The organism is Paenibacillus sp. FSL L8-0470 (assembly GCF_038008625.1).
In the GTDB taxonomy this organism is placed as follows: domain Bacteria; phylum Bacillota; class Bacilli; order Paenibacillales; family Paenibacillaceae; genus Paenibacillus_AQ.
This window is the reverse complement of sequence record NZ_JBBOZM010000001.1, coordinates 2637325-2694392: the sequence shown is the minus strand read 5'-3', so window position 1 is coordinate 2694392 and position 57068 is coordinate 2637325. Positions and strand designations below refer to the sequence as shown.

The 57068-nt window shown below is 51.4% G+C and carries 61 protein-coding genes and 1 other RNA gene (2 of these 62 only partly in view); 21 read left to right on the top strand and 41 right to left on the bottom strand.

The annotated features are described in order from the left end of the window. A protein-coding gene (locus NST99_RS12115) for a DNA polymerase IV (RefSeq protein ID WP_341097627.1) crosses the window boundary here: on the bottom strand, nucleotides 1–819 show its 5' portion. Its footprint begins 474 nt before the window's first position; 819 of the gene's 1293 nt are visible here — the first part of the coding sequence; it begins with the start codon at nucleotides 817–819; its stop codon lies off the left edge, out of view. 226 nt (nucleotides 820–1045) lie between these two features. Between NST99_RS12115 and cimA the strand changes: the two genes are divergently transcribed. Then, the gene (gene cimA / locus NST99_RS12110) at nucleotides 1046–2665 is read left to right on the top strand and encodes a citramalate synthase (protein ID WP_341091899.1); all 1620 of its coding nucleotides are present in this window, start codon (nucleotides 1046–1048) and stop codon (nucleotides 2663–2665) included. Nucleotides 2666–2753: 88 nt separating this feature from the next. On the opposite strand, the gene NST99_RS12105 is transcribed toward cimA, so the two are convergent. After that, nucleotides 2754–3308 carry a TlpA family protein disulfide reductase gene (locus NST99_RS12105; protein ID WP_341091897.1) on the bottom strand — a complete coding sequence of 185 codons (555 nt, stop codon included), beginning with the start codon at nucleotides 3306–3308 and terminating at the stop codon, nucleotides 2754–2756. 271 nt (nucleotides 3309–3579) lie between these two features. Between NST99_RS12105 and NST99_RS12100 the strand changes: the two genes are divergently transcribed. Next, a complete protein-coding gene (locus NST99_RS12100) occupies nucleotides 3580–4056 on the top strand; it encodes a M67 family metallopeptidase (RefSeq protein WP_341091895.1) in 477 nt (158 codons plus the stop codon). Here NST99_RS12100 and NST99_RS12095 read toward each other — a convergent pair. Genes NST99_RS12095 through NST99_RS12085 form a run of 3 tightly spaced genes read right to left on the bottom strand, consistent with a single transcriptional unit; the run spans nucleotide 4038 to nucleotide 7289 of the window. After that, on the bottom strand, nucleotides 4038–4787 hold the full coding sequence (locus NST99_RS12095) for an exonuclease domain-containing protein (protein WP_038589680.1): 750 nt from the start codon (nucleotides 4785–4787) through the stop codon (nucleotides 4038–4040). The genes NST99_RS12100 and NST99_RS12095 overlap by 19 nt on opposite strands. Further along, nucleotides 4784–5857 carry a DUF294 nucleotidyltransferase-like domain-containing protein gene (locus NST99_RS12090; RefSeq protein ID WP_341097626.1) on the bottom strand — a complete coding sequence of 358 codons (1074 nt, stop codon included), beginning with the start codon at nucleotides 5855–5857 and terminating at the stop codon, nucleotides 4784–4786. The genes NST99_RS12095 and NST99_RS12090 overlap by 4 nt, the downstream gene beginning before the upstream one ends. Nucleotides 5858–5894: 37 nt before the next feature. Continuing rightward, a complete protein-coding gene (locus NST99_RS12085; RefSeq protein ID WP_341091892.1) occupies nucleotides 5895–7289 on the bottom strand; it encodes an ammonium transporter in 1395 nt (464 codons plus the stop codon). Nucleotides 7290–7957: 668 nt separating this feature from the next. On the opposite strand from NST99_RS12085, the gene NST99_RS12080 reads away from it, so the two are divergent. Both NST99_RS12080 and NST99_RS12075 read left to right on the top strand, forming a co-directional pair. Beyond that, on the top strand, nucleotides 7958–8389 hold the full coding sequence (locus NST99_RS12080) for a MerR family transcriptional regulator (protein WP_341091889.1): 432 nt from the start codon (nucleotides 7958–7960) through the stop codon (nucleotides 8387–8389). A 34-nt stretch (nucleotides 8390–8423) separates the two neighbouring features. Beyond that, nucleotides 8424–9101 (top strand): zinc metallopeptidase, encoded by a 678-nt coding sequence (locus NST99_RS12075; RefSeq protein ID WP_379142704.1) that lies wholly within the window; start codon nucleotides 8424–8426, stop codon nucleotides 9099–9101. A gap of 50 nt (nucleotides 9102–9151) precedes the next feature. On the opposite strand, the gene NST99_RS12070 is transcribed toward NST99_RS12075, so the two are convergent. Next, nucleotides 9152–10066, bottom strand: a complete 915-nt coding sequence (locus NST99_RS12070; protein ID WP_038589672.1) for a LysR family transcriptional regulator — start codon at nucleotides 10064–10066, stop codon at nucleotides 9152–9154. 14 nt (nucleotides 10067–10080) lie between these two features. Further along, complete coding sequence (locus tag NST99_RS12065) at nucleotides 10081–10707, bottom strand: rhomboid family intramembrane serine protease (RefSeq protein WP_341091886.1); 627 nt, start codon at nucleotides 10705–10707, stop codon at nucleotides 10081–10083. A gap of 111 nt (nucleotides 10708–10818) precedes the next feature. On the opposite strand from NST99_RS12065, the gene tpx reads away from it, so the two are divergent. After that, nucleotides 10819–11337 (top strand): thiol peroxidase, encoded by a 519-nt coding sequence (tpx, locus tag NST99_RS12060; protein ID WP_341091883.1) that lies wholly within the window; start codon nucleotides 10819–10821, stop codon nucleotides 11335–11337. 191 nt (nucleotides 11338–11528) lie between these two features. Here tpx and NST99_RS12055 read toward each other — a convergent pair whose 3' ends face one another. The 3 genes from NST99_RS12055 to NST99_RS12045 form a co-directional block, all read right to left on the bottom strand. Next, on the bottom strand, nucleotides 11529–11918 hold the full coding sequence (locus NST99_RS12055) for a DUF1499 domain-containing protein (RefSeq protein ID WP_341091881.1): 390 nt from the start codon (nucleotides 11916–11918) through the stop codon (nucleotides 11529–11531). A 161-nt stretch (nucleotides 11919–12079) separates the two neighbouring features. Beyond that, a non-coding RNA gene (gene ssrS, locus NST99_RS12050) (6S RNA) lies at nucleotides 12080–12272 on the bottom strand. A gap of 103 nt (nucleotides 12273–12375) precedes the next feature. After that, entirely contained in the window at nucleotides 12376–13230 is an 855-nt protein-coding gene (locus tag NST99_RS12045; protein WP_341091879.1) for a YesL family protein, read from the bottom strand. A gap of 179 nt (nucleotides 13231–13409) precedes the next feature. On the opposite strand from NST99_RS12045, the gene NST99_RS12040 reads away from it, so the two are divergent. Next, the gene (locus tag NST99_RS12040) at nucleotides 13410–13508 is read left to right on the top strand and encodes a dihydroorotate dehydrogenase (protein WP_144024380.1); all 99 of its coding nucleotides are present in this window, start codon (nucleotides 13410–13412) and stop codon (nucleotides 13506–13508) included. 95 nt (nucleotides 13509–13603) lie between these two features. Here NST99_RS12040 and NST99_RS12035 read toward each other — a convergent pair whose 3' ends face one another. Further along, the gene (locus NST99_RS12035; RefSeq protein WP_341091877.1) at nucleotides 13604–15250 is read right to left on the bottom strand and encodes a DEAD/DEAH box helicase; all 1647 of its coding nucleotides are present in this window, start codon (nucleotides 15248–15250) and stop codon (nucleotides 13604–13606) included. A 317-nt stretch (nucleotides 15251–15567) separates the two neighbouring features. Between NST99_RS12035 and NST99_RS12030 the strand changes: the two genes are divergently transcribed. The 4 genes from NST99_RS12030 to NST99_RS12015 all read left to right on the top strand — a co-directional run bounded on the left by NST99_RS12030 (nucleotide 15568) and on the right by NST99_RS12015 (nucleotide 19751). Continuing rightward, a complete protein-coding gene (locus NST99_RS12030) occupies nucleotides 15568–16401 on the top strand; it encodes a YitT family protein (RefSeq protein WP_341091876.1) in 834 nt (277 codons plus the stop codon). 161 nt (nucleotides 16402–16562) lie between these two features. Continuing rightward, nucleotides 16563–16757 carry a hypothetical protein gene (locus NST99_RS12025; RefSeq protein ID WP_038589654.1) on the top strand — a complete coding sequence of 65 codons (195 nt, stop codon included), beginning with the start codon at nucleotides 16563–16565 and terminating at the stop codon, nucleotides 16755–16757. Nucleotides 16758–16995: 238 nt separating this feature from the next. Then, a complete protein-coding gene (locus NST99_RS12020; protein WP_341091874.1) occupies nucleotides 16996–18246 on the top strand; it encodes a putative glycoside hydrolase in 1251 nt (416 codons plus the stop codon). A gap of 137 nt (nucleotides 18247–18383) precedes the next feature. Then, entirely contained in the window at nucleotides 18384–19751 is a 1368-nt protein-coding gene (locus NST99_RS12015; RefSeq protein ID WP_341091873.1) for an MATE family efflux transporter, read from the top strand. 111 nt (nucleotides 19752–19862) lie between these two features. Here the strand turns inward: NST99_RS12015 and NST99_RS12010 are convergent, their stop codons facing one another. The 4 genes from NST99_RS12010 to NST99_RS11995 all read right to left on the bottom strand — a co-directional run bounded on the left by NST99_RS12010 (nucleotide 19863) and on the right by NST99_RS11995 (nucleotide 24869). Beyond that, nucleotides 19863–20123: a metal-sensitive transcriptional regulator gene (locus tag NST99_RS12010; RefSeq protein ID WP_341091870.1), complete on the bottom strand. Its 261-nt coding sequence runs from the start codon at nucleotides 20121–20123 to the stop codon at nucleotides 19863–19865. A 14-nt stretch (nucleotides 20124–20137) separates the two neighbouring features. Then, nucleotides 20138–22621, bottom strand: coding sequence for a CoA-disulfide reductase (locus NST99_RS12005; RefSeq protein ID WP_341091868.1), 2484 nt, complete (start codon nucleotides 22619–22621; stop codon nucleotides 20138–20140). Nucleotides 22622–22748: 127 nt separating this feature from the next. Further along, a complete protein-coding gene (gene pfkA, locus NST99_RS12000; RefSeq protein WP_341091865.1) occupies nucleotides 22749–23720 on the bottom strand; it encodes a 6-phosphofructokinase in 972 nt (323 codons plus the stop codon). 66 nt (nucleotides 23721–23786) lie between these two features. Next, on the bottom strand, nucleotides 23787–24869 hold the full coding sequence (locus NST99_RS11995; RefSeq protein ID WP_341091863.1) for a tetraprenyl-beta-curcumene synthase family protein: 1083 nt from the start codon (nucleotides 24867–24869) through the stop codon (nucleotides 23787–23789). A 192-nt stretch (nucleotides 24870–25061) separates the two neighbouring features. Here NST99_RS11995 and NST99_RS11990 point away from each other — a divergent pair, with 192 nt between their 5' ends. Then, nucleotides 25062–26339: an MFS transporter gene (locus tag NST99_RS11990; RefSeq protein WP_341091861.1), complete on the top strand. Its 1278-nt coding sequence runs from the start codon at nucleotides 25062–25064 to the stop codon at nucleotides 26337–26339. Between the two features lie 187 nt (nucleotides 26340–26526). On the opposite strand, the gene NST99_RS11985 is transcribed toward NST99_RS11990, so the two are convergent. Further along, nucleotides 26527–26724, bottom strand: coding sequence for a cold shock domain-containing protein (locus tag NST99_RS11985; protein WP_019911834.1), 198 nt, complete (start codon nucleotides 26722–26724; stop codon nucleotides 26527–26529). A 172-nt stretch (nucleotides 26725–26896) separates the two neighbouring features. Between NST99_RS11985 and NST99_RS11980 the strand changes: the two genes are divergently transcribed. The 6 genes from NST99_RS11980 to NST99_RS11955 all read left to right on the top strand — a co-directional run bounded on the left by NST99_RS11980 (nucleotide 26897) and on the right by NST99_RS11955 (nucleotide 31618). Beyond that, nucleotides 26897–27130: a hypothetical protein gene (locus tag NST99_RS11980; protein ID WP_036702226.1), complete on the top strand. Its 234-nt coding sequence runs from the start codon at nucleotides 26897–26899 to the stop codon at nucleotides 27128–27130. 6 nt (nucleotides 27131–27136) lie between these two features. After that, the gene (locus tag NST99_RS11975) at nucleotides 27137–27307 is read left to right on the top strand and encodes a hypothetical protein (RefSeq protein ID WP_341091859.1); all 171 of its coding nucleotides are present in this window, start codon (nucleotides 27137–27139) and stop codon (nucleotides 27305–27307) included. A 210-nt stretch (nucleotides 27308–27517) separates the two neighbouring features. Then, nucleotides 27518–29308, top strand: coding sequence for an oligoendopeptidase F (pepF, locus tag NST99_RS11970; RefSeq protein ID WP_341097625.1), 1791 nt, complete (start codon nucleotides 27518–27520; stop codon nucleotides 29306–29308). A gap of 83 nt (nucleotides 29309–29391) precedes the next feature. After that, a complete protein-coding gene (locus tag NST99_RS11965) occupies nucleotides 29392–29712 on the top strand; it encodes a LapA family protein (RefSeq protein ID WP_341091858.1) in 321 nt (106 codons plus the stop codon). Nucleotides 29713–29757: 45 nt separating this feature from the next. After that, nucleotides 29758–30801 carry a M42 family metallopeptidase gene (locus NST99_RS11960; protein WP_341091855.1) on the top strand — a complete coding sequence of 348 codons (1044 nt, stop codon included), beginning with the start codon at nucleotides 29758–29760 and terminating at the stop codon, nucleotides 30799–30801. Beyond that, on the top strand, nucleotides 30785–31618 hold the full coding sequence (locus NST99_RS11955; protein WP_341091853.1) for a hypothetical protein: 834 nt from the start codon (nucleotides 30785–30787) through the stop codon (nucleotides 31616–31618). The genes NST99_RS11960 and NST99_RS11955 overlap by 17 nt, the downstream gene beginning before the upstream one ends. Nucleotides 31619–31808: 190 nt before the next feature. Here NST99_RS11955 and NST99_RS11950 read toward each other — a convergent pair whose 3' ends face one another. The 10 genes from NST99_RS11950 to hemE form a co-directional block, all read right to left on the bottom strand. Then, nucleotides 31809–32288: a DL-endopeptidase inhibitor IseA family protein gene (locus NST99_RS11950; RefSeq protein ID WP_341091851.1), complete on the bottom strand. Its 480-nt coding sequence runs from the start codon at nucleotides 32286–32288 to the stop codon at nucleotides 31809–31811. Between the two features lie 203 nt (nucleotides 32289–32491). Then, nucleotides 32492–34432, bottom strand: coding sequence for an ABC-F family ATP-binding cassette domain-containing protein (locus NST99_RS11945; RefSeq protein ID WP_341091848.1), 1941 nt, complete (start codon nucleotides 34430–34432; stop codon nucleotides 32492–32494). Nucleotides 34433–34501: 69 nt separating this feature from the next. Next, complete coding sequence (locus NST99_RS11940; RefSeq protein WP_076112296.1) at nucleotides 34502–35092, bottom strand: TetR/AcrR family transcriptional regulator; 591 nt, start codon at nucleotides 35090–35092, stop codon at nucleotides 34502–34504. A 47-nt stretch (nucleotides 35093–35139) separates the two neighbouring features. After that, nucleotides 35140–35946: a DUF92 domain-containing protein gene (locus NST99_RS11935; RefSeq protein ID WP_341091845.1), complete on the bottom strand. Its 807-nt coding sequence runs from the start codon at nucleotides 35944–35946 to the stop codon at nucleotides 35140–35142. A 73-nt stretch (nucleotides 35947–36019) separates the two neighbouring features. After that, entirely contained in the window at nucleotides 36020–36643 is a 624-nt protein-coding gene (locus NST99_RS11930) for a fumarylacetoacetate hydrolase family protein (RefSeq protein WP_341091843.1), read from the bottom strand. 37 nt (nucleotides 36644–36680) lie between these two features. Continuing rightward, nucleotides 36681–37412, bottom strand: a complete 732-nt coding sequence (locus NST99_RS11925; RefSeq protein WP_341097624.1) for a glycerophosphodiester phosphodiesterase — start codon at nucleotides 37410–37412, stop codon at nucleotides 36681–36683. A 102-nt stretch (nucleotides 37413–37514) separates the two neighbouring features. Beyond that, on the bottom strand, nucleotides 37515–38807 hold the full coding sequence (locus NST99_RS11920; protein WP_341091841.1) for a CapA family protein: 1293 nt from the start codon (nucleotides 38805–38807) through the stop codon (nucleotides 37515–37517). Between the two features lie 239 nt (nucleotides 38808–39046). Continuing rightward, on the bottom strand, nucleotides 39047–40522 hold the full coding sequence (hemG, locus tag NST99_RS11915) for a protoporphyrinogen oxidase (RefSeq protein WP_341091839.1): 1476 nt from the start codon (nucleotides 40520–40522) through the stop codon (nucleotides 39047–39049). Beyond that, nucleotides 40519–41475, bottom strand: coding sequence for a ferrochelatase (hemH, locus tag NST99_RS11910; RefSeq protein WP_341091837.1), 957 nt, complete (start codon nucleotides 41473–41475; stop codon nucleotides 40519–40521). Before hemH ends, hemG begins: the two co-directional genes overlap by 4 nt. A gap of 54 nt (nucleotides 41476–41529) precedes the next feature. Further along, complete coding sequence (gene hemE / locus NST99_RS11905) at nucleotides 41530–42591, bottom strand: uroporphyrinogen decarboxylase (protein ID WP_341091836.1); 1062 nt, start codon at nucleotides 42589–42591, stop codon at nucleotides 41530–41532. Nucleotides 42592–42818: 227 nt separating this feature from the next. Between hemE and NST99_RS11900 the strand changes: the two genes are divergently transcribed. Continuing rightward, complete coding sequence (locus NST99_RS11900) at nucleotides 42819–44039, top strand: MFS transporter (RefSeq protein WP_038589591.1); 1221 nt, start codon at nucleotides 42819–42821, stop codon at nucleotides 44037–44039. A gap of 44 nt (nucleotides 44040–44083) precedes the next feature. Here NST99_RS11900 and NST99_RS11895 read toward each other — a convergent pair whose 3' ends face one another. Further along, on the bottom strand, nucleotides 44084–44713 hold the full coding sequence (locus tag NST99_RS11895; RefSeq protein WP_341091833.1) for an O-methyltransferase: 630 nt from the start codon (nucleotides 44711–44713) through the stop codon (nucleotides 44084–44086). Between the two features lie 186 nt (nucleotides 44714–44899). Between NST99_RS11895 and NST99_RS11890 the strand changes: the two genes are divergently transcribed. Continuing rightward, a complete protein-coding gene (locus NST99_RS11890) occupies nucleotides 44900–46042 on the top strand; it encodes a THUMP domain-containing class I SAM-dependent RNA methyltransferase (RefSeq protein ID WP_341091832.1) in 1143 nt (380 codons plus the stop codon). Nucleotides 46043–46169: 127 nt separating this feature from the next. Here NST99_RS11890 and NST99_RS11885 read toward each other — a convergent pair whose 3' ends face one another. The 10 genes from NST99_RS11885 to NST99_RS11840 form a co-directional block, all read right to left on the bottom strand. Further along, nucleotides 46170–46994, bottom strand: a complete 825-nt coding sequence (locus NST99_RS11885) for an aldo/keto reductase (protein ID WP_038589582.1) — start codon at nucleotides 46992–46994, stop codon at nucleotides 46170–46172. A 248-nt stretch (nucleotides 46995–47242) separates the two neighbouring features. Then, entirely contained in the window at nucleotides 47243–47482 is a 240-nt protein-coding gene (locus NST99_RS11880) for a DUF1450 domain-containing protein (protein ID WP_038589579.1), read from the bottom strand. Between the two features lie 41 nt (nucleotides 47483–47523). Next, entirely contained in the window at nucleotides 47524–47826 is a 303-nt protein-coding gene (locus tag NST99_RS11875; protein ID WP_038589576.1) for a HesB/IscA family protein, read from the bottom strand. A gap of 126 nt (nucleotides 47827–47952) precedes the next feature. Then, nucleotides 47953–48204 carry a hypothetical protein gene (locus tag NST99_RS11870; RefSeq protein WP_038589573.1) on the bottom strand — a complete coding sequence of 84 codons (252 nt, stop codon included), beginning with the start codon at nucleotides 48202–48204 and terminating at the stop codon, nucleotides 47953–47955. A 180-nt stretch (nucleotides 48205–48384) separates the two neighbouring features. Beyond that, nucleotides 48385–49593: a M14 family zinc carboxypeptidase gene (locus tag NST99_RS11865; RefSeq protein WP_341091830.1), complete on the bottom strand. Its 1209-nt coding sequence runs from the start codon at nucleotides 49591–49593 to the stop codon at nucleotides 48385–48387. A 320-nt stretch (nucleotides 49594–49913) separates the two neighbouring features. Further along, nucleotides 49914–50720, bottom strand: coding sequence for a glutamate racemase (racE, locus tag NST99_RS11860; RefSeq protein WP_341091828.1), 807 nt, complete (start codon nucleotides 50718–50720; stop codon nucleotides 49914–49916). 264 nt (nucleotides 50721–50984) lie between these two features. Next, complete coding sequence (locus NST99_RS11855) at nucleotides 50985–51431, bottom strand: YtxH domain-containing protein (RefSeq protein WP_341091824.1); 447 nt, start codon at nucleotides 51429–51431, stop codon at nucleotides 50985–50987. 100 nt (nucleotides 51432–51531) lie between these two features. Beyond that, nucleotides 51532–52194, bottom strand: a complete 663-nt coding sequence (locus NST99_RS11850; protein WP_341091823.1) for a helix-turn-helix transcriptional regulator — start codon at nucleotides 52192–52194, stop codon at nucleotides 51532–51534. A gap of 81 nt (nucleotides 52195–52275) precedes the next feature. Then, nucleotides 52276–52710, bottom strand: coding sequence for a DUF86 domain-containing protein (locus tag NST99_RS11845; RefSeq protein ID WP_341091819.1), 435 nt, complete (start codon nucleotides 52708–52710; stop codon nucleotides 52276–52278). A 213-nt stretch (nucleotides 52711–52923) separates the two neighbouring features. Continuing rightward, on the bottom strand, nucleotides 52924–53211 hold the full coding sequence (locus NST99_RS11840; RefSeq protein ID WP_341091816.1) for a Dabb family protein: 288 nt from the start codon (nucleotides 53209–53211) through the stop codon (nucleotides 52924–52926). A gap of 164 nt (nucleotides 53212–53375) precedes the next feature. Between NST99_RS11840 and NST99_RS11835 the strand changes: the two genes are divergently transcribed. Together NST99_RS11835 and NST99_RS11830 are read left to right on the top strand one after the other, a co-directional pair. Beyond that, entirely contained in the window at nucleotides 53376–53960 is a 585-nt protein-coding gene (locus tag NST99_RS11835) for a helix-turn-helix domain-containing protein (RefSeq protein ID WP_341091814.1), read from the top strand. A 215-nt stretch (nucleotides 53961–54175) separates the two neighbouring features. Further along, nucleotides 54176–54982 (top strand): MBL fold metallo-hydrolase, encoded by an 807-nt coding sequence (locus NST99_RS11830; protein ID WP_341091813.1) that lies wholly within the window; start codon nucleotides 54176–54178, stop codon nucleotides 54980–54982. Nucleotides 54983–55050: 68 nt separating this feature from the next. On the opposite strand, the gene NST99_RS11825 is transcribed toward NST99_RS11830, so the two are convergent. The 4 genes from NST99_RS11825 to rpsN all read right to left on the bottom strand — a co-directional run. Further along, on the bottom strand, nucleotides 55051–55677 hold the full coding sequence (locus tag NST99_RS11825) for a class I SAM-dependent methyltransferase (RefSeq protein ID WP_341091810.1): 627 nt from the start codon (nucleotides 55675–55677) through the stop codon (nucleotides 55051–55053). Between the two features lie 14 nt (nucleotides 55678–55691). Then, a complete protein-coding gene (locus NST99_RS11820) occupies nucleotides 55692–56450 on the bottom strand; it encodes a GNAT family N-acetyltransferase (protein ID WP_341091808.1) in 759 nt (252 codons plus the stop codon). A gap of 85 nt (nucleotides 56451–56535) precedes the next feature. Then, a complete protein-coding gene (locus NST99_RS11815; protein ID WP_341091807.1) occupies nucleotides 56536–56721 on the bottom strand; it encodes a DUF6157 family protein in 186 nt (61 codons plus the stop codon). 101 nt (nucleotides 56722–56822) lie between these two features. Continuing rightward, nucleotides 56823–57068, bottom strand: partial view of a 30S ribosomal protein S14 gene (gene rpsN / locus NST99_RS11810; protein ID WP_076112279.1) — the 3' portion only. 24 nt of this gene lie beyond the right edge of the window; only the last 246 of its 270 coding nucleotides appear in the window; the start codon falls outside the window, past its right edge — the gene reads right to left on this strand; its stop codon occupies nucleotides 56823–56825.

Here is a 57068-nt window from a genome sequence, read left to right as displayed (position 1 = left end):
CCGGGCCTCTGCCAGACCGACTACATCTCTCGGCAAGGTTGTCGTATGCCCGATTGACTTGCTCTGTTCGCGCTCAGGATTCACAATGCCGTGGTCAATACCGTTGCCCGCCCGTTTCAGCCATGAGCCCATGACCCCGAAATAATCCACCAGCATCTTCTCATCAGCCGCAGCCAGCTGGCCGATGCTGTAGATGCCAAGCTTCCGGAGCTTTTCGGCTGTTTTTCCGCCGATGCCGAACATTTCATTACATGGCTTGTTCCACAAAATATCCGGCACATCACGCAGCCGGAGGACGGAGATTCCGTTGGGCTTTTTCAGATCCGAGGCAATTTTGGCCAGCAGCTTATTGGGGGCAACCCCAATGGAGCAAGGCAGTCCAAGCTCCTCCATGATCCGGCGCTGGATGGCCCCGGCAATCTCCAGCGGAGTCCCGAACTGTCTGGAGCCGGTAATGTCGAGATAACATTCATCTATTGAGACTGCTTCAAGCAGCGGAGTATAGCTGTAGGCAATCTGCATGAATGCATTCGAATACTTGCGGTATAGATGAAAGTTCGGTTGAATAACAATTAAGGATGGACAAATCCGGAGTGCCTTCTGCACCTGCATGCCTGTTGAGATTCCCAGCCTGCGTGCAGCATAGGAGCAGGTGACAATAATCCCCCTCCGCAGCTCCACGCTTCCGGCAACCGCCGTCGGTTTGCCTTTGTATTGCTCCGGATCCTCCGCCTCATGCACTGAGCAGTAGAACGCATTCATATCCACATGCAGAATAACCCTGCCGCTCGTTGGGTAATACTGATCCACGTTCTGCACAATATCTACCTTCTTATCTTCAGGGTTTCCATTGTCGGATTTAGCATACCTCTTCAACTGCCGGAAGGTCAACAAAAGCAGAAACGCTGTAAAGTTCTTTGTTACATTCCCGCGTAAAAATGCTATAATATAAAAATTCATTTCCCTTAAGCGGATGCTTCCGAAACAAATTCTGTACGGAGTAAATCCAGGAAGCCATTCTCACAATACTTTTAGGAGGACTCCCATGTCTAAGTCCATCTCCATCTTCGATACGACACTACGCGACGGCACCCAAGGCGAAGGCATCAGCCTGTCGGCGGATGATAAGCTGAAGATTGCCAGAAAACTCGATGATCTGGGTGTGCACTACATTGAAGGTGGCATCCCGGGAAGCAACAATAAGGATATCGAATTTTTCAAAAGAGTCAAGGAATTTCATTTAAATGCCAAAATCACCGCATTCGGCAGCACCCGGCGCAAGAACTCTGTAGCCGAGAACGACGACAATCTCCAAAGAATGATTGATGCCGGCGTACCGGCGGCTACACTAGTCGGGAAATCGTGGGATTTCCATGTGCATACTGCCCTACAAACTACACTAGAAGAGAATCTGGCGATGATCGGAGACTCCATCGCTTATCTGAAACGCAAAGGCCTCGAAGTGATCTTCGATGCTGAGCATTTTTTCGACGGCTATAAGAACAATCCGGAGTATGCAGCTGCCGTCCTGGCTAAAGCACGGGAAGCCGGCGCGGACTGGCTGGTCATGTGCGATACAAACGGCGGCACACTCCCGAATGAGATTCAAGACATTGTATCCGGTATGGCCGGGTCCCTTCCGGGCGCTTCGCTGGGTATCCATACCCATAATGATTGTGAGCTTGCGGTCGCCAATACACTCAGTGCCATTGGCGCAGGTGCCCGGCAGGTGCAAGGCACAATCAATGGTTATGGTGAGCGCTGCGGCAATGCCAACCTGTGCTCTATCATTCCCACGCTGCAGCTTAAGATGGGCTATCACTGTATTCCGGGGGATTCCCTCCCCCAGCTGACCAACACCGCACGCTTCGTGAGCGAAGTCGCCAATGTGAATATGCCGGTTAATCAGCCTTATGTTGGAACGGCTGCATTTGCCCACAAAGGCGGCATTCACGTCTCTGCGATCATGCGCGACTCGCGTACCTATGAGCATATTGCTCCTGAACTGGTGGGCAACAAGCAGCGCGTGCTGGTCTCTGAGCTGGCCGGCCAGAGCAATGTCCTGTCTAAAGCCCAGGATATGGGCCTCAGTCTTGACCCAAGCAGCGAGCAGGCCCGCAAGGTGATTGACAAGATCAAGAACCTGGAGCATCAGGGATACCAATTCGAAGGCGCCGACGCCTCACTGGAGCTGCTGCTGCGTGAAGCCACCGGCGAGATGAACGAGCTGTTCACTTTTGAATCCTTCAAAATGCTTGTGGAGAAGACAGCCGGCAGTCCGGTCGTTTCCGAGGCCTTCGTCAAGCTGAAGGCCGGCGGCGAGAGCCTGTATACCGCTGCAGAAGGCAACGGTCCGGTCAACGCGCTGGACAATGCGCTGCGCAAGGCGCTGCTGCCCTACTTCCCGCAACTGGATGAGATGCATCTCTCCGACTATAAGGTTCGTGTGCTGGATGAACAGGATCAGACCGCTGCAAAAGTACGGGTTCTGATCGAATCGAGAAATTATACTAATACCTGGAGTACGGTTGGAGTATCCAGCAATGTCATTGAGGCCAGCTGGGAAGCATTGGTCGACAGTATGCGTTATGCCCTTTTGGGACAAATCTCACTTGAAAACGACAAGAAGTCCAGCAGTGAGCCTAGAGGCTTAGTCAACCATTAAAGATTTGATCTCACAAATCTCAGACAAAGCCCCCCTGCAGCCGGGAAAACACCCGTTTCGCAGGGGGGCTTTAATCGTTGCCCTTTCTTTAAGAGCCGGTTAGTGTGATGATTTTCTTCTCCAGCTCTTCGGGAGTCAAGACGCCGAGAATAATCTCGGAGATCACCCCGTTTTTGTCAATTAGTACATTGGTAGGAAATACCGCACCGTTATATTTATCAAACACCTTGCCCTTTAGATCAAACATGACCGGAAAGGACAGCATATATTTTTTGATGAAACGTTCGGCGTTGGGCTTATAATCCTGGCTGGTCACATTGATGCCATAAATATCAAGAACATTCTTATATTTAACAGCCATCGCATTCAGCTCTGGAGCCTCCAGCTGACAGGGTTCACACCAGGAAGCCCAGAAATTAAGCATCAGCGCCTTCTCCCTAGGTCCTCCTACGTCGTAAACAGTGCTGTCGTTTCCCTGCAAAGTGAAGGATGGAGCCAGCAAGCCAGCACCTGCGCCGCTTTCCAGCTTGGTCGATTGCTGCACTACCGGTACTGACTCGGGGTCAGCCCTGAATTTATGCGCAATTACGAGAACGGCCAATATCACAATCAAGGCCACAACAGTTACATTTCGTTTATCCACAGCTCTCATGGGAAGACCGTTCCTTTGCAAATGGGATGGTTTGCTCCTATTGTACCCCCAATATGTGCAGTTTCAAACCATCCTTTACATCCAAATAAAATCAGCTTCTTCCGTACCAAGTGGAAACGGCTTTGCCGTCCTCAAAAGGACGGTATCCGTTTCAGCGAGAAATAGAAGGATAATTTATAGCGTGAAACATATAAATTCTTATCTTTCAAAAAAAGAGGATTCCGTCAGAGACGAAATCCTATGAAGAGAGAGGGGTGAAGATATGACAGCATACCAGGGAAAAACCCAGCCCATCAGACTGGATAGCTCCGTACAGCTCATGCTGGGGAAGCATTTGCTGACCTGTTACCCGCATGAAGCTTGCGGCATACTGCTGGGTGCTGACGCAGCGGGCGGCATGCACATCAAGGACTATGTCCCCATGAGCAACGTAGCGCCTGACCCGCTGCATGCCTTCGTTCCCGATCCCCGCGAATGGGTAAAGGCACTCTATAACGAGCCCGCCCCTGTCGGTTTGTTCCACTCCCATCCCCATTCTGCCCCCTGGCCTTCTCCCTCCGACATCAAGGGACTAAGTGCACTGGGTCCTGAATTTAAGGTATACCTGATCGGTTCTCCCGGTACGGAGAAGAGTGAGGAAATAACATTGAGGGGCTTTCATATCGACCGGCTGCCTGATTCAAGTAGAACAGCGGGTTACCGGCTGCTGCATGCTCCGCTCTATGCTCTGCTTAAATAAGCGTACAGATCTCCCAAGGTGTCGACCTGCCGCTTCTGGGAGATCTCGTTCAGATAAGACACCCATAACCGAGCCGTCATTTTGGCATCCTCCAGCGCATGATGCCGCCCTTGGATCGGAATTTCGTGTACGGCAAGGAGTTCATCCAGCGTATAATTGCTGCGGTGCGGCTCAAGCCAGCGGGCCAGCATCATCGTATCCAGCACTCTGTGGGTAAGCTGCACTTTGGAGGTTTTCCATAATGCAGCATTCAGAAAAGACTTGTCATGTGCACTTCCGTGCGCCACCAGCACCCGCTGGCCCACAAAGGACATGAAATTATGCAGCCCGTCCATTAACGAAGGTGCAGCGGATGTCATCTCTTTAGAAATCCCCGTAAGCTTGGTAATATTATCCGGTATCGCCGTCTGGCAGTTTACCAGTGTATAAAAGCATTCATCTTCTTTTATTTCTTCTCCTACTACACGAATCGCACCAAATGACATAATCTCATCCCCATGCTGGTGGGAGAAACCTGTCGTTTCCAGGTCAAAAATAACGGTCTCAAGTTCAGCGAGAGGGGTATGCAGCACTTCAGGACGCCGTTTCTCGCGCATCAGGGAACGGATAAAGGCCATTTGCTGCGCAGTTTGCTGTGCCGATTCCCCGCCTCTCATCGACGCGATGGCGGATGGCATTCCGCCTTGTCTCAGGTTGTTCCAGAATCCGCCGCCTTTGTTCGGCTCCTTCATGACTGTCTCCTTTCCGCTGACCGGAGCTGACGCTGCAGTGCCCTATGCAGGCGCCTGACGAGCAGCAGACTTTCCCGCAGCTCGGACATGAGCTGCTTATTCTTCAGATCACTTTCAGCAATATAATCACTGCTGGACAACAAGCCGTCGTTTACACTGTAGGGAGTGTTCGCACGCATCCGCAGCGCGGTCAAAAATGCCCGGCGGAGATCTTCAAGGTGCTGGTACTTGCCAAGCGCCCCCAATACTTCCAGCCTCTTCAGCGTGGAGCTGTCCCAGACTCCCTCAAATAAAGACAAATGTCTAACAATATTCACGAGCGGAATATAAACACCATATTTGACATCAAATCCCCCGGCATAATCGCCGAACCGCTCCGTCAGTACCTGCCCAAGAAGATTTAGTGTTGCCTTGTGGCGGACCGTATTGCGCAGCACCGCCGTGGACAGCTTCCCGTTGCCGATATATCCCGCATGAAAAGCTTCCCGCCACTCCGCGGATAACTCCGCGTTCCCGGCTACATGACGCATATCGGAGGAGATAATCAGATAACGGATCGGCTCCCATTCCAGCTGGTGCATCCAGCTCTGCAGCTGTTCTTTCCATTCCGTCAGTGTCTTGCACCAGAGCGGCTCGGAGCACATCACCTTGCCGCTGCATTTCTCATAACCCACTTGTTCAAATAGATCCGACAACATCACACCAAAGGCCCGGAAATAACTCTTCTTAAGCCCATCCGGTTCCCCTTCCACAATCAGGCCGTTATCCTGATCACTCCAGAGCGTAGCTTCCTGCCTGCCCGCGCTGCCGAACACAATAAAGGAATAGGCGCAGGGAGGCGGGCCGTAGCCCGCCTCTTTCATCTGCGCCTCACATATGATTACAGCCGCCTTCGCAATACTGTCATGCATTGCATTGACACGGGTCATCCATTCCCCGATTGGAACAACGTTTAACTGTGCCAGAAGTACGGTTTGACAGGCCGTGCGCCTTGCCTTAAGCTCCTGCGGCGAACCAGCCGTTGCGATGGACAAGTAATTATTATCTTCATTCCACTCTGCTGACTCCATCGAAGCCACTCGGTCCGCCTCCCCATCCATGAAGTAGTTAATTTTTAAGGGTCTTGGATTCCGATTCTGCAATCAGTTTCATTTGTTCAGGATAACCGTAAGTACCATGTTCACTGATATCAAGGCCCATCAATTCTTCCTCTTCGGTAACACGCAGGCCGATAGCCAACTTGATTACGTAGAGAATGATGAAGGACAGAACTGCTACGAAGACAAAGGTACCTGCCACACCCAGCACCTGTACGCCGAGCTGGTGGAATCCGCCGCCGTAGAACAATCCGGGTTTACCAACAAGCGCACCTTCCGCGATCAGATCAGGTGTTGCGAACAATCCTGTGGACACCGCTCCCCACATCCCAGCGATACCATGTACAGAGAAGGCATAAATTGGATCATCAAGGCCGGCACGTTCCAGCCATTGTGAAGTCATGAAAGTGAATGCTCCCGCTACAAACCCGATAAGAATTGCCGCCCAAGGCACTACGAAAGCGCAGGCGCCTGTGATTGCAACCAGTGCAGCCAGAACACCGTTCAGCATTGCCGGGATATCCGACTTGCCGAAGTAGAGCCAAGAAGCGATCAATGCAGCCAGACCGCCAGCCGCAGCTGCCAGGTTAGTTGTCAATGCTACGTGGCCGAAGAATCCGCCCATTGGAGACAACGCGCTGCCAGGGTTGAATCCGAACCAGCCGAACCAGAGGATGATAACACCGAGTACTGTGAATACTTGGTTATGCCCCGGAATAATAACCGGCTTGCCTTCTTTGTTGAACTTGCCAAGACGGGGTTTCAGCAAGATTGTCGCGACTACAGCCGCCGTTGCACCTGTAAGATGGACAACCGTTGAACCTGCATAGTCCTGCATACCCAGCTCAGCCAACCAGCCGCCGCCCCATACCCAGTGAGCTACGACAGGGTAGATAACTACAGAGAACAGAATTCCGAAGATAATGTATACACTAAGCTTAGCACGTTCCGCCATACCACCGGATACGATAGCCAGAGAAACTGCGGCAAAAGCCATTTGGAAGAGGAATTTAATGTTTAAGGTTACATCTGAGAATACCAGGGAATCGAATGATGCTGCTTGTGTTTCACCACCGTAGAAGAAGCCTGTAGTTCCGAAGAACCCGTTGCCGTTACCGAAGCCAAGGCCAAAACCCAGTGCCCAGAAACACAAGCTGGCAATTGCGAGTGTCAATACGGTCTTACCAGCTACGTGGCCCGCATTCTTCATCCGGACCGAACCGGCTTCAAGCATTGCAAACCCCGCTTGCATAAAGAATACAAGAATAAATGCCAGGAAAGTAAACGCCGTATCCAATCCGATTTGGAGATCCGGTGCTGCCGGACCTTCAGCGGCAAATGCGCTGACCGGGTAGACCATCAGTGTAATCATGGCCAGAAACATCATTATCATCTTTTTTTTCATTCTTTACCCCACTCCCCAATGTTATATTTTCTAACAAAGCGTGAAACTCTTAATGTCATTATAATCAGAAGTCAGGTAAATTGACAAGACTATTTTTATGAATGCTGCGATTTATTTCTTGAGGCACATGATTTCTTCACTATTTGCCTGTAGCTACGCATTTTCGCTGTTAAATCACAGGTTTTCAGCCGATCAGCAAACCTTATTTATGCAAACGCATACAGCAAAAACGGACTTCTCCATGTATGAATATGTATTTTCATTAATGTAAATGATCCAAGATGCTGTATTGTATGATAAGTATTCTGAACATATATCAAGTGAATGGCGCTTATTTTGCCGAACTCTTCTCTTTTCATGAGCAAAAGAAGCAGCGCGCTCTCCCATCAATTCAATAAACATGACACATCATGTAATATAATTATAGATCCCCCTCCATCTTTGTGAATATACCGCAGTTCGTAAGGTCCAATCGGTGTACAATCTTATAGAAGGAAACCTGCTTTTCCAAGGGTATCTTTGGCTTTAACCCTGCATATACTTAAAGTAAGTATCACGTTTGACTGTACGGTTTATCATTTGATATCATAATAAGTGTAAATATAGTAAGATAAGCGCCGGATCAAACCGGCCGGATTCTGTTAGCGAGGTGAGAAGAACATGGGGATATGACCCTGTACCGGATTGGCGAACTGGCCAAAGCTGCAAGCATCAGTGAACGCACAATCGATTATTATACGAAGCTGGGACTCATTGTACCAGAAACCAGAAGCATGAAGAACTATCGGCTGTACAGCCATGAAACTTTAATCGCTCTGGAACGTATCAATCAGTTAAAGCATGAGAAATATACATTGGAAGAAATCAAAGCCATGATGAGCAAGTGGAATTCAGCCGCACCAGAAACCGATGTTTCGGATAAACTTGTGGAGCTGGAACTGCAGATGCAGCGGCTTGAGCGCGAAGTAAAGGCATTGGAACCGATGATCAGCGGACTGAAACCGGTCCAAGCCAAACGAGCGCTGGCCGCACTGCTTCCGCAGGGTGTTGCGTGCATGGAGGCGATCCGGCTGCTGCTCTCGCAGGGGCCGCCGATGTAAATATTATTTTCACACCATAGTGGAGGAATGTTATATGATGCCTTTGATGTACCTGTTAGTTATTATCGCTTTTCTATTCTCGTTGTGGGCTCAGTTCAGAGTTAAAGGCAACTTTAATAAATGGTCCAAGGTTGCCAACATGAACGGTTTGACAGGTTATGAAGCCGCACGGCGCATGCTTGATGCCAATGGCCTTTATGATGTACCGATTGAACCTGTGCGCGGCACCCTTTCCGACCATTATGATCCCGTCCACCGGGTTGTGCGCCTGTCGGAGCCTGTATACTATGAAAGCTCCATTGCCGCTGTCTCTGTCGCATGTCACGAGATCGGCCATGCCATTCAGCATAAAGAACATTATCCAATGCTCACGCTGCGCCACCGGATGTTCCCGGTTGTCAATTTCGCTTCCGGCGTAGCCCCCTTCATGCTGTTGGCAGGATTTATTTTCAGCTCATTGAATCTTATTGGTCTGGGTATCATCTTCTTCTCAGCTGCAGTAGCCTTTCAGCTTGTCACACTGCCGGTTGAATTCAACGCCAGCAGCCGGGCCCGCCAGGTCATGGTTGAGCAAGGCTACATCCGCAACGAGGAAGAGCGCGGCGTAGCCAAGGTCCTGAATGCAGCCGCCTTAACTTATGTCGCTGCTGCCCTGGTCTCCCTGCTTGAACTGCTGCGTCTGATCATGATGTTCTTGGGAAATCGTGATTAAGCTGATCTAGTTAACCCGCTGTCGATATACAGAGCAAATACCCCGGAAGGCTACGAGCCGACCGGGGTATTGTTATTTCTATCTTTGAAATATGTCAACAGAAAAGTGCGGAAGGAGCGGGCTACCAGCGGCAGCTTGCCCTCACTGCGGTGAATGATCCCAACCGTCCTGGTCACAACGGGATCTATCACCCTCACTTGAGCCGGCTGCATAGGATTGGTCTGATACAATGCCGTTTCCGGCAGCAGACTCACTCCCATTCCAGCGGCGACCAAACCGCGTATGGTATCCGTCTCTCCCCCCTCAAAAGCAATCTGCGGCTTGAACCCTGCCTGCAGGCAGGCTTGCCATACAATCGGCCTCAGTGAATATCCCTGGCTGAACAAAACAAACTTTTCTTCCCGCAGCTGTTCAAGCCGGATTACCTTCTCTCCGGCAAGCGGATGATTCTGCGGAAGGATCGCAAACAGCTCCTCTGTCATTACAATATCACCGGCCACATGACCGTCATTTTCGGGGAAGGGAGAAATAAAAGCCAGATCCACTTCACCGGACAGCACGTCTTTAATCAAAGACGGAAAAGACCCCTGCTTGAAACGAAACTTAACCTGAGGATAATGCCGGCGAAACTCCGCCACAATGGAAGGTATAAGATGCGTACCCAGGCTATGCGGAAATCCGATGCGGATCTCTCCCAGCTCCGGGTCCAGAAATTCATGCACCTCAGCTACCGAGCGCTCCAATTCCTTCAGCACCGACTCTACCCGTTTGCAAAAAAGCTGCCCCACCGGGGTGAGCTGCAGATTGCGCCCCTTTTGCATGAATAAGTCCACTCCAAGCTCCTGCTCCAGCTGATGAATCTGGCGGCTAACCGCAGATTGCGCCACATGCAGCTCCTCTGCCGCCCGGGTAACATGCTCTTTTTGCGCTACCTTCAAAAAATATTGCAGCTGTCTAAGTTCCACGAATCCAACACCTCCTACCTTCGGCTTTTTTTGAATATCCGTATCATAAGTCCATAAAGAAAGAACCCGGCCACGAGGCCGCCAATATGGGCTGTATAGTCCACATGAGGTGTGGCGAAGGACATAATAATCCCCATCACCAAAAGCCCGTACAACGTCTTACGTGAGCTCTCATCCATCATCACTCTCTGGAGCAGCGCAATATAGAGGAATGCGCCGTATATGGCGTAGATCGCTCCTGAAGCCCCTACTGACACCGTACCGTAATCCACCACCGAACGGCTGCTGACCGCGACTCCCAGAAGATTGGCAAGGAAACCTCCCGCCAGATAGAGCAGCGCGTAGCGCCACCAGCCCATCAGCCGTTCTAAAGGCGGAGCAAACACCAGTAACGCGAAACAGTTAAAGAACAGATGGGCAAAGCCATTGTGCAGAAACATCGCTGTCGCATAACGCCACAATTCCTCTTTGAGCGGGCTGACATTAACGGTTCCCCCGTAATCAATCAGTGTCTGGATATTTGTCGAGCCGCCGTTCAACGTCAGAACAATAAACATAATCACATTCGCCAAAATAAGCAAACAGGTTACCGGATAATACCGAAGATAGCTTCTCCACTTCTCATATCGTATGAATATCATAACACCCACCCTTTATGTAAGTTGTCCGGTTGGACATCCAGCTTCTAAAAAGATTATAATTTATTGTGGCAGTAAGAATCCAATATTGCAATTCAAGGAGGAACCAAGGATATGATGCAAGAAAGAACAGGCGTGGCCGCATTTAAAGGCAACCCCCTCACACTGGTGGGTCCGCAGCTCAAAGCCGGAGATTCCGCACCACAGTTCACAGTGAGCAAGAATCTGCTGGAAGATACTTCCCTCAGTGATTACGCCGGCAAAATCAAGCTGATCAGCGTGGTGCCTTCTCTGGATACCGGTGTATGCGATGCGCAGACCCGCCGCTTTAACAGCGAGGCCGCAGAGCTCGGCGATGATGTCGTTATTCTCACCATCAGTATGGATCTTCCGTTCGCCCAAGCCCGCTGGTGCGGCGCCGCGGGCATTGACCGGGTCATCACACTGTCTGATCACAAGGAAGCAGCCTTCGGACAAGCCTACGGCGTCCTGATTAAAGAATTCCGTCTGGACATGCGTTCCATCTTCGTAATCGACAAAAACGATACTTTGGCTTATGTGGAGTACCTCGGCGAAATGTCCGAGCATCCCAATTACGAGGCCGCTATTGCAGCTGTAAAGGAACTGCTGTAGCCTTCAGCCGAATTGTATTTCATTCGTAGTACATGAAAGTCTATAAGTTCTTATTCTCTAAAAAAAAGCGGCAGAAGGTCATCCTTCTCCCGCTTTTTGCTTATGGGTAACCTTATTGTTCAATGACAGGCTGCATCTTCATACTTCACGAAACCGTATACAATCTCTGAACAGAAAAGTGCAGCTTGCCTTTATTCTGTCTTGTATTTGCCTAGCTTCCTATCAAGAGACTGGTACAGACGTTGAATTACTCGATAGTTGGCGCCAAGATCGCCAAGCGAACCTCTGGAAGCCGAGTACATATCTACGCCGCAACGCACCGGTGAGGTATTAAGCACCGACACGGTAATATCCAGCGTACGCCCGAATGCCGTTCTCTTCTCAAGCGTAATCTCTCCTACAGATTGCACTTCATGAAGCACTTTGAAGCCAGAAATCTTCTTCAGCGTTGAGGATACTTCTTCCCACGCCTTATCTCTAGAAAGAGTGTAGTAACGCGTCTTTAATGCCGGATCTTTTGCACGGTCGCTTGTTCCGTCATGACTGCGAAATAAACCGACCAAGGTTCTTTTCAACGACAAAATTCTTCCCCCTCTTCAAATCCCAAGTTCATTAGTCTAAGTGTAACACTCTTATCCCAGGAACAAAAGGGCATTGCTCACTTTCACCTTGTTCACTATAAACAAAAAGGTACCCCATCCCCGCGGGTAAGCGGGAAACAGGGCACCTTGTCAAAAACAGTAGAAAACCCGCCTATGCCGTCCGGCTACAGTGTCTTCTGAACCTGCTATAGCAGGTGGGTGACCGCAGAAGTCGTTTTTGAATTCCCCGCGTCGTATAGACAGGGCCTTTCAGCCGCGCTTCGTATAGATCTCCCAAGACATTATCATTGGTTCAAAACAACGAGCAACCGTAAACGTACATCGCAGGATTTGTTACTATTATATTGCGTTTTGACGAAAAAGTAAACCTGTATGCGCTTTAATTTACACTGGAATAAATTTCTCGCCTTATTTCACGGCTTATGTGTAATTAATGTTAAATCCGTTTTTTATCTTTATCTGTATCGTACTCATCATCATCGTCGTCGTCATCGTCATCATCGTAATCATTCGCCTCAAGCAACGCAGCTTCTCTTTCTGCCGCCTCCTGGGCTTCCTGGGCTTCCAGTTCCTGTTGCTTCTTCTTCTCCACCTGCAATTGCAGCTTGTTGTATGTAGCGTAAAAGTTAAAGAAGGCGAAAAAAGCAATCAGTGTAGGAATACACAAGGCGTAAAGCACCGGATACTTCAGACCTATATAGACAAGAACCGCTGCACCAATAAGCGTGGAGAATACGCGGATCGGCCGGGCGATTGTCAACAGAACGGAGTTGGTCACCACTTCTTTGAAGGTCATTTGATAATGAACCACAATCGAGAAGAAATTAAACATGGAGACGAACAAAATAATCATCAGCACCAGCATCAAAATACCGACGATTCTGAAATTCGCCATTTGCGTCATGTATACGGTCACATCTACGTACATCACAACAAACAGCACTGTGTAGATTAATCCCCCAAGCATACTCTTGAAATAATTTTCTTTGTACCCCTGGAAAAAAGTGCGGAATGTGCTAACATCGCTATTGCCCATAACCCATTTACGTACAACCGTAAATAGTGCCGCCGTTGCCGGAAACACCGTAAACGGTGCCAAAATACCCATCGCCCAGTTCAGTGTGATCTGTTCATTGGGGCCGCCTGCACCCGATCCCCACATAATCATCTTCATTACTCCCATGAACAGAAACGGAACCGAACAGATTGCCCACAAAATGTTACTGAAGGCGATACGTGAAATCCATTCCGTGACGCGGTATAAACCGCCCATTGCTCCTTTAAACTCCAATTCCCTTCCTCCTGTCTGTCTCGCGCATACTGCGTATCTTAACTATACCTTATTTGACCCGGACTTTTCCAGCGCCCATTCTTAAGATTCTGGGTTATGGTCTATGCAAGCCCGGCGATCCGTCCATATATTAGGAACGTAACCATTACAATCACCTTAATTCAAAGGAGGTTTTACCTATGTCCTCACCAGTTGGCTGCAACGTCTGGACTTCCACAGGCACTATCCTCGTTCTGTTCATCCTGCTCGTTATTATCACTCGTACTTTTGTTATCTAAGGCATGAAACACAAAGCCTAAATATGTTCATTTGTACAAAAAGAAGACGAGAACCGTTAACCGGTACTCGTCTTCTTCATTATTGCCGGTGCTGCTTAAATGTCGTAATCTTCGCGTTTAGCCGGACGGGTACTTGTGCTGCTTGGACGCGCCGATGGTTTGCGGTCGGCACTGCTGTCACGGTTGCCTTTGTAACCGCCGCTGCTGCTGTTGCTGCCGTAGCCGCTGCTGTAACCACCACGGGTTGTGCTGCCGCTGCTGCTGTCGCGGTTGCCTTTATAGCCGCCGCCATAGCTGCTGCCGCTATCACGGTTGCCTTTATAGCCACCGCCTGTGCCGGAACCAGTGCGGTTGCCGCCGTAGCCGCCATTAGGCTTGCGGCCGCTGCGGATGTCATTCTTGCCGCCGCGGCGTTTTGCACGGATCGGATCTTCCGGTGTCAATTCAACCTGTGTATCCTTGTTGTCGCCGGTAAGCAATTTCATTGCTGCGGAGAGCAGTTGTACAGAATCATATTGCTCCAGCAATTGAATCGCGATGCCTTTGTATTCGTTCAGCTCGCTGCCTTCTTCAACCATTGCCAGCAGACGTTCTGCAGTGATGCGTTGCTTGCCTTCAATTGCCTCAGCCATTGTTGGCAGCGGTTTGCGGGTAATCCGGTGACGGGTTACACGCTCGATCAGATGCAGGTGGTCCATTTCACGCGGAGTCACGAATGACCACGCTGTTCCTTCTTTACCTGCACGGCCTGTACGGCCGATACGGTGTACATAACTTTCCGGATCTTGCGGAAGGTCGAAGTTGATAACATGTGTTACACCGGAAACGTCGAGTCCGCGCGCCGCTACGTCAGTAGCTACCAGTACGTCAATGCTGCCGTCACGGAATTTACGCATAACCGCATCGCGTTGGTTTTGGGACAAGTCGCCATGCAATCCGTCAGCGGAATATCCGCGTTTCTGGAGGCCTTCGGCAAGCTCGTCAACCCGGCGTTTGGTACGTCCGAAGACGATTGCCAAATCTGGGGACTCCATATCAATCAGACGGCTCAGTGCTTCAAACTTCTGGCGCTCAGGAACTTCGATATAGGCTTGGTCAATCAATGGAGCGCTGATTTGTTTTGGAATTACGGAAACATGTTGCGGGTTCTTCAGAAACTGTTGGGCGAGACGTTGAATGTTAGGAGGCATTGTTGCTGAGAACAACATGGTTTGACGTTCTTCAGGCACAAGCTTGAGGATCGTCTGGATGTCTTCCATGAAGCCCATATCCAGCATTTCATCAGCTTCATCCAACACGATGGTCTGCACGTCATCAAGACGGATCGTCTTGCGGTTGATGTGATCCAGAAGGCGTCCAGGTGTTCCGATAATGATCTGTGGTTTCTTCTTCAATCCGCGGATTTGACGGCCGATATCCTGTCCGCCGTAAATAGCCAGTGAACGCAGACCCTTGAAGCGGGTCAGTTTGCCGATTTCTTCAGCAACCTGAATCGCAAGCTCACGGGTTGGCGTCATAATTAGCGCCAGGATTTTTTCTTCTTCCCGGGCAATTTTGGAGATGAGGGGAATACCGAAAGCGGCTGTTTTGCCTGTACCGGTCTGTGCCTGGCCAATCAAGTCTGCTCCAGTCAGCGCGAGCGGGATTGCCTGCTCCTGAATGGGTGTTGCTTCCTCAAATCCTAGCTCTGTGATTGCTTGAAGTACTTTTGGCTCCAAGCCGAATTCTGCGAATGTTTTCAAATTATTCATGCTCCTTCTATACAGTGGACATTCCACATGCTTGTCTGTATTCTTAAGTAGCGGTAAACACATTTATAGGCTGTCCAAACATGCCGTAATCTCTGCATGGTTTACGCGTATTGGGACGAAAAAATGTCCTATGATCAAGCTTGGTTATCTAGCCTGAACAATTGTAGCTTCACATCCGAAGCAATGCAAAAGTACCATTGTAACGTTCTACTCAAGAATATCCTATACATTATATCACAAACCCGATCAGGAATACCAGTGTATTCCTTTCTTTCATTACTTACATTACACTCTAGAGGTGAATTTGCTTGTTACGACTAAGACAACTAGGAAATTACCTTGCCATCATCTTGGGTTCGGCGATGATAGCAAGCGGCTTCAATCTGTTCTTAATCCCCCATCGGCTGCTAAGCGGAGGGGTATCCGGTGTGGCAATGTTAGTGGGTTATTTCACTCCCCTTAACATCAGTCTGCTATATCTGCTCTTCAATGTGCCGCTGCTTGTGGCAGGATGGTTTCAGCTCGGGCGCAGATTTATTATTCTCAGCATTTTATCCGTAGGAGCCACAACTTGGCTAATGACACTGGTACCGCAGACAGCTGTAGCGTCGGATATGCTACTTGCCTCCGTTTTTGGCGGAGTGCTGGTAGGTGTCGGCAGCGGCATTTCCTTTCGGGTTGGAGGCTCTACGGGCGGCTTTGACATTATCGGCTCCATTATTACGCGCTACCGCGACTTCCCGATCGGGAATGTGCTTGTAGGGCTGAATGGTATTGTCATTCTGGCCGCTGCCTATTTTGACGACAATTGGAATCTAGCCCTTGCTTCGATGGTCTCCATTTATGTGACCGGAAAGGTCGTCGACCTGATTCACATCAGTCATGTTAAAGTGACTGTCTACATCGTAACCACAAGAACAGACGAACTGCTTCAGCAGCTTCTGGGCCTGCAACGCGGGGTCACAAAGATCAAAACAGAGGGCGCTTATTCTCATGTGGAACGGGACATGCTAATGACAGTGACCACCCGCTATGAGCTCGCAGAGCTTAAAAGAATCATTAAAACCAGCGACCCTCAGGCTTTTGTGAACATTGTGGAAACCGTTGGAGTCATGGGTTCCTTCCGTAAAAGATCACATTGAAAGAAATGCGCATAAATTAAAATTGTGATATATTATACTCACGCAGGACCCTTACAATTTCATGAAGATTGGGATTTACCCCTCTTTTTTCAAGCACTTCGTTTTACGGGTGTACCCTGAATTCAATTCAGTACCATTCGAAAAAGGAAAGGGTGATTTTTATGGAAATGGAAACGGTAAAACTGTCAGCAATCGTCATGAGGTGGTATCCTGATATGATGCCGTTTCTCAAGCAGAATGAATTGAATTCCGTAATCGTTCTGCGTGACGGTCTGAGTATTCTGGAACCGGCAGATGCCATGGATATCATCCATTACAGCATTTGCGAGCATCAGAATTCTGCGTATCTTCAGTGAGCAAGACGTTTCGAAGCAAGTCTTCATAGTTGCCGCTTGGGGTTCGGCTATGTGCCGGGTCCGGGCGGCATTTACTTTTTAACAGGACCGTTTAAAATCTGTACATCCCGTTTATAAACAACAAGAGCGGTTATTTTTAACAGCCAAAAATTACAGGGATTGTTACAAGTCTGTTCTTTTTGGCAGCTGCCGTTCCTTTATACTTTAAGGGAATGTACATAAAGGGAGAGAATAGCAAATGAACATCACCTGGGCATTACTGATGATGGCCCTGGGAGGCGTTGGCGTGCCGCATGGCGGACACGACTCCGACGTGACGGCTGCATTGCAGTCCGCCACAAATCCCCCCATCGTCGCAGAGCACAGCAGCAATCCAAACGGAGCATCACCAAACGCCACAGGCGGCACCACATCCCCTACTCCGGTTACAAGCGCTTCACCCGGAACTGAAGCAGGAGGTACTGACGGCACGATTCTTGCCGATCCGCAGCCGGATGCCCCCAAGGTTAAAGGTATTTATGTGACAGCCTACAGTGCAGGCGGAGCACGGATGGAAACGCTGCTTAACCTGCTTGATAAAACGGAATTAAATTCCATGGTCATCGATATTAAGGATGATGCAGGATATATTACCTACAAGACAGACAATGCTGAACTTCAGAAGCTGGGTCATCCCCAGCCGTTCATCGGTGATATCAACAAGCTGATGACCCGCCTAAAGGAGCATGACGTATATCCGATTGCCCGGATCGTAGTCTTTAAGGACTCTGTTCTCGCCAAGAAGAAGCCGGAAATGTCATTCGTAAATACAAATGGCACAGTCTGGAGCAATAAAGGTGGAGACAGCTTCGTCAATCCCTATAATGAAGATGTATGGAAATACAATGTAGACATCGCCAAGGAAGCCGCCAAATTGGGCTTCAAGGAAATCCAGTTCGATTATGTCCGTTTCCCGGAAGGCTTCGAGAAACGTGCTGATACTCTTAAATACACCAAGAACGACAGACCACGTGTAGAAATCATTGGCGACTTCGTTAAATACGCCAAAGCAGAACTAAACCCGCTGGGCGTACGGGTATCAGTTGATATTTTCGGATACGCCGCTTCTGTTCCCGCTGCGGAAGGCATAGGCCAGGATTTCGTGAAAATATCGAAGAATGTTGACGTCATCAGCCCGATGGTATACCCAAGCCATTATTCAACAGGATGGTTCGATGTGAAAGACCCTGACAAAGACCCTTACGCGACCATTAAGGGTTCTATGGTCGATACACATAAGAAGCTCGACCCTCTGGGAAGCTACAAACCGATTATCCGCCCCTGGATTCAGGACTTCACCGCAAGCTGGCTTGGAAGCGGCCATTATGTGAAATACGGCAAGACGCAGGTAGAAGACCAGATCCGGGCTTTGAAAGATGAGAAGGTGGATGAATTCCTCCTCTGGAATGCTAACAACCGTTACACTTCGGGTGTAGATTACGAGAAATAATGACTACAGCAATTATCCTTGATGAAATCAATCAGCAAATATAAGCCAAGGCCCGGCGCCCTGCCGGGTCTTTTACTGATAATATAAGATTATATATTACCCACTTTTATAAAATTCAGATGACGAGGCACAAACCGATGATACATACTACTTCTCTTAAACAAAAGGCAAGCCAATTCCTGCATATTTTATTTCCTATTCTTGTTACGCAGATTGCGTTGTCAGCTATTACTTTCTTTGATACCAATATGTCCGGCAAATTCGGCACGAATGATCTGGCCGGCGTAGCCATCGGCACCAGCTTATGGATCCCGATTCAAACCGGTCTTAGCGGTATACTCATGGGTATAACACCGATTGTGTCCAATTTAATAGGCAACCGCCGGGATAAAGATGTCGCTTATCAGGTGACCCAGGGCATCTGGCTCTCACTGATTGTTTCTCTGCTCGTCCTCATGATCGGCGGTTTCGCACTGTCGCCTGTTCTTGATTTTATGAATCTGGAGCCGTCGGTAAGGAATATCGCTTTCCGCTTCCTGTGCGCCATTTCCTTCGGCATCATCCCTCTGTTCGGCTATACGGTAGTCCGCAGCTGTATCGATGCTTTAGGGCAGACAAGAGTTTCGATGTTCATCACGCTAATTGCTTTACCTGTCAATGTTGGGCTGAACTATCTGCTTATCTTCGGGAATTTCGGTTTCCCGCGCCTTGGGGGAGTCGGAGCCGGGGTCGCATCAGCTATCACCTACTGGGTGATCTTCGGAATTGCCCTGACCTTCATTTACCGATCTGATCCCTTCAAAAGCCTGCAGCTGTTCCGCAAGTTCTACGCCATATCGCTGGGCAGCTTCAAAGAGCTGCTTAAGATTGGCGTGCCTATCGGATTTTCCATCTTTTTTGAAACGGCGGTTTTCTCGGCAGTAACACTGCTCATGAGCCGGTTCGACACAGTAACCATTGCAGCTCATCAGGCGGCGATCAACTTCGCCTCCACCCTATACATGATTCCGCTCAGCATCTGCATGAGCCTGACGATTCTCGTCGGCTTTGAGAACGGGTCCGGCAGGCAGAAGGATGCCCGCCAATACGGCATTATGGGCATCGCCATGGCCGCCGTGCTGTCGCTGCTGACTGCTCTCGTCCTCTTGTTCGCCGGTGATTCGGTTGCCGGACTTTATTCTGACGAACCCGAGGTCATCTCCCTGATTCAGCACTTTTTAATCTATGCGATCTTCTTCCAGATCTCCGATGCCATTGCCACGCCGACGCAAGGGGTACTGCGGGGCTATAAGGATGTAAACCCGGCATTCATCATTTGCTTCGCCGCCTATTGGGTAATCGGCCTGCCTACAGGCTATGTCCTGGCGACTTATACCGATATGGGTGCCTACGGCTACTGGGTTGGCCTGATTACCGGTCTGGCGATTGGAGCCATTCTGCTGCTGACACGGCTAGTTAAAGTCCAGCGGCGGTTTGCCTTGGCCACCGGTGCCGGAGAACAATAATGCCTTGAAGTGCAGCACATCTTGTTACGGCATCAGGCCGAAGAAATGTGATGTTCTCGCAGTTAATTAAAAAGGAACAGCGCGTTCATCCGCGACTGTTCCTTTTTTGAGTTACCGGCTTTTCACAAGCAGTTCTACCGCTTCCTTAATCACTTGATCCGGTGAATTGCCCTGCTCCAGCTCCTCCTGAATGCATTGCTCCAGATTAGAGCCGATAACAGCACCCACCGTGCGGTCTACAGCTGTTCTTATTGCCGTCAGCTGCGTCACAATCTCCCGGCAATCCTGCCCTTCCTCCAGCATGCCCAGCACACCACGCACCTGGCCCTCAATACGCTTCAATCTGTTTTTGATCCCTTTATCATATTCCATACATCCCACATCCTTTAGATAAACAAATTCACACCTGAATCCTCTGCAGCTCCCAGATAACTGGCTACCCCGCCAAAATCGACGCCAGCCATTAATTCTTCCTGTTTGATACCCATAATGTCCATGCTCATCGTGCAGGCAATGATCTTTACGCCGGCATTCAGCGCACCCTGCATCAGCTGTTCCAGAGAGTCCACATTTTTCCGTTTCATTGCATGCCGTATCAGCCTTGCCCCCAGCCCGCCCATGTTCATTCTGGACAACGGCAGCTTTGTGGTACCTTGAGGCATCATCATTCCGAACATTTTGTCCAATCCTTTTTTCTTAACCGGAGAAGCATTTCTCTGACGCAGAACATTCAACCCCCAGAAGGTAAAGAACATAGTCACCTGCTTGCCCATCGCTGCCGCACCGGAGGCAATAATGAAGGAAGCAATCGTCTTGTCCAGATCACCGCTGAATACGATCATCGTCGTACCCTCCTTGACTTCAGGAGGCACTGCTGGCAAGGCTTCTCCCGTCACCCTGTTTAACCCTTTACGTACAAGAGCCTTCACTTTCCCTCCCGACACATCCACCGATTCCAGCGTATTCTGCGTCTTGAGGCACCACTGCTTAATATCTGCGGCAAACCCGAAATCCGTAGCAGCAATCTCCAGCTGCTGTCCTTCCTGCATGGACTTTACAGTCTCATATACTTTGAGTATAGGGCCCGGACACTGCAGTCCGCAAGCATCCAGCAACAGCAGCTGCTCCCCGCTGCCGCTTTGTGCCCTGTCACCTAAAGAATCCGGAGAAGTTGGTAAATGGGCTGCTGTATCTGCGCTGCTCTCCTCTGGCGGCAGGATGTCCTTCATTGCCATTACAGTATACGTTTTGTATCCACCATCAACATTCTTCACTCTGTACCCATGCTGACTCAGCATTCTTGCAGCAATATAGCCTCTAAGCCCTACCTGGCAGGATACCGCGATCTCCTGATCCGCTGGAATCTCGGCAAGCCTGTTTCTCAGTTCGGACAGTGGAATGTTCACTGAGCCGGGAATGGAACCTGCCAGCCGCTCCACCTCGTCTCTGACGTCGATGATCAGTCCGCCCTTGGCGGAGAAAGCATTCACCTCATGCCACTGCAGATTGCTGACTAATCCATCCATAACATTGGAAGCGGCATACCCGGCCATATTGACGGGGTCCTTAGCCGAAGAATACGGCGGTGCATAGGCCAGCTCTATATCTGCGAGCTCGTTCACTTTCAGCTTGCCGCGAATAGCAGTGGCAATAACATCAATCCGCTTGTCGGCACCATCTGCCCCCACAGCCTGTGCTCCGTATATATCACCATTGTCGGGATTGAACAGCAGCTTCATGGCAATCGGGGATGCCCCGGGGTAATAACCCGCATGTGAATTGGGATGGATATGAATGGCTTCATAAGGGACACCGAGAGCTGTGAGCGTCTTCTCATTGTTCCCGGTAACTGCTGAGGTCAGGTTAAAGGTCTTAATGATTGCCGTTCCCAAAGCTCCATCATAGGAGATGGCGTGACCGTTGATATGATCTGCCGCTAGACGGCCTTGCCGGTTCGCTCCCCATGCCAGAGAAACCATGGTGGGGAATCCATGATTGCGGTCCTTGACCTCGATGGCATCGCCGATGGCATAAATATCGGGATCGCTGGTCTGCAGGGTTGAACTGACCTTAACTGTGCCGCGGATTCCCAGCTCTAGACCGCTGTGGCGGGCAAGCTCATTCTCTGGAGTGACTCCAATTGCCATAATGATCATCTCGGTCCTGATCACGTCTCCAGAAGAAAGGCGCAGCATTCCGCCCTGTTGCTCAAAAGCCTCCACCCCCTCATTCAGCCTTACTTCCACGCCGTGCATCCGGAGATGCTCTTCCACAGGTTTGGCCATTTCCGGGTCCAGCGGATTGAGGAGCTGTGCACCGCGGTCAATAATCGTCACCTCAAGTCCACGTTCACGGAAGTTCTCCGCCATTTCCAGCCCGATAAAACCTCCGCCGATAACCGTGGCATGCTTAGGACGTATACTGTCTACAAAAGATTTAATCCGGTCCGTATCCGGGATATTTCTTAAGGTGAACACATTCTTGGCCTCTAAGAGACCGGGAATATCAGGCATAATCGGTCTGGCTCCCGGGGACAGAATCAGGATGTCATATGGAATATCCCCCGTCTCACCCGTGCGGACATCATGATAATGAACAAGTTTATGCTGGCGTACAATTTCCGTTACTTCAGTAAGCACACGCACATCTATGTTAAATCGTTCCTTGATGCCCTTGGGCGTCTGAAGAAACAGCTTATCGCGGGAATCAATAGCTTCACCAATATAATAAGGCAGTCCGCAGTTGGCAAACGATACATGCTCCCCGCGTTCAAACAGGATGATCTCATCCTGTTCATTCAGTCTCCGCAGCCTCGCGGCAGCTGTCGCTCCACCGGCAACGCCACCAATAATAATGATTGTTTTACCCATATTCTTTTCCTCCTTTTAATTATACCCCATGGGGTATATAATATACGGGTGGGGGTATATTGTCAAACACAAAAAACCGCCTATCTCTAGGCGGCTTGTGAAGCAGCATTTCCTGCTCTCTTGTATTCTATTGGGAAAGACGGGAAGCCAGCTCGTACAATTCCGTATCGAAATCTTTCTTCGTATTCACCACAATATCGATATCGGTAAGGGTCAGCTCGCCTTTAATAATGCCGCAGCCTTTATCCGATTCGCCTTCAAGCAGTTTGCGAACAGCAAAGTCACCCAAACGGCTTGCCAGGTTGCGGTCTCCTGGAGTCGGAGTACCTCCGCGCTGAATATGACCCAGAACCGTTACGCGGGCATCCAGTGAAGCATGGCGGTCTTTCAACGCTTGTGCAACGTCTTCGCCCTTGCCTACGCCTTCAGCGACAATAACGATACTGTGGCGTTTGCCTCTGGCAAAGTTGTCACGCATCCGGTCAGCCACCTCGTTGAGGTCATAAGGCATTTCCGGTACGAGAATGGTTTCCGCTCCGGAAGCCAGGCCTGCATGAAGAGCAATATCTCCGCAGTGGCGTCCCATAACTTCTACAATGGAGGAACGTTCATGCGAGGACATGGTGTCACGAAGCTTGTTAATGGCATCTACAACTACCCCTACTGCTGTATCGAAGCCAATCGTGTAGTCCGTGAAAGAAATGTCATTATCAATCGTACCCGGCAAAGCCATTGTCTTAATTCCCAGCTTGCTGAGCTTGTTAGCTCCTTTGTAAGAGCCGTCACCACCGATAACCACAAGGCCGTCGATGCCCATTTCATTCAGGATGTCCGCACCTTTCTGCTGACCTTCAGGCTTCACGAATTCAAGACATCGCGCAGACTGCAGAATGGTACCTCCACGTTGAATAATATCGCCTACACTGCGCAGATCCATCGGGAAAATGTCCCGGTTCAGCAGACCCTGATAGCCGCGCTGGATACCATACACTTCAACCCCGTAAAAAATTGCGCTGCGCACTACCGCACGCACAGCGGCGTTCATGCCCTGTGAGTCTCCTCCACTGGTCAATACTGCGATTTTTTTAACATTAGTCATCCTGTTTGTTCCTCCTTAAAATTGTGCGGTGCCCATCCCTTGCTCAGGAAATGCGCTCCACGACATCTAATACATGTGTTTGCGGATCCAGCGGCTGTTCACAAAAAAGAACAGTCTGGTCAGCGGGCTCTTTCTCATCAGACGCTTCGATACCGTGCGAACCTCCCGCTGTTCGCTGACTTTCGGATCGGATAAATAAAGTGCCAGAAGCCCCTCGATCACCATGCGGTGCATGGAGGTCTCGGGAAGATTACGGACATCCTTACGGGCCCACTCCACGATGGAAGCAATCCGGTTCAGCATAGTATCTGAATTGTCATAATAATTACAGAAATTAAGATCACCGCCGGCCCGGTCTTCATCCTGATCGATCAGGTAATCCAACATAATGTGCAATCCGCAAAGATGCGGAAAATACGCAGCACGAATCGAAACCGATGCCGATTTAGTCAGCTTGGGGTCGCAAGAGGCCAGAAAAAGCATGAATACCCCCAGTGTGGAACCTGTTGCTGCTGCAAACTCGTTCCATTGAAGATGCGGAGCACGCTTTCCCTCTTGCGCCCACCACTCCTTCAGGGCATCTTCCCTGAGTTCGGGGCTTATGTGCTTATAAACCTGCAAATCCGTATACAGTACAGCCAGATCATGAATCTCCGCGACCGCCGAAGCATACCCGGGCAAAAGCGCGGTCATCTCCTGACACTTGCGGACCAGCCTGTACAAATATCCGCCGTCATTCTGCTCGCTGCGCAGCGCATAATAATTAACAGGCTCTGCACCGGGGGTAATTGCGTCCAGCATGGATTGATGCAGCAGCCTGAAATCGGCAGGATCCAGCGAAGTACTGCGATCACATAAGTTGTCCAGATAATCACTGATCGTTTGATATGCGACAATTAACGGAATCAATATATGTCTCATTGACAAATTACCGGCGGCATAAATTCCGCCGCCTTCACAATGAAACTGCTTCGTCTCAATGCTGGCAAGCGCTTGCTTGCGGAGCTCGGGATCGGGAATCCCTTCCGCATCCTGGCGCCAGAAGGCCAGACTTTCCCGCACTTCCGGCAGCACGTACTTGTAGACCCTGTTCATAAGCCCAATAGGACCCCGCGGGCTAAGGTAACGGCCTTGCTCAAATTCACTCAATGACAGTGCCTCCACATTGTTGTCTCCTTATCCAAATCATCATTATTATAATATCATCAACGTATTTGTACAAACAACAAAATCACTTTCGCAAAAGGCTGAAAGATTCAGAAATACCTCAATTTTAACAAACATGCCGACTTTTCTTTATGCTATACTATCCGTATTTGATATCCGGAGGAGTGCAACTTCATGTATTCAGGACGGACCGGCGGCCGGTACAGCGATCAGAACTGGCTGCGATCCTTTATGTTCACACTCTACGGCACAAGCGTGCTGGTAGTTTCCTATTTCCCGCTATTCTATACCCATCTGGGCTTCAGCAGCCCTCAGGTCGGACTGATATATTCTGTCGGACCGCTGATCTCCATTCTTTCCAATCTGTTCTGGAGCATGGTCAGCGACCGGCTGGGCACGATCAAAAAGATCATGGCTATCCTTCTTGCAGGTCAATTGGTAACTGCACTAATGCTGGCTAGAGCCACCGGCTTTACAAGTGTTATGCTTATTATTTCCCTTTTCTATTTCTTCTATTACCCGGTTTTTCCGCTTGCAGACACTATGGCCATTAAAATAGCGCAGCGCCACGGACGCAACTTCATCGCCATACGCGTGTTTGGCTCTCTCGGGTATTCCTTCTTCGCGCTCACCATCGGCTACGTTCTGCGGGCCTTAGGTCCTTCCTACAGCATTACCGTCTGTCTTGTTATCATTGCTGCCGCACTCCTTATCACCTTCGGGCTGAAGGATGCCAAGCGGAATGATGAAGCAACCGGGAGCAGTGTCAGCTCTGGAGAGCCCCCTGTCAAGAGCGGCGGACTTAAAGAAATTTTACTGCAAAAGGAAGTGCTGTGGTTCTTCGGCTGTGTATTCGTAATCGCCCTCGGCCACAGAATGAATGAAGCTTTTCTAACCCTCAGCCTGAAAGGAATGAATGCCGGTGATGAAGTCATCGGCTGGGCACTGCTCGCTTCGGCACTAAGCGAAATCCCTGTGTTCTTTTTGCTCAGCAAATATGGAGAAAGATTCAAAGAGCTGCCGCTGCTCGCGATTGGCAGCCTTATGTATGCCTTGCGCTTTCTGCTTATGTCGCTGGCCGATGTTCCCGGGGCCGTTATCGCTATTCAGGCGATGCACAGCATTTCGTTCGGAATTTTTTATGTGACGGCCGTCCGGTACATTACACGGATTATTCCCGACCATCTGCGTGCAACAGGACTCGCTCTCTTCACAGTGGTGTGGTCCAGTGCCTCCGGCCTGCTAAGCGGCACATTCGGAGGCCTGATTTATCAGGACGCCGGACGCGAAGTTTTTTACCTGGTGGCCACGGGCTTTTCGCTGCTCGCCTTCCTTGGGTTTCTCGGCAAGCATCTCGTTGATGTTGGAGGAGGCCCCGGACGTTATTTTAACCGTAAAATAAAACCTGCCGCCAGCAAGCCGCCGGATTCGCCCTTCCCGCCTGCTCAATAAAACAAGAGACCTTACTGCCCAGACTATGGCCGGTAAGGTCTCTTCTCTATAATAAAAAACACAAATAAAAAAACACAGTTCCCGAAAGAACTGTGTGGCTTGTAAGTTGATGGTTACCACTCTTGCAAGTGCTTTGCCATAAATCAAATATATATTGCGGCTGACAGCTGAACTGTCCGGCCGTTTCTTATAATTTAACTACGTTAGCTGCTTGAGGACCACGGTTACCGTCAGTGATATCGAATTCAACTGCTTGACCTTCGTCCAAAGTCTTGAAACCGTCGCCTTGAATTGCTGAGAAGTGAACGAATACATCTTCGCCGCCTTCTACTTGAAGGAAACCATAACCTTTTTCTGCGTTAAACCATTTTACTGTACCTTTCAAATGAACAACCTCCTAAAAATACCGCCATATATGGCGTATGCTTACATTATAACCCAACTATTTCTGCAACGCAATCCATGAATTTCCTATATTAGTGATTTCATTTGCTTTTCCCTTCCCCGGTGCGTTATCATTGAGCCAAAAGCCAAAAATCGCCAGGGTGGTAATGATAATGATCAAAAAACATGAAATATACAAAACAGACAAGTGGAACATGATGACTGTCGAGGTTCAGGGACGCTATATTATTCTCCGTGAAATTTCTGATCAATGGGGAGAAGAAACGCATACCTTTATGAGCCGTCCGGCCATGATGCAATGGGTTAACAACCGGTTCAACAAAGAATCCTATAAAGATAATGAAGAAGAATACAAGAATATCATCGCTGCCTTCAAGCAGGTATAACCGGACATGGATAACGAGAATCTCGTAATATATGTAGTCGTTGTTCTATGCCTGGGAGCTGTGCTGATTATGGGCAAAGACAAGATGCCGCCGCGCATGAAGCGCGGCATGGCCCTGACTGCCGTAATCCTGATTGCCTTGGCTTTTGTCTTCATTATTTATAGCTTTCTCGCATAACTTCTGTAAAATGTGCTTAAGCGTTAATAATCAGAATTTGGCAAGGGCATACTAAGCTGACTTTAAGATCTAGGAGGCTGCAGTATGTCCTTTCGCGCCAAATCCCTGCCGCTTCTGCTTGCGCTCAGCCTGCTGCCGGGCAACTATTCCGCTTCAGCTGCGCCGCAGAAGATTATGCCTACTACATCCCATCATTCAAGGAGGATTTCTATGGAACAATTATTAAAGAGAAGTGAAGTGCCCGCCGAGAACCGCTGGAAGCTTGAAGATATGTTTGCTTCACAGAAGGAATGGGATGCAGAATACGCTGAAGTTAAAGAGCTGATCAAGAAAACAGCTGGCTTTCAGGGAAAGCTTGATTCTTCCGACAAGCTGAAGGCCTGCTTCGAGCTCGATGACCAGCTGTCGCTGCTGACTGAACGCCTCTATGTATATGCACATATGCGTCAGGATGAAGATACGGCTGCCCCAACCTATCAGGCACTTACCCAAAAAGCGAAAAAGCTTAGTGTCGAAGCCGGAGAAGCTCTCTCTTTTGTAACACCAGAGATTCTGTCCCTGCCGGATGAGACTTTGGACCGGTTCATTGCTGATCCTTCCTTATCGGCTTACACGTTCACCTTGACGGAAATGAAGCGTGAAAAGGCGCATGTCCTGTCCAAAGCGGAAGAAGCCCTGCTCGCCCAGGTTGGTAATATCTCCCAGGCACCGCAGACGATCTTCAGCATGCTGAACAATGCGGACCTGAAGTTCCCCAAGGTCAAGAATGAAGAAGGCAAGGAAGTAGAGCTGACACACGGCAGCTATATCCAGTTCCTGGAGAGCCCTGACCGCGAAGTGCGGCGGAATGCTTTTAAGGCAGTCTACGAAACTTACGGCAAGCAAAAAAACACCATTGCCTCGACCCTTAGCGCAAATGTGAATAAGAATGTATTTTACTCACGTGTGCGCAAGTACCCGTCCGTTCTGGAAATGTCGCTGTACGGTGACAACATTCCAAAAGAGGTATATACCAACCTGATCGACACCATTCACGAAAGCCTGCCGCTGATGCACCGTTACATGAAGCTGCGCCAGAAGCTGCTCGGGGTTGACGAGTTACATATGTATGACCTGTTCGCTCCGCTTGTGGACGAATATAAGCTGGATATAACCTTTGAAGAAGCCAAGAAAATCACCAAAGAAGGCCTGAAGCCTCTCGGCGAAGATTACCTGAGTGTGCTGCAGGAAGGTTATGACAATGGCTGGATCGATGTTTACGAGAATGAGAACAAACGCACCGGCGCCTACAGCTGGGGTTCCTATGGCACCCATCCTTATGTGCTGCTGAACCATAACGACAACCTGAACAGCATGTTCACGCTGGCGCATGAAATGGGCCACGCCCTTCACTCCTACTATTCGGACAATGCGCTGAAATACCGGGATGCACAGTACACCATTTTCCTTGCGGAAGTGGCTTCCACAACTAACGAAGCACTGCTGATGGATTATCTGCTGAACAAGTCGACCGATCCGAAGGAAAAAATGTACCTGCTTACCTATTACGCCGACCAGTTCCGGACTACAGTATTCCGGCAAACAATGTTCGCCGAGTTCGAGAAAATCATTCACCAGCGCGCGGAAGACGGCGAATCGCTTACTCCGCAGGATCTTTCGGCTGTGTACTATGACCTTAACGTCAAATACTATGGCAAAGACATGGTTGTGGACAAAGATATCGAAATGGAATGGGCACGGATTCCGCATTTCTACAACAGCTTCTACGTCTACAAATATGCTACCGGCTTCTCGGCTGCAACCAGCTTTGCGAAGCAGATTCTTGAAGAAGGCCAACCGGCGGTGGACCGCTACCTTGGCTTCCTGAAGAGCGGCGGCAGTGACTATTCGATCAACATTCTGTCCAAAGCCGGAGTAGATATGTCTTCTCCTGAACCGATCCGCGAAGCTATGAGCGTATTCGAAGGCGTGATTGAGCAAATGGAACAGTTGACCAAATAAGGCAGAAAGCTTAGTATTACATTAATCCCTTGCCCTTTGCGGGCGAGGGATTTATATTGTCATACCGTCTAGGAGGAAATCATATGAAATTGCAATGGTCGCTTATTCTCGGTCTTTTCTTCGCTCTGCTTACTGCTGTGTTCGCAGTCATGAACGTCGATACGGTTCCGGTTAATTTCGGTTTTGATGTTGTCAGCATCCCGCTCATTCTCGTCATTCTGGGCTGTGCGCTGATCGGTGGAGTCGTCGTCGGTTCTTACGGCATTTTCCGCCAGTATAAGCTGCAGAAGCAGATTAAAGGACTGACAGCAGAGCTGAACAAACTGCGTGATGCAGGCAGTTCACTGGACGATCTGGGTACACAGTATGACAGCCTTTCCACAGAACACACTACTCAACACTAGGTCTCTGGGTCTCTATTTCTTAATCATGAACAGGAGGGCTTAACCTTGCTTACCATTCAGCCTAATGAAGACTATATTCTCTCTATTCTCAAAAAACTGCTGGATACTCCAAGCCCCAGCGGATTCACGGCCCAGGTCATGAATCTTGTGGCTGAAGAAGCAGCAGCCTTGAACGTGCCTTTAAGCTGGAACGAAAAGGGCGGCGTTATTCTGACCGTCCCCGGCCTTGATCCTTCGCGCACCATCGGTATCAGCGCCCATGTGGACACCTTAGGCGCTATGGTACGGTCCATTAAACCGAACGGAACACTTCGTCTCACTTCTGTCGGCGGATTTACCATGAGCAGTATTGAGAATGAATACTGCGTCATACATACCCGTACCGGACTTACCTACACCGGCACCATTCTGACCAGCCATCCTTCGGTCCATGTCTATCCGGATGCGCGCGATTTCAAACGCGTTGAGGAGAATATGGAGATTCGCATCGACGAACTCGTCTCCACCAAGGATGACGTATTGAAGCTCGGCATTGGCGTCGGAGACTTTATCTCCTTTGATGCCCGCGCAGTGATTACGCCAAGCGGTTATATCAAATCCCGCCATCTGGACGACAAAGCTAGTGTGGCTGCTCTGCTAGGCCTGCTGGAAAGCATGAAACGCGAAGGCTGGAAGCCGCTGCACAACCTCTCTCTGCTGATCTCTAATTATGAAGAGGTTGGACACGGAACTGCCTGGATCCCCGGAGAGATCAACGAGTTCATCGCTGTCGATATGGGCGCGATGGGTGATGACCTGAGTTGCAAGGAGACCGATGTGTCCATCTGTGCAAAGGACTCCTCCGGCCCTTACGACTATGCTATGACCGGCCGCCTGATCGATCTGGCGAACAGTCTGGCCATTCCGTTCGCGGTAGATATCTATCCGCAGTACGGTTCCGATGCCTCCGCTGCATTAAGAGGCGGCAACAATATCCGCGCCGCGCTGATCGGCCCGGGCGTGCATGCGTCACACTCCATGGAGCGCACGCACAAGCAGGCCGTGCTCAATACCGCTAAGCTGCTTGCCGCTTATGTCGGTACAAACTGAAACCGGCAGCAAGCTGCAGCGGATTTTACGACGAAAACACTGGCTGATTGCCGTTGCGGTGCTGCTCATGTTTATCTTGATTACGGTGATAGCCATTATAATGGCTAAACCGGATACACAGCCTGCGGAGGTCTTTGACGGCCTCCCTCATGCCTACTCCTATCTGGAGGCGGAAACTTCGGGCAAGGTTCAGCTGCACATGATGTCGCTGGAACCAGAAGATATCGTCCTGCGTCCTGCCGGTGCCCCCTTGCGGCAAATCGCCGCATATGGCATTAACGGCGGCTTCTTTTATGGGACCGACCTCCTGTCGATAGCCATCATGAATGATAATCCGTCGAGCGGAGCCCGGGGAGCCTACGGCTCCGGCTGGTTCAATGCCAAATACGCCCGAGGAACGATGGTTTGGGATGGCGCAAGCAGCAAGCTGTCAGTGCAGGTCGTTTCCTCCGGCGGGGAACTGGAGGTCAGTGACCGCTCCAACTATTGGGCTCAGGGTGGAATCAGCATGAATCTGCAGCATGAAGAGCTGTGGGCGTTGTCTGCTGCCGCAGAACATCTTCCTAATGCTGATGAGCAGCGGATGCGCTCCGGCCTGGTCTACGATAGCGCGGGCAAGCTGTGGCTGATCGTCACTCCAACGCTCAGTACAGCGGAAGAGTTCCGCACAGCCGTTCTGCAGCATGTCCCCGGAGAAGGCAGAGAAGGCATCTTTCTGGACGGTGACGGCTCCTCGCAGATGAACGCCGATGAGGCTGTATTAACCGGCGATTCGCGTCCGGTGGTGCAGATGATTGCCGTGGCCGGGGGAAAATAGACCGTTTAGCGGGTTAAACATGAAGGCAGGCTCAGTCAGCGGAATCGGACTGAGCCTGCTTTTTTTAAAAGATAAGAATTTATATGTTTCACGCTATAAATTATCCTTCTATTTCTCGCTGAAACGGATACCGTCCTTTTGAGGACGGCGAAGCCGTTTCCACTTGTTGTGCAAATAATCTTAATCCAGTTTACCGGCAGGGCTGATACCTTGGATCACCGGCCTTATTACTCCGGTCCAGAATCGTAAGCCGCTCCCCGGATCTGGCGATCAGGTAACGGATGATTTCAGTTCCTTCATCTGTATCTACGTCAAAGGACAGGCTGGCCGTAACCCTAAGTCTAGTTGATGTACGACTCGTAACCCGAAGTCTCCGGGGATAGTATGGCAGGGGGCCTGTATCTCCTGCAATCACGTACAATCTTCCATTTCTTGTCACAGTAAGCAGATTACAGAACATTCTATTGCTCAAAACAATACCCCAATATCTTCTGAAATAAGCCAGCACCTTGGCTCTTGTACTGAATCTCAGCGGCAGCCGTAAATATTCCCTTCCGTCCACAATGATTACTCTGTTAGTATCAGCCGAGTAAAACACTTCAACCCAGACCGACTCCGCATTCTCTATAAACCTTTTCAATTCTCCGACAGACTGAGTTATTCTTGGCATAACATCTCCTCCTCCCTATTACTGTATTACGCTAACAGCAATTGGAGCGGGTGATAGACTACATAGGTTAAGAGAATTTATCCTCTCTAAAATGAAACAACAAACTTTCATAACCGCATATCAAAAAGCAAGCCGACCTCCATTAGCAACGGAAGCCGGCTTGCTGTGCATGTTCATCTTATTCTCTTAACTGATCCCTAATCTTAAGCTTTGCCAGCGATTCGCTCTGCCAGCTCATTCAGATACGTCCAGCGCTCCATCAGGCGTTCCAGCTCTGCTTCACCTTGCCGCTGCTGGTCCACAAGCTCCTGCAGCCGGCCAGAGTCGGCAAAAGCGGCCTCCATCTGCGCAGTGATATCTACCAGATGCTGCTCCGCCAGCTCAATTTGCTCGTCGATCCCCTCATATTCGCGCTGTTCCTTGAACGTAAATTTCAGCTTCTCCCGGGCTGGAGGGGAGGTCTGTGCATTCTGGCTCTGGTCCGGGGCAGAGCTGCGTTTGCCTGCACCCGCTGCTTCGTCTTTGGCATTATCACTGCGGGCAGTAACGTTCTTCGCCAGCCACTCCTCATATTCACTGTAGTCACCGACATGCAGCCGGATCTGCCCGTTCTCAAAAGCGATCAGCTTATCCACCGTACGGTCCAGAAAATAACGGTCATGCGATACAGTGAACACTACGCCGGGAAATTCATCCAGATAATCCTCCAGAACGGCGAGCGTCCCGATATCCAGGTCATTGGTCGGCTCATCCAGCAGCAGCACGTTGGGCGCCCCCATCAGTACACGAAGCAGGTAGAGGCGTCTTTTCTCGCCGCCGGACAGCTTGGAGATGGGCGTCCACTGCATCGCCGGAGGGAACAGGAAACGCTCCAGCATCTGTCCGGCCGTTATGACGCTGCCGTCAGCAGTGCGGATGATCTCTGCCTCTTCCTTCACATATTCGATTGCCCGCATGGTGTCATCCATATCTTGATGCTCTTGTGTAAAGTAACCCAGTTTGACCGTTGCACCCAGTTGAACCTCGCCGCTGTCCGGCTGAAGTATGCCGGCAATCAGGTTAAGCAGTGTTGACTTACCACTGCCGTTTGGACCGACAATCCCTACACGGTCCTGTGGTACGGCGATATAGGTCAGATCCTTAATCAGTGTCCGGCCGTCCAGTGCTTTGGTAAGATCTTTCATTTCAATGATTTTGCGGCCCAGCCTGGTCGAAGCCACGGAAATATCCATTGCTCCAGCCGAAGCGCCGCCCTGGCTTTCCTTCAACTTCTCAAAGCGGTCGATTCGCGCTTTCTGCTTCGTGGACCGTGCTTTGGCTCCACGGCGAATCCAGGCCAGCTCTGTTCGCAGCAGATTCTTGCGCTTCTGCTCGGCGGATGCTTCCCGCTCTTCACGGTCCGCTTTCAGCTCCAGGAACCGCGAGTAGTTCGCTTCATAGCGGTACAGACTCCCTCCGTCCAGCTCCAGCATGACACTGGCTACCCGTTCCAGGAAATAACGGTCATGGGTAACCATCAGCAGCGCTCCGCGCCGCTTCTGCAGATACTGCTCCAGCCATGCCACGGAGTCGGTATCAATATGGTTGGTCGGCTCATCCAGAATCAGCAGCTCGGAAGGTGTAATCAGGGCGGCCGCGAGTGCTACACGCTTGCGTTGTCCCCCCGAGAGTGTCTCCATCAAGGCGTCAAAACGGGTGATGCCGAGCTTCGTCAGCACGGTTTTGGCTTCACTCTCCAGATGCCAGGTTCCGGCGGCATCGATAGATTGCCCGATCCGCACCAGTCTGCCCTCCAGTCCGGCGTCGCCGGGATTCTTCTCCAGCAGGGCCATAATCTCCATATATTCACGCATGGTAGCAAGCTCAGGATCATCTCCTGCAAATACCTGCTGCAGCACGGTATTGCCTGGTTCATAGGGCGGATTCTGCGCCAAATACTGCACCCGTACACCGTTGCCGATTGCGATTTGTCCCTCGTCGGCGGTATCCAGCCCGGCGATGATTTTTAAAAAGGTCGATTTGCCTGTTCCGTTCACACCGATGACACCAATCTTATCCCGGTCATCCATACCAAACGATGCATCACGGAACAAAATTTTCTCTCCATAACTTTTGGAAAGATGTTCCACGGTCATAATATTCATACGCTGTCCCCGCTTGCCTTATATTTTCATTACCGATTTATGCTGCGTTTAGTTGACCCTATTGGCCGTTTAATAGCCGTTCTCCGCATTCAGACTGCCGATTGCCCCGTGAATAAACAGCGCCGCAGCAAATTTTGCCCGCTTATACGCGTCCTCTTCCGTAAAGGAGGGTTGAAACAGAATATCCATCTTCAGCCTGTCCAGCATCCCGATATAGGATTGAGCCATCAGCTCCGGTTCGGAGGCCCCGCCTTCCAGGAGCACCTTCACCACGGCCTGCATATATTCCTCCATAAAAAGCGCCATATAGGCCACCAGCTCCGGGTTGTTGTTGGGAGCCCGGAAGAACAGCTTGGTGTGCTGCTTGCGCTCGTAATAATACATCAGATGATGTTCGGCGATCACCGCCAGCTTCTCTGTCGGAGCTGTACAGTCCTCCAGCTTGTGCTCAAGCTGCTGCATGAAGCCCTCGCAGTCGCGGCGGGTGACAGCCATAAACAGCTCTTCCTTGCTTTTAAAATATAAATAGACTGTACCCTTAGCGATTCCCGCATGTTCCGCTACTTCGGACATTTTCGTCTCGTAGAAACCTCCTGAACCGAAAAGCTCATAAGCGGCATCCAGAATGGCAGTATGCTTGTGATTTGCTGCACTGCTCATCCGGTTCACCTCCTGACTATATAGCACATTGCTGTATTGTTGACTTTCTAACTGGCTGTAAAGCCGATCAGCAGCGCGGCAGCGCCGCCGATGACCGAACTCAGCGCATTGACCGCGTCGTTGTCCATCCAGCGCCAGCCCCGGGCATACACCGTGGGCTGACCGCAATGCTGCGAGGCTTCCACCTCGCGGCCGCACTTGGTGCAGCGGTTCATCCGCTGCACCGTAGCGCCCAGGATCGAGTCGGCGAAAGCGCCGGCGAGACCGCCCGCGAGTCCGGCGAGCGCAAGCCGCAGGAAGGAATGGTCCGGCATGCCGGAGACCGCCCGGAGCGCCCAGGAGGCAACTCCAATGAAGGCTCCGCCTGCGGCGGCGGCCAGAGTGCCCGGCAGCGAAACGCCGCCGGAGGTTCCTGCCTGGAGGACTTTGCCCGTGAGGACCGACCGCGGAGATTTCTTGGATAGCGTGCCAATTTCAGTGGCCCATGTATCCGAGGTCACGGTTGCCATTACGCCGATAAAGAGAAATCCCCAAATTTCCAGGGGATAAATGGCATTCAGCAGGACGAGCAGCATGCCCATTCCGCCGTTGGCAAACACTTGCCCGGCATCCCTTCGTCCTGTCTTGTCATACGTCAGCTCCAGTTCGGCCTTATTCTCATGGTGAAGTTTAGATAACATACTGGAAGAGATGAAGAACAGCAGCAGGATACCGAACCAGAAGGCATTTCCGGCACCAAAATAAATGGTCCCCATAACAACCGCCGCCAGCATGCCGGACAAGCTCAGCGACTGTTTGGCATAAGCCGCTCCGGCGACCAGCAAAGCGCCGCAGGCACCGATCACCCATAACATAGATTCAACTCCGCTTCTGCAAGAATAAGCATCTTCCGCAGACGAATCTCCGGAAGACGAAGACTGATTAAGATTAACCGATCAGGCAGGTGCCCATAAGCTTCTCGCCCCAGTACAGCTCAAAGGAATCGCCTGAAACAACCGGACCTACCCCGGCAGGGGTACCCGTGAATATCACATCATCTTTGCCAAGCCCGTAGCGGGCGGCAATGAATTCAACAATCTTTTGCAGCGAGAAAATCATGTTCTGCACATTCCCGCGCTGCACTTCCACCCCATTCTTCAGCACAGTGAAATCTGTTGCTTCCAGCTCCTCCTGCTCTGGAAAAGCAATATAAGGGGTGAGCGGAGCAGCGTTCTTGAAGCCTTTGGCAGCCGTCCATGGCAAGCCTTTCTTCTGCAGATCATTATGCACGTCACGCAGGGTGAAATCCAGGCCAAGCGCCATGACATCCACCAGTTCCTCCACGCTCATGCCCGGTACATAATCACGCGCGATGCGCAGTACCAGTTCACCTTCATAGTGAATAAGTCCGGCATCCTGCGGGAGATGAATAATGGCCTTATCGAGAGATACCGCCGCATGGGAGGGCTTCAGGAAGATCAGCGGCTCTACCGGAACCTGGTTTCCCAGCTCCTCGGCATGTAATTTATAATTGCGTCCAACACAGTATATGTTATTAACATCTGCACACATTATAATCAGCTCCTTTTCCCGTCCATTGGCAATGTCCTTAAGCTTTCAGAAAAGTTTCGCCCCAGATATCCGGACGGTTCGTACAGATCATAATATCGGAATGCATCTCAGCCAGACGGCGCATCTCCTTCGCCTTGTTCACCGTCCAGGCCATCGTTTTGACGCCGCGTTCGGCAAGCAGCTTCGCCAGCCCCGGATTCAGCCTTGCAAAGCTGATGGACAGAAAGGAGCAATCCAGCTCCTTCAGCTTACGGGCCGGATCACCGGTTCTGGAATCATAAATCAGACCGGTGCGAAACCGAGGATCCAGCTCCTTGATCCGCTGCAATGCCCCGGCATCAAATGAGGTCAGCACAACATCATCCCGCATCCCTTTGGAAGAGACAAGGTCGATGACTGCCTTCTCCAGACCCGGATACATATCACCGCTGGTCTTCAGTTCAATATTCAGGCGCAGCCGGCCGGAAGCAAGCTCAAGCACCTCTTCCAGCGAAGGTACCCGCTCCCCCCGGAAGGCACGTCCTTTCCAGCTTCCCGCATCCAGGCGCCGGAGATGCTCATAATCCATGTTCTTAATCTTGCCGTGCCCGTTCGTCGTCCGGTCCAGCGTAAAATCATGAATGACGACTGGCACCCCGTCTCTGGTGAGCTGAACATCAATTTCCATCCAGCGTACATAAGGCAGAGCAAGCGCCATGCGAACGGCTGCGAGCGTATTCTCCGGTGCTTTCCCGGAGAATCCACGGTGGGCTACACACATGTTTTTCATCATAAGTACCTCCAGCAGAAGTATGGTCTGTCTCCGGATTCCCCCCGTGAGTTCTGCAGGGTACCGGTGCGAGCTGCTTACGACTATCTTATTGGTTTAGCCCTATTTGCCGGCTTGTAAGACGGTTCCGTCGTTTCTGATGGTTACGAGTCCTGAAGATAAGGATTGAACCTTATTCAGCAAAAGCTGTCCATTCAAATCATTCATAGGCACCGGCTGGCCTAATCCGGCGTCCATCGGGCTTAGTTTCAGCGAACACTCGCCTTTGACCGTGCATTGTGCCTGAAAAACAGCGGTCTCCCAAGTAGCAGGAACCTTGGACCGTGTAAAAATAAAATTGCCTGTGCTGTAAGCGATCCATTTGCCCTTGTACGGCTCTATCCCCTGCAGCACATGCGGGTGGCCACCCATCACCAGGTCTGCTCCGGCATCAATAAAGCTGCGACCCAGCTCCTGCTGGGTCACATCATATTGTTCAACCCGTTCCTTCCCCCAGTGGACAACTACAACGACCAAGTCAGCCTTCTTCTTGGCAGCGGCGATGGCTTTCAGTCCTTCTCTGCTGTCATAGACAGAAGCAACACCGGGCTTCTTCGCTCCGGCGATCCAGTCCGTATGAGGAATAACACGCGTGAAGCCAAGCAAGGCTATCCGGATTCCCTGGCGCTCAAAATACTGAGTCGTATAAGCTTCCTTGCTGTCGGCTCCTGCTCCTACATAAGGAATCCCCCGCTTGCTGAGGTTGCTCAGAGTATCGAGCAGCCCCTGCTCCCCTTGATCCAGCGTATGGTTATTGGCAAGATTTACCGCATCCACACCGGCTGACTTCAACGCATCCAAGGCCTCTGGTGCTCCCTTGAACACAAACTGCTTGTTCTCGGCGCTCACACCACCCGTAGTAATCGGTGTTTCCAGATTCACTACGGTGAGATCATCCTTCTTAAACATTCCATTCAGGGCAGAATAGGAATAATCATACCCTTTCTTCTGGAGCAGTTCCCCGACCTTGCCGGCAAAAATGACGTCCCCGGCAAAATTCAGCGTGACTGTGTCCCCGGCATTCTCCGGCAATCCGGAAACCGCATCGACGGTATTCTGACCTCCATCTCCGCCATCTCCATCGTCTCCGGAACCTGTTGCAGTCTCTGGAGCTCTACTAGCCTCGGGGGACGGCGTTGCCTCTGCTATATTCTCCTGTACCGGTGAAGCCTCAGTAGAGGGGTCTGGAGTAGGTTCAGCACTAGCTGTGACCTCAGGAGTTACGGTGGCCGTAGCTTCAGGCTCAGGTGTCACGGCATCCGGTGAGGGCGAAACTACCATCTCTGACGGCGGTGGCGGGGCAGCATTCTCTTTGTCGTGATCTCCAATAAAATAATAGGTTAGCATAGCGGTCATCAACAAAAGCATACTTACGTTGGTCCACGCCCAAACCCTTCTGCGTCGGCGTTTAGTGCTGCGCTTATTGTTCTGTCGTGTGCGTGATCTCGGCGGATACATGGGTACAAACAATCCCCTTTGCCTTTAAATTGGTTCTATTATAGCATAACTCATGCTGCTCCCTCCAAAATAGCCGGGCGGGAATTCCATAATAAAAAAACGGTGAAGCGCCACCACCTCCGCTTCACCGTCTGGTTCTAACCTATGGATGCACCCACAGGTGCGGGCTGCTTGTTCAAGCTTCCGGCTGCGGCTTCAGCCGTCTCCTTGGCCTGTTTGATGCAATCAGGCATTCCGATGCCATCATAACCGGCGCCAAAAGCGTAGACGCCCGGGAGCTTCTGCGATAGCTCACTCCGCAGCCCTGCGATACGGCCGGGATGGCCGACCGGATACTGCGGCATGGAATGCTTCAGCCGGGTAATCTCCGTGAAGAGCGGCTGTGCACCCACTCCCATAATTTCCCGCAGATCCTTGCGTACCAGCTCAGCAAGCGCCTCATCCGGCAGCTCAACATTCTGTTCATCGCCTGAACGTCCGACATAACAGCGCAGCAATACCTTGTCCTCAGGGCTTGTATGCAGCCATTTGGTAGAAGTCCAGGTGCAGGCGGTAATATTGCGCCCTTCCTTACGGGGAACAAGGAACCCCGAGCCGTCATATTCCGTAACAATATCCTTCTTGGCAAAGGCCATTACCACATTGGCTACCGACACATAGTTGACGTCATCCAATGCAGACACATCCACATGGGGGCGGAGCAGCCCAGCGGCAGCAAAATTCTGCACTGTGACGTATATATCGTCAGCCAGCAGCGTTTCGCCGTTATCCAGCTCTACCGTGTAGCGCGGACCGGATTCGGTTGCAGCAGAGCGGCCGCTATCTTTGCGGACGGTAATACGGGCGGCGCCCGTTCCGGTGCGCTGCTCCACATCATGCAGTTCATGAATCAGGGCATCAACCATACTTTGCAGTCCTTTGCGAAAGGTCAGGAAGGCGCTTTTTTTGGTACCGGTATGCGTCTCAACAGGCTTGCGTCCCGTAGTCATTCCACGGATGAGACTGCCGTATTGGCGTTCCACCTCACCGAACTGGGGGAAGGTCGCCTGTAGGCTGATCTTGCGCATATCTCCGGCATATATACCGGCAAGCAGAGGTTCGGTCATATTCTCCAGCACCTCAGTGCCAAGACGGCGCTCAATCAGCTGGCCGAGCGATTCATCTTCGCTGCTCCGGCGCGGCGGAAGAACGAAGTCCAGCATCGCCCGCATTTTGCCGCTGAACGACACAAGCCCGCTCTTCAGGAATGGCTTCAGCTCTGTAGGAATGCCGAGAACGAGCCCCGCCGGCATAGGGTGTAGTTTGCCGCGCTGCAGTATGTACGTCTTTTTGGCATTCGGATTGGTGGTGACCAGCTCATGATCAAGCTTCAGTTCCTTGGCCAGATCGCTCATGGCCGTTTTGCGGGCCAGAAAAGAATCCGGCCCTTTCTCAACGACGAAGCCGTCACGTTGCAAGGTTTCGATCTTACCTCCCAGCACCTTCTCCTTCTCGATCAGCACAATATCCGGCTGTATTCCGGCTTCCCGGTAGTATTTGCGAACGTAAAAAGCGGCGCTGAGGCCGCTGAGGCCTCCGCCGATGATGACTACCTTACGGGGTGAACCCGTCATGACTGGTTCACCTTCAGTTGACTGGCTTTGGTGCGCACCACATCGCTGAGGACCGACATATAGGCCGGGTCACTGTTCAGCGAATCGGTGCGCATCAGCCGCAGATCCAGTTCCGAAGCCAGTGCCTGCGCCTCAATGTCTAGGTCATACAGCACTTCCAAATGGTCGGAAACAAAACCGATCGGGGCCGACAGCACGTATTTCACCTGAGCTTCGCCAAGCTCGTGCAGCGTATCCAGAATGTCCGGGCCCAGCCAAGGCTCAGCCGTTCTGCCCGCACTCTGCCAGGTAAACTGCCAGGAGGTTACACCAGCCTGCTCGGCGATGGCTTTTGACGTTTCCAGCAGCTGATCCCGGTACGGGTCGCCCATGGCCAGAATCCGTTCAGGCAAGCTATGGGCGCTGAACAATACCCGAACCTCATCCCGGGCGGCACCGGTCTCTTCAAAGAGGTCAAGCTTGGCAGACACTCTGCGGGTGAGCACATCAATCAGCTCGGGATGCAGATGATAGCTCTCCACAAATTCCATATTGACTCCGCTGGCTTCAGCCTTTTCCTTGGCACGTTTAATGTAGGTTCCTACACTCATTACCGAATAATGGGGGGCAAGTACAATCCCGACCGCCTGGGTGATGCCATCCCGCGCCATAGCTTCTACACCGTCTTCGATAAACGGATGCGCATGCTTAAGCCCCTGATAGCACACATATTGAACATCCTCGCCGCTGTGGCCGCTGTTGAGCGCCTCCTGCAATGCCTCCACCTGCCGGTCTGTGTTCTCTCTAAGCGGGAAGACCCCGCCGACAATGGCTTCATAACGGTCCTTTAGTTCTTTCAGCTGCTCGGCTGAAGGTGGATTGCCGCGCCGGATGTGGGTGTAATAAGCCTCTACGCCCTCCAGACTTTCAGGCGTGCCGTATGACATCACGAGAACTCCGATTTTTGCTGTCACAGATTCCATCCCCTTTTACGAATAATGTCCATACTCTGCAATCTGCTGTTCAACCTAAGCTCTTGGCTGTGCAGCTTCTTTCAGCGCCTGCTCCGAGTACTCGTGCACATACTCAGTCAACTCTCTTAGCGTGTCCAGAGAAGCCTCAGGAAATAAGCCGTGACCCAGGTTGAAAATATACCCCGGCTCCCTTATGCCTTCATCAATCAGTTCCTTGGCCCGCTCCTTCAGTACCTCCATCGGTGCTGTAAGCAGATAAGGGTCCAGATTACCCTGGATGGCAAATCTTCCGCCTGTTCTTCGTCTGCCTTCACTCAGGCTCACACGCCAGTCGACTCCGATGACATCAGCCTTAAGATTCGTTAGGCTTGGCAGCAGTTCGCCGGAGCTTACGCCGGGAAAATAGATCTTAGGTACATCGAGATCCGAAAGTTCGGCAAAAATACGCGTAATAGTTGGCAGGACATATTGTTCAAAATCACGGGGAGCCAGAGCACCTACCCAGCTGTCGAACAGCTGGAACGCTTTGCCGCCGCTGCGGACATGGGCACGCAAATAGGCGATCACCATATCTCCCAGCTTCTCCATCAGCTTCTCCCAGACCCGGGGCTGGCTGAACATCATCTCTTTCGTGCGGTGATAGCTCTTGGAAGGCCTGCCTTCGATCAGATAGCTTGCAATGGTAAACGGCGCGCCTGCAAAGGTAATCAGCGGCACCTCCAGCTCCTTGTCCAGTATGGCAATGGTCTTGAGGATGTGGCTGAGATCCCCTTCTACATCAATCGGCTTCAATCTGTCCACATCGGCTGCGGAGGCAATCGGATTCTCGATTACCGGGCCGATATTCTTGACGATGTCGAATTTCACGCCAAGCGACGCCACCGGATTCATAATGTCAGAATAGAGGATCGCCGCATCCACACCCAGCTTGCGTACAGGCATCAGAGTTACTTCCGCTGCAAGCTCAGGCTGGCTGCAGATTTCCAGCAGCGAGTATTTCTCCTTGATTTTACGGTATTCTGGATCATAACGTCCGGCCTGGCGCATGTACCATACAGGAACATGGTCAGTCTCTTGCTTCTTACAGGCACGGATAAAAGTGTCATTGTAGGTCATGATAAGATCTCCATTAGATTTGATAGGTTATTTGTAAACACATATAACTTATTATGCCCTTTTTAAAAGTAGGTAACAACCACTCCACCCTTCATGGAATGACAATCCCATGACATTACTATGACAAGTGTTGCACCGTCCAGCCAAAAAACTATGATATACTGATAGAATGTCAATTTTTCGTGAATATTTTCTCTTTGAATCCTCTGAAAGGAAGTGAAAGCACTTTGAAGAATTGGGAGACATGGAAAGTCAACCTCATGGTGCTTTGGTTTGGCCAATTCCTGGTAAATGCCGGGATGACCATGATTACCCCGTTCCTGTCCCTTTATCTTGCCAAAGATCTGGGAGTCCAGGGTGATCATGCAATCGGAATGTGGGCCGGTCTTATTTTCGCCGCGAACTTTCTGACCTCATTTCTGTTCCAGCCGTTGTGGGGCAAGCTGGCCGACAAATACGGCCGCAAAATTATGCTGCTGCGCTCCAGCTTCGGCATGGCGATCGTCATTGTGCTGATGGGATTTGCGCAGTCTCCAATGCAGCTGCTGCTGCTCCGTTTGCTGAACGGAACCATCTCCGGCTTCAACCCGGCCTCCATCGCGCTCGTCTCGGGAACGACACCTAAACCCCGGATGGGCTTCGCCATGGGGCTGATGCAGTCCGGGTCGGTTGCCGGTACTATTCTGGGACCGCTGATCGGCGGGGCGCTGGCTGACTGGATCGGGTTCCGCCCGATCTTCTATGTCGTCGGGGCGCTGCTGTTCGTCGCCTCGCTGCTGGCCTTGTTCCTGGTCAAAGAGAAATTTGACCGGGTCGAGGCCGCGCAGGTTCCGCAGGTTTCCGTAATGGAAGGCTTCAAGGAGCTGGCCAAGGTTCCGCAGCTTCCGGCCTTGTTCGGCGTAACCTTTCTGCTGCAGTTTGCAATGATCAGCCCGATGTCGCTGCTGCCTCTCTATGTCGAGAAGCTGCACGGCTCCGCTGTGAACATCGCCTTCTGGGCAGGAATGGTCAGCGCGGTTACCGGAATCTCCAATATGCTGGCCTCCCCGGTACTGGGCAAGCTGAGCGACAAAATCGGCGCCCACCGGATCTTAACCTTTGCGCTGATCGGAGCTTCGCTGTTCCTGATCCCGCAGGCTTTTGTAACCAGCGTCTGGCAGCTGATTATTGTCCGTTTCCTGATGGGCGTCTTCATGGGGGGGCTGCTCCCGAGCGTCAATGCACTTATCCGTTCCTATACGCCTGACGGTAAGGAGAGCCGGGCTTTCGGCTTCAACAGCAGCACTTTGGCCCTTGGCAATATGCTGGGAGCGGTGATCGGCGGATTCCTGTCGGGCTATATCGGCATTGAGGGCCTGTTCATCATCTCCGGCTGCTTCCTGCTGATCAATACCGTCTGGGTACGGCTCAAGCTGTATAAGAATACGGAGCCGCGGCTATTCCGCTAACGCAGGAAACAATCCCGTCAGGTACCCTAAGCGCAAATCCGGTGTTACTTTACTACCGCCAAAGCCAGTCCGTCATAAGCGGGGAGCAGTGTACTATTCAGGCGTGGATCAGATGCTATCATTTCATTGAAACGGCGCATCGCCTGCACGGCGGGTCCGTTCTTGTCCGTGTTCAAGGTGCGGCCGCGCAGGAAGATATTATCCCCGGCGATGACCGCACCCGGGGAAGCCAGCCTGATCGCATATTCTAGATAATTCGGGTAATTCTCCTTGTCGGCATCAATGAAAAAGAAATCAAAAGACCGGCCCTCCGCTTCGAGCAGCTTCAGGCTGTCCAGCGCAGGGCCGATTTTATATTCCACTGTATCGCCGAATCCGGCCTGCTGCAGGTGGCGCTCGGCCAGTCCGGCATATTCGGCCTTCAGCTCAAGCGATGTCAGACTTCCGCCGTCCGCTAGTCCGCGGCACAGGCAGATGCCGCTGTACCCGCCAAGCGCGCCGATCTCCAGAATGTTCCTTGAACGGGACAGGCCCACCAGCATGGTGAGCAGCCGTCCATAGCCCGGAGCGATGGACACCTCTGGCATGTTGTTCCGGGCGATTGCTTTCTTCACTTCAAGCAGCAGCTCATCCTCTGTATAAAGCTGTTCGCTGTATTCTTCTTGGTTAGGCATATGTATTCTCCTTTAGTTCATGTTGTGAAGTCCCGCGCATTCCCCTATACTTAGAAGGATCAGCTGCGCCGTCCTTGACGAGGCGCATATTTAGGATGCCGCAATACGCTGTATCGCCTTGCGGTAACTTACCTTATTGTACTGGCATTGCGTTACCATCTACAAGTTAAACGGAGTTGAGAGCATTTGGGCAAATTACAATTGATCGCCACCGCCCCCATGGGGCTGGAGGCTGTAGTAGCACGCGAATTAAACGAACTGGGTTATGAGACCACCGTCGAGAACGGACGGGTATTGTTCAGCGGAGATTATATCGACATCTGCCGCTGCAATTTATGGCTGCGCACCTCAGACCGTGTACTCGTTAAAATGGGCCAGTTTCCGGCCAAAACCTTCGATGAGCTGTTCGAAGGCGTCAAAGCGATCAACTGGGAGGATTGGATTCCCGAGAATGGGGAATTCCCTGTGGAAGGCCGCTCGCATAAATCCCAGCTTACCAGCGTACCCGCCTGCCAGGGGATTGTCAAGAAAGCCATCGTCGAGAAGCTGAAGCTTTCGTACCGTACGGAGTGGTTCCCCGAAAATGGACCACGTTATGTGGTTGAGATGATTCTGCTGAATGATATCGCCCTGATCACGCTGGACACGACCGGCCCGGCGCTGCACAAACGCGGCTACCGCCGTCAGGCTACAGAAGCGCCGCTGAAGGAAACGATGGCGGCCGCCCTGATCCAGCTCAGCCGCTGGAACGGCCACCGTCCGCTGTACGATCCTTGCTGCGGCTCAGGCACGCTGCTGATTGAAGCGGCGATGATCGCCTGGAACATCGCGCCGGGACTGCGGCGTTCATTCCCTTCCGAGCATTGGCCGGAAATCCCGAAACGTCTGTGGGAGGAAGCCCGCGAGGAAGCCTTCGACGCCGTGCGCGATGATTATCCGCTGCAATTGACCGGGAGCGACATTGATCCTGCGGTGATTGAAATTGCCGAAGCCGCCGCCAAAAGCGCCGGTCTTGCCGGTGAAATCACCTTCAAGAACATCGCTGCCGCGAAGGCACGGCCGGAAGGCGAATACGGCTGCATCATTACCAATCCGCCTTACGGGGAACGGCTCAGCAACGACAAGGAAGTCGAGCGCCTGACCCGCCAGTTCGGCGAAATGATGCTGTACCTCCCGACATGGTCCTTCTTCGCCATCAGCCCGTCAAAAGAATTTGAGCAATTGTACGGACGCAAGGCGGACAAGCGCCGCAAGCTGTATAACGGGCGGATCGAATGCCAGTATTATCAATACCTTGGGCCGCTTCCACCGCGCAACCCTCAAAGCTGATTACGATACGGTGCTGTTTCACAGACTTTAAAAGAAAACCGGGTAGCGATCCTCCAGTTACGGATGGATCGCTGCCCGGTTTTTTAGCAAGGCTGCTCCCATAAGCCAGCTCATGGCTTTTGACTCCCTAGAACAACAATTTATCCGGATCAGTGCCGATCCGCTCCCCGGCGTCCAGTCCGCTGATCGCAGCCAGTTCCTCCTGCGACAGCTCGAAATCAAAGATTTCGCTGTTCTCCTTAATTCTGGACGGAGTGACCGACTTCGGAATAATCACGATACGGCTCTGAAGCCCCCAGCGCAGAATAACCTGTGATACGGTCTTGCCATGCTTGTCCGCAATGTTCTTCAGCAGCTCGTTCTCCTGCAGTCTGCCTTTCATCAGCGGAGCCCACGCTTCGATCTGAATGTGATGCTGTGCGCAGAAATCATGCAGCTCCTTCTGGATAAACCGCGGATGCAGCTCCACCTGATTGATAACAGGCACAGTGTCACTGTCTTTCAGCAATTCCTGCAGATGATGAATCTGGAAATTGCTGACCCCGATCGCCCGGACGCGGCCTTCCTGATTAAGGCGCTCCAGTGCACGCCAAGTCTCTTTATATTTATCCTTGCCCGGCCAATGGATCAAATAAAGGTCGATCACATCCAGTCCCAGCTTCTTGCTGCTGGTCTCAAAAGCCCGCAGGGTCGTATCATAGCCCTGATCACTGTTCCATACCTTTGTGGTCACGAACAGGCTGTCCCGGTCTACTCCGCTGGCGGCTATCGACCGGCCCACTTCCTCTTCATTCCCATATACCGCTGCGGTGTCTATGCTCCGGTAACCCAGCTCAAGAGCGGTCGTGACGGCCTTAGCGACCTCTTCGCCCTCTGCTTTGTAAGTGCCGAGACCAAACCAGGGCATGACAACCCCATTATTCAGAATCGTTCCGTCGGTAAGATGCTTCATACAGTATCATTCCCTCCTATGTATACATCAGTTTAGACAACAGGTTCATTATACCATGTGCCTCCCCGGCTCCCAAACCAGGCAGAACCTGAGCGGATCGGCAGAACCGGAAAGACCGAAGAGGACACACTGCAAATTTGCGAAAGTAAAAAGCCCCCGCTTGGTCAGCGGAGGCGAATCTTGTTGTGGGTGGCAATGGGTCGGCTAAACAACCGTTCGATTGCCACCCCTTGAGATATATGACGGAGTTATTCCTTAACTGCCGGCTGCTTGACAAAGGCTGCAGCTTTCGCCAGCACCTCATCTTCAGTCGGAGCACTGATGTAACGGCCGTTGATATAGATAAAGGCCCGCTTGCCGCAAGGTCCGCAGTAGGACTTGCAGCCAATCTTGATCTCCGCATCGGGAGCCATCTTGCGCAGCTTGGGAAGAATGCTTTTCATTCTCGTGTAATTGCATTGATCGCAAATTTGTATTTCGTTAGCCATAAAGCAACCCTTCTTAATGTCCGTAAGGTACGGGCGAACGTTTAGTGATCGCCATGATTTCCTTTAGACGGATTAGTGATGACAAAACCTTCTTCAGGGAAATACAGGTAATCAATCTTCACCCCATCCAGCAGCGGCTGGTTCGGATCGAGAATCACATCGATCTCCTTATCTGTGGATACTACCACATCATTCTCTTTAGGCGTGTCCAAATCCAGACCGTAGTGGGCATGGTCGCCGTGAGCATGGGTAATGGCTACGCGCAGCTTGAGCTCGCTGTTGCCTTCAAGCTCCATTGTTTTCTTTATCACTTTAGCCGCATTGCGGGTAATTTTGACGTTCATCCTCATCCATCTCCCAGGCATCTTAAATTTAAATACTCAATAATTTATTTTAAGGAAAGTAACCTGTAAAAGCAACCATATCGGCGAAATAGATCAGAACGGAGCGTATAAAGATTCTCTAAAAATTCATCTTCCGCTCTTCAGGGCAGGATATTTGCGGTCCATCCGCGATACAAACCAGCCCATCAGCAGCATCGTCACACCAATGTCGTCAATCGGCAGAAACGGCATAAAATCAGGAAGCACCCAGTAGAGCAGCACTGGTATGGTGAACAGCAGCTTGTCCCCTATCGTGACATTGGGAGAAATGACATACTGCCAGGAATTACGGAAGATATGGGACCATTGTTTAAGCGAAAGCAGTTTTCTGAATTTCATGACGGTCCTCCTAAATAATGATATAGGTAATATATTGAATCCAGACACTGGGATAATATTGGACAGGGCTTAATCAGTTATCTCCATAAAAAAGGATTCAGCCGCAAAGCACGTATAGGAATGACTGCGGCCGTACCCTTTGCTGTTATATTACGCAAATTTACAGAGTTTGTTTCATTTTTATTTCAAATTTGAGAGTATAGCACCCAAAATAAGCCCGGTTTCCAGCGCCATGTCTTCAAAATCAGCCAGCGGCAGCGGATTTTTACCGATTCCCAGCTCCACCGTGAAGCCCGGCTTCCGGAAGCGCTGAATGAACCAGTCCTTATAGCCGGCATCGCTGCCGCTCAGCTCAACGGCCCGGTAGCCGCTCGCCGCTGCCAGCCTTGCCGCCCATTCCTTGCTCTCCGGCGGCTCATATCCCCGGTAGTTCCAGTAGATCTCTCCGCCCTGGCTGTGCAGGGATACGGCTGCATCACCGGGATACTGCTCCGCCAGAACCATCAGCGCGGCGGCTTCCGGCTCACTGAGCGGCTCCGGTCCGCTGTAGTCCCGCGGGGCAGGACCCGGCACTCCCCGGCGCGCCTGTTCCTCTTCCCAGTGGGCCGGAAACTGATCCCCCAGGTCTACCCCGCGGATGTTAGCCTTCCAATGCCGGAAGCTCCGCCGCCCGCAATTCCATTGCAGCAGCTCCTCATAGTGGGGCTGGCCGGGCAGTACCCCCTCCTGCACCAGCTCCACCCCATCCGGATTAGCCATAGGTACTGCCCACAAGGTCCAATGCTTATGCCACTCTTCGGGGCGGTGGCCGTGCCAATCCCTGCCTGCGTCATACGCAGCGGCATATTGTTCGATGAACGACATCAGGCACGGCGAGGTCAGCCACTCGTTGGCATGTAGTGCAGCGTTGACATGGAGGTGACGGGGCCCGCTGCCTATCCTCAGCAGGTGGAGCGGCTTGCCGAGCACACTTGCGCCAATGCTGTCTCTTGTAACAAACGGGTATTTGGCCACCAGTTTGCCGATATCCTGCTCGACATCATCCGGACCATATTCACTGCGTACAGACACTACAGACCGCGAAGCCGCCGGAGGAATAACCAGCACTTTGCCCGGTATGCAGCAGCGGCCTGAGGTCACTCCGGGATTCAGCATTTCAAGCTCATCTATACTCACATTAAATAAAGCGGCAATCAACCCAGCGTCATCCCCCTCCTGTACAGAATAACGTCTGCGCGGAGCGGAAGGCAGAAACAGGATTTGGCCCGGATATAAATAAGGCTGCCTGCCGGCCCATGGGTTTCCTTGAATTACATGCTCCGGTGTAAGTCCATGCCTGGCGGCAATTCGGCTAACGGTATCTCCCCTGCGGGCAATATATTGCTGCATATGTCTCATCCTCTCGGCCCTCTAGTTGCCGTCATCCCTGCCGCCCGGGCGGACAATACCCGCGGAGACAACGGGACACAGCCCTCAACCCTATTGTATGCAGCCCCTACTGCCCTGCATGAAAGAAATGAGCACAGTTTGCCCTTCCGCACAAATAAATGTAAACGCATACAATAATCCTGAATGTTTTTTGTATGGTATAACTTCCGATACTATTAAAAAAAGACCCGGAGTGATACCTCCCGGTCTATCCTAAACGCCCTTGATTCTGAAATTTCCGAATCCGAGGGATTGTCCCTATTGTTTCCTCACAGTAAAGCCTATAACGAAGATACCTGCCACACAACGGGAGTGCGCTTAATCTGTTCTCCAAGCCAATCGCGTGCGATCCGCTGGAACATCTCGGCATCTCCGCTGCAGAAAAATTGATGAATCGGACTTTCATCCCCGCGGGCAAGCTTACCTTTGTCATATAGGATCGTGCTAATCTCCCGCGCGGTTTCATCTGCGGAGCTGATCAGCTTAACACCGGGTCCCATGACCTTGCCAATCGGTTCTACCAGGAACGGATAGTGGGTACAGCCCAGAATCAGTGTATCAATCGGTTCATACTTGATCCCGTTGAGAGATTCCGCCACCGCCGCTTCACTCTCCGCCGTGCGGAACAACCCCTGCTCGACATAAGGGACAAGCGCCGGGCAGGCCTGACTGACTACCTTGACAAACGGAGACAACTCCTGAAGCGCTGCGGTATAGGCTCCGCTCTTAATGGTTCCGATGGTGCCAATTACGCCGACCTGGCCTATTTTGGTTGCGCTGATCGCCGCACGGGCACCGGGATGGATAACTCCGATGACAGGAATGGATACCTTGGCGGAGATATAGTCAAGAGCTGCCGCAGTTGCAGTATTGCAGGCAATAACGATCATTTTAGGATTAAATTGAATTAGATAGTCCACGATTTGCTCGGTGAACAGTTTCACTTCCTCGGTTGAACGGGGTCCGTAAGGGGCGCGGGCAGTATCTCCAAAATAGATGATTTTCTCCCGCGGGAGCTGTCTCATTACTTCTTTGACAACCGTAAGTCCCCCCACACCCGAGTCCAATATTGCTATAGCTTGCTGCACGAACACACCGCTTCCTTTTACTTGTTTTGTGTAGCTTATGTAAGGCTTAAACAAAGTGTACCTGGCCTTCAGCCCCAATTGCAGATAATACTCCTTTTGCCGTTACAGTTCAAGAGAAGCATTGATCGGCTCCGGTGTCCAGCCCATTATTCCACTGTTGTTCCAGCCGCCAAGAGCCACCTTCCGCCACGTTGCGAAAAGCGGCTCTTGGCCGGAAGCGTATATATCATTCGGATTCCCTGAGCATAACCTATCCAAGTGAAATCAGGCGGTCTCACCGTTGCCTTTGTCGTCCTTCACTCCATCCTCCAGAACGTCTTCGATCTCCACTGCGGGTTCATCACTGCCTGCGGCAACCTCTTCAAAAGCAACTTCCGCAACGTCCGATACTGCCTCGGGCTCTTTAACTGAAATTCCGCTGAGGGTAATATACTTTTCTTCCTCACCGGTATGAATGTGCTGCTTGCTCCATTCCTTGACTTCGGTTACAACCGTTTCTACCGCCTCTTTAGCTTTACCGTACAGCTCCGCGCCTTTGTCTCCGGCCTGCCCGGCGACATCCTGCACCTTATCAATGGCTCCGGTGGTGCCTTCCGCAATCTCTTTACGCAGCTCTTTGCCCGGTTTAGGAGCGAGCAGCAGGGCTGTCACTGAACCTACCACACTACCAGCCAAAATACCCCACAGCAAACTTTTGGATTCCTTTTTCATCCTCAATCTCTCCTTTGGATTCAAGTGCCTCTGCCCGGCCACCCGGGCAATCGCCTAGTTCTGGTATATCATAAGCATGGATGTTTTGTCCCGTGACTGATTAGGGAATCATTTCAGAAGTTTTGTCTTTTTCTCTGGGCGTAATATCGTAACGGCAGCACTGGCCGCCCTCCGCCATACATTCACTGCGCGTAACTTTGGCGTCCAGCAGTTCCTCGAACAGCTGATGCTCACATTGGCAAGCCTTCCGGTATTGGGTCGCTACCTGGCGGATCGGACAATTATATTCGCGCATAATATAGGAGCCGTCCTCTTCCTTATTCCATTCAGCCATGTAACCTCCGGCATTCTGGATGGAAGACAGCTCGGCAACCCGCTCCTCCAGATTGCAGTTCTCCATCATTGGAGCGTACTGGGCCAGCATCCGCCGCCGCCGGCCTTCGAACAGTACATTGACGGCCTCCAGGCCGCTGCCGTGATCCAGCTCCCGCAGCAATTCAAGCGCCAGGTTATGATAGCTTTTGGGAAAATGGTCTTCAGCCCGCTCAGTCAGTGAATAGACATGCAGAGGACGGCCCATAGCCTGGCGGACGACCTTGGTCTTGGCCAGCGATTCCTGCTCCAGCTGCAGTACATGACGCCGTACGCCCATCTCGGTAATTCCCAGTTCCTCCGCCAGCGCACCGATCGTCAGCGGGCCTTTCTTCTTCAGAAGTGTCATAATCAAACGTCGTGTAGATCCGCCTTCCTGCCCCTTTTTCATCCGCAAGGACCTCCTCTCTTTCACGGCTGTCGCCGTGTATAATAGTTGTGCAGCACTGGCTTAGTTCAGGCTATTTCCCAGTTATTGTCCGGCACCCAGCTCCTGGTCCAGATACCTGTGCACTTCCTCCGCGAACTTCTCCAGCACCTGCGGAAGCACATCGGTTAACGGATGCAGCGCGCTGCGCTCCCAGGTATAATAATCCTGCACCAGCGGTTTGCGCAGTGCTACGAGCTGGATAAGCACCTCGTAGATTCCGCTGTCACCAAGGACTTTTTCTTCATGGATAATGGAGATAATATCTTCATAGCTGCCGGCATCACGCATGATGAACCCGTCGATCAGGTAGCTGCCGACATCAGTCACCACCTCTATCGCCAAATGCAGGCATCGTTCCTGAACGAGTCCTGTGAGGATGCTGCCATCCCATGCAGATGCCGCATGTTGAAGACCGGCTCTGATATCGGGGATTTGGCCAAGTATCATTTCGATTTGCTTCCGGTTGACATAATACACAGCTGACCCTCCAACTCTGGTAGTTTAAATAGAACGAAAGTAATGGCTGCTACTTTCCGCGTTTGCCGCGGCGCTTCAGCCAGAACAGCATAATAAAGCAGGCTGCCAAAAATACGATCAGATACGTTAAGGCTTCCATCGGATACTCAAGCTCACGCATTTACGTCACCGCTTTCGGTATTTAATGGGTTTTCCTGCTACAGTCATACTGCTTTAGATTTCGTAATCTACTGCAATCGAAAGCTCCTTGACCTCATTGATATGGGCAATAACTTCCTTATGGGCCGGGTGAACCTGGTAAGCCTGCAAATCTTCCATGGATGCTACCACCGTTACAAGTGCAATATCAAAGGAACGCTCGGAATGAATCAGATCGGCACCGACCTCGATGGAGAGCAGCTGCGGAATTTTGCCTTCCATGTTCCGCAGGACCTGAACTGTGGCATCGACCTTCTCCGGGGACCGGTCTTTCAATTTAAAAAACACAATATGCTTAATCATCTATTTCGCTCCCAACGATTAAATTTGTAAAATGATTATTAAAAATATATCATAACACCATCACTTCTGAAAGAAACTTAAGCATGTATGTAAGCAATTACAGCATTAACCATTGCAGCACTTCAGAAAGTATTGTAGTATAACCTTAAAAATTCGGAGGAAGTATGCCTAAGAATCAACCAGAATCTCACAAAATCCAGGCCTGGTCTCTGATCAACCGTAAATATCTCGGACAAGGTGTACGGGTCAAAAGATTTCGCCGGCCTAAACGCAGCCAAATCCGCAACCGTGTGCTGCTTGCCATCCTGATGGCCAAGGACATTAAGCTGTCCCGGCTTGCGGAAGAGCTCTCCGTCTCCTCGCGTAGTGTAAGCGCCTGGGTGTACGAAGGCCGCATTCCCTCCAGAACCAATCTGGACAAGGTCTGCCGCCTGCTTGGCTATCCGTCCCACATCCTGTTCAACGAGGCACTTGTACGGCAAAGTCCGATAGTCTGCCAGCCGACACCTTCACGGTTTATGAAAAGAACGCTTGCGGGCTCCCCCCGCAGCAATGTCATTCTTACGGGTCTGTGCATGGTTTACGATTTCTCCGTCACCGATGTCAGCATCTGGATCGGTGTCCATCCCGGCACCTTCCGCAAATGGCTGCATCAGAGCCATCTCCCAACCCTCGCACTGCAGGAGAAAGCAGAGAATTTCTTCCATATCCCGCGGCATATCCTGTTCGCCGATTGCGAGCTGCATTAATCCGATTTAACCGCAGGTTCATCCAGCAAACTGCTTGTCCTAAGTACATTTACTCAATACCCAAACACACAAGGTCCTTCTTCATTGCGAGAAGGGCCATTTGACGTTTCCTCCTGATGGGAATTGCTTTGTGAAGCTATGCTTTTTATTTTATGAAAAAGGCCATACTACATGGTGAACTCACTTTGAGCTAGTAACAAACAGGAGGAACGCGGATGGAATGGAACGGTATACTGACTGCCGGTTTTACCGAAACATGGGAAGTGGCAGCCGGAGTGTTGGGTCTTCGGACCTTATTTGCGAACACAGCTTTTATTGGCCGGTCTGGATCAGATTGGATTCTGGTCGACACAGGCCTTGGAAACTTCGCAGGGAGCATTATGCACATAGCCAGAGAGCAGTTTGGCAAACCGCCGCAGGCGATTGTGCTGACGCACGGGCATTTTGATCATGTCGGCAACCTGAAGGAGCTGCTGGAAGAATGGAAAGGAACTCCGGTGTATGCCCACCCCTTGGAGCTGCCTTATCTCACCGGTAAAGAGGATTATCCCCCGGCTGATCCATCCGTTGGCGGCGGCCTGATGGCCGTAGCAGCCCCGCTTTATCCCCACCGTGGCATTGATCTCGGCGCAGATGTGCATCCGCTGCCGGAAGATGGAAGTGTTCCTGGGGCCAAAGGATGGACATGGGTGCATACGCCGGGGCACAGCCCGGGGCATATCTCACTTTTCCGTCCCGAGGACAGGGTGCTTGTAGCAGGAGACGCTTTAATTACAGTGAAGCAGGAATCGGCATTTGCGGTAATTACACAGCACAAGGAACTGCACGGTCCTCCGGCTTATTTCACGTTAGACTGGGTGGAGGCGGAGAAGTCTGTGCGCAAGCTCGCACTTCTCGATCCGCAAGTCATGCTTGCCGGGCATGGCCTGCCCATGGCTGTTCCAGAGCTGTCGCCCGCATTGGCTCATTTATGCAAGACATTCAAGGAGCTGTCTGTCCCGACTCAAGGGAAATTCGTATAGGTCTGAACCGCGTGGCCGGCAAGCTGAAATCCGGTTACGCGGACTACAAAAAAAGCGCTGCTAGGGTTCTATCCTCTTTTGCATGCGAGAATAGTTCTCAGTATGTATTCATGGCTTCCGCCCTGCGGACTGTGCAGCGAATCCGTAAATGTGCCAGTCTCTACAATCTCCGTTCCGGCAAAATGCTCACGCAAATCGGCATCGCTGAAAAAGTGGGCATATTTTCCCTCCTTATACTCGTAGGTCCCCGGCTCCAGCCTTCTTCCGCAGCCATAGTTCGGATCTTCATCAGAGAAGCTGGTGAAGTAGAGCAGGCCACCGGGCCGCAGCTGCGCAAGAGCCGCATCAATCAAATTGCACCGCTCACCGGCAAGAAACAAGTGCAGCACATCGTAACAGTAGACAGCATCCACCTGGTGCTCCAGCTGAGGCTCCAGTGCCGATCCTTCGATAAACCTTGTTCTGCTGTCCCATTCCGCAGCAAGCTTCAGCGCAGCACTGCTCAGCTCTATGCCGTAAGTGTCAAACTGAGACGAGAACACCTTCGTATTGCGGCCATAGCCCGCACCCGGAACCAGGACGGACTTGACCCCCTGCTCAAGGAACCACGCTTTAGCCCGTACCGCCGATCCGCTGGGCTGTTCTCCCCAAATCATACCTTCCCGGGCAAATCTTTCGCTCCAGTATTGTGACACATGCACCGCCTCCTCTATTCCCGGATTTTGACCCTGTACCAATACTCATAAATCTCCTTGTAGCCCAGCCTGTCGTATAGAGCCGAAGCGCCTTTATTCGCCTGTACCACCTGCAAAAAGGAGGCTGCGGCACCCTGGGCCTTGGCCCAGTGGAGCAGTCCCAGAATCAATTGCTCCGCCATCCCTTGTCTGCGGTGAGCCGGAGCTGTGATGATATCATACAGCCCTATGTACCCATGCTGGATTACCCCAAGCCCGCAGGCAGCCGGAAGACCCTCCTTGAGCAAGAGAGCGTAACCTTGCTTCAAACAGGAAGCGGTCAGCATTCGGCACAGCGTCTCCCGGTTCCCGGAGGACAACCCGGCAAAATCAGCGAAGGCCTCCAGCCACTCCTCTGTCAGCTCGCCGCGGATCTGCAGCGTATAGACATTGTGTAATTCAGGCAGGTCCTGCAGGTCAAGAACACGGACGGATGACGGCTCGACGAGGCCATATTCCTGCGACTCCAGTTCCTTATCCAGACCGGCAGGCCGGGCATACGGAGTGATTTTGAATACGGGATTCAGCCCTGCATCCTCATAATATTGTTCTGCAAGCCGGATCTTCCCTAACATTCCAAGTCCGGCATCCTGTTCCTCCGGGCCGTAGAGCGGGTTGACCGAATTCGCCCGTTTCGTATAGCCCGCTGCCGAACGCAGCACCCAGCCCTCCAGCATTACGCTCTGCTCCGCAGGCCAGGTATTCAGCGTAAGCTCTTCTATTGACTTGTACAAACTTGTTCCTCCCTTCTCAGCTGCGTTTGCTGCGCATTGCATTCAGCAGCTTTACGCCTGCATCCTCATGTGACGTAAAGTGATCCTATTTAGGTGATGCCTTGGCATACAGGGCAATTTTGCCCTCATCATTAAAGTGCATGCCCCAGCCGTACCGTTTGGACAGCCTCGAGGCCCGCAGGCAGGGATTGCTTTTGGAGAACAACGCTCCCCATATTTCGATGAATCTCCCTGCTGGAATCAATCCTGCTTTTCTTCTATAATAGTCCACTCCGTAAACCCAGGCAAAGATAATGAACACAGCAAAACGGCCAATCCCCTGTAAAGTTGGGAATTAGCCGCTTCTTCAAAGCTGGAACACAACACCTGATTTTACCAGCTGGACTTGGTTATACCGGGGATTTGACCCTTCAGCGCCAGATCCCGGAAGACGATCCGTGAAATTTTAAATTTGCTTAAATACCCTCTGGGTCTGCCGGAAACAGTGCATCTGTTCTTTTGCCGGGTAGCGGAGGAATCGCGCGGCAGCTTCTGCAGGGCCATATAATCTCCTTTAGCCTTCAGCTCTCTCCGTCTATCTGCGTATTTAGCCACCAATTCCTGCCGTTTTAATTCTTT

Bases quoted from the DNA above. Each gene is read 5' to 3' on its own strand.
- cimA (WP_341091899.1), top strand. From the start codon at position 1,046: ATGTCTAAGTCCATCTCCATCTTCGATACGACACTACGCGACGGCACC.
- NST99_RS12100 (WP_341091895.1), top strand. From the start codon at position 3,580: ATGACAGCATACCAGGGAAAAACCCAGCCCATCAGACTGGATAGCTCC.
- NST99_RS12095 (WP_038589680.1), bottom strand. From the start codon at position 4,787: ATGAAGGAGCCGAACAAAGGCGGCGGATTCTGGAACAACCTGAGACAA.
- NST99_RS12090 (WP_341097626.1), bottom strand. From the start codon at position 5,857: ATGGAGTCAGCAGAGTGGAATGAAGATAATAATTACTTGTCCATCGCA.
- NST99_RS12085 (WP_341091892.1), bottom strand. From the start codon at position 7,289: ATGAAAAAAAAGATGATAATGATGTTTCTGGCCATGATTACACTGATG.
- NST99_RS12080 (WP_341091889.1), top strand. From the start codon at position 7,958: ATGACCCTGTACCGGATTGGCGAACTGGCCAAAGCTGCAAGCATCAGT.
- NST99_RS12075 (WP_379142704.1), top strand. From the start codon at position 8,424: ATGATGCCTTTGATGTACCTGTTAGTTATTATCGCTTTTCTATTCTCG.
- NST99_RS12065 (WP_341091886.1), bottom strand. From the start codon at position 10,707: ATGATATTCATACGATATGAGAAGTGGAGAAGCTATCTTCGGTATTAT.
- tpx (WP_341091883.1), top strand. From the start codon at position 10,819: ATGATGCAAGAAAGAACAGGCGTGGCCGCATTTAAAGGCAACCCCCTC.
- NST99_RS12040 (WP_144024380.1), top strand. From the start codon at position 13,410: ATGTCCTCACCAGTTGGCTGCAACGTCTGGACTTCCACAGGCACTATC.
- NST99_RS12025 (WP_038589654.1), top strand. From the start codon at position 16,563: ATGGAAATGGAAACGGTAAAACTGTCAGCAATCGTCATGAGGTGGTAT.
- NST99_RS12020 (WP_341091874.1), top strand. From the start codon at position 16,996: ATGAACATCACCTGGGCATTACTGATGATGGCCCTGGGAGGCGTTGGC.
- NST99_RS12015 (WP_341091873.1), top strand. From the start codon at position 18,384: ATGATACATACTACTTCTCTTAAACAAAAGGCAAGCCAATTCCTGCAT.
- NST99_RS12010 (WP_341091870.1), bottom strand. From the start codon at position 20,123: ATGGAATATGATAAAGGGATCAAAAACAGATTGAAGCGTATTGAGGGC.
- NST99_RS12005 (WP_341091868.1), bottom strand. From the start codon at position 22,621: ATGGGTAAAACAATCATTATTATTGGTGGCGTTGCCGGTGGAGCGACA.
- pfkA (WP_341091865.1), bottom strand. From the start codon at position 23,720: ATGACTAATGTTAAAAAAATCGCAGTATTGACCAGTGGAGGAGACTCA.
- NST99_RS11990 (WP_341091861.1), top strand. From the start codon at position 25,062: ATGTATTCAGGACGGACCGGCGGCCGGTACAGCGATCAGAACTGGCTG.
- NST99_RS11980 (WP_036702226.1), top strand. From the start codon at position 26,897: ATGATCAAAAAACATGAAATATACAAAACAGACAAGTGGAACATGATG.
- NST99_RS11975 (WP_341091859.1), top strand. From the start codon at position 27,137: ATGGATAACGAGAATCTCGTAATATATGTAGTCGTTGTTCTATGCCTG.
- pepF (WP_341097625.1), top strand. From the start codon at position 27,518: ATGGAACAATTATTAAAGAGAAGTGAAGTGCCCGCCGAGAACCGCTGG.
- NST99_RS11965 (WP_341091858.1), top strand. From the start codon at position 29,392: ATGAAATTGCAATGGTCGCTTATTCTCGGTCTTTTCTTCGCTCTGCTT.
- NST99_RS11955 (WP_341091853.1), top strand. From the start codon at position 30,785: ATGTCGGTACAAACTGAAACCGGCAGCAAGCTGCAGCGGATTTTACGA.
- NST99_RS11950 (WP_341091851.1), bottom strand. From the start codon at position 32,288: ATGCCAAGAATAACTCAGTCTGTCGGAGAATTGAAAAGGTTTATAGAG.
- NST99_RS11945 (WP_341091848.1), bottom strand. From the start codon at position 34,432: ATGAATATTATGACCGTGGAACATCTTTCCAAAAGTTATGGAGAGAAA.
- NST99_RS11940 (WP_076112296.1), bottom strand. From the start codon at position 35,092: ATGAGCAGTGCAGCAAATCACAAGCATACTGCCATTCTGGATGCCGCT.
- NST99_RS11935 (WP_341091845.1), bottom strand. From the start codon at position 35,946: ATGTTATGGGTGATCGGTGCCTGCGGCGCTTTGCTGGTCGCCGGAGCG.
- NST99_RS11930 (WP_341091843.1), bottom strand. From the start codon at position 36,643: ATGTGTGCAGATGTTAATAACATATACTGTGTTGGACGCAATTATAAA.
- NST99_RS11925 (WP_341097624.1), bottom strand. From the start codon at position 37,412: ATGAAAAACATGTGTGTAGCCCACCGTGGATTCTCCGGGAAAGCACCG.
- NST99_RS11920 (WP_341091841.1), bottom strand. From the start codon at position 38,807: ATGACCGCTATGCTAACCTATTATTTTATTGGAGATCACGACAAAGAG.
- hemG (WP_341091839.1), bottom strand. From the start codon at position 40,522: ATGACGGGTTCACCCCGTAAGGTAGTCATCATCGGCGGAGGCCTCAGC.
- hemE (WP_341091836.1), bottom strand. From the start codon at position 42,591: ATGACCTACAATGACACTTTTATCCGTGCCTGTAAGAAGCAAGAGACT.
- NST99_RS11895 (WP_341091833.1), bottom strand. From the start codon at position 44,713: ATGCCTAACCAAGAAGAATACAGCGAACAGCTTTATACAGAGGATGAG.
- NST99_RS11885 (WP_038589582.1), bottom strand. From the start codon at position 46,994: ATGAAGCATCTTACCGACGGAACGATTCTGAATAATGGGGTTGTCATG.
- NST99_RS11880 (WP_038589579.1), bottom strand. From the start codon at position 47,482: ATGGCTAACGAAATACAAATTTGCGATCAATGCAATTACACGAGAATG.
- NST99_RS11875 (WP_038589576.1), bottom strand. From the start codon at position 47,826: ATGAACGTCAAAATTACCCGCAATGCGGCTAAAGTGATAAAGAAAACA.
- NST99_RS11870 (WP_038589573.1), bottom strand. From the start codon at position 48,204: ATGAAATTCAGAAAACTGCTTTCGCTTAAACAATGGTCCCATATCTTC.
- NST99_RS11865 (WP_341091830.1), bottom strand. From the start codon at position 49,593: ATGCAGCAATATATTGCCCGCAGGGGAGATACCGTTAGCCGAATTGCC.
- NST99_RS11855 (WP_341091824.1), bottom strand. From the start codon at position 51,431: ATGAAAAAGGAATCCAAAAGTTTGCTGTGGGGTATTTTGGCTGGTAGT.
- NST99_RS11850 (WP_341091823.1), bottom strand. From the start codon at position 52,194: ATGAAAAAGGGGCAGGAAGGCGGATCTACACGACGTTTGATTATGACA.
- NST99_RS11840 (WP_341091816.1), bottom strand. From the start codon at position 53,211: ATGATTAAGCATATTGTGTTTTTTAAATTGAAAGACCGGTCCCCGGAG.
- NST99_RS11835 (WP_341091814.1), top strand. From the start codon at position 53,376: ATGCCTAAGAATCAACCAGAATCTCACAAAATCCAGGCCTGGTCTCTG.
- NST99_RS11830 (WP_341091813.1), top strand. From the start codon at position 54,176: ATGGAATGGAACGGTATACTGACTGCCGGTTTTACCGAAACATGGGAA.